The organism is Psychrobacter sp. 78a-MNA-CIBAN-0178 (genome assembly GCF_040309625.1).
Lineage (GTDB): Bacteria > Pseudomonadota > Gammaproteobacteria > Pseudomonadales > Moraxellaceae > Psychrobacter > Psychrobacter okhotskensis.
In genome coordinates this window covers 1-57,671 of record NZ_JBEOOZ010000013.1, presented here as the reverse complement: position 1 = coordinate 57,671, position 57,671 = coordinate 1, and the positions used below count along the sequence as shown (strand labels likewise).

Below are 57,671 nucleotides of genomic sequence, written 5' to 3'. Positions count from 1 at the left end.
GATATTCATCGTATTATGAGCGAGTATGAGCTACTGCGCGTTAAGGATTAATCTTAAGGTTAAAACCTTATATTTGACTATTTATGCCTTTTTATCGCCTATTATGCAAAAATCACTTGACAGTAACGTCTATATTTAGTTTAATAGCGCCTCAACGAAGACGGCTCGATAGCTCAGTCGGTAGAGCAACGGATTGAAAATCCGTGTGTCGGCAGTTCGAACCTGCCTCGAGCCACCATTCGTTTAAGAATTCTAAAAAGCTCCAAACAGCAATGTTTGGGGCTTTTTTTATGGCTGTCGTTAATAGCATTTATTGTTTGATCCATAGCATCTGTTATCAGAGTCGCCGACGCAACAACACCTCGCAACGCTCGCGTGAATCCAAGTCATAAATAGTGGCACGGTAATCAATACCGTGACGGCCTTCAAAAAACACCACCCGATCGCCCACGGCTAAAAAACAAGAAGTACGCGCGTCATAAATAAAACCATCAATGACGAATGCCAAATCACGATCTATCTCGCGTACCGTATAGGTCTCACCTTGCGGAACCAAACGCTCAAACCATGCGCTATGGGCAACATTGGTGCTTAGCACACTTATCAGCAGCAGCGCTGATATCATAAGTACCCTTTTTAACGACATCGCAAAAGTCGCGCCAGCTAAGCTGATTTTATTTAGGATATTTTTATTAACTGTCATGACCTTAACCTACTCAAACCTGCTCAATGATTGATTCTGTTCGCTATGCTACTTATGCTAAACGCTTACTGTCACGGTTGCATAACATTTCTGTGCTGTTTTTTAGACGGCAGTGCTCAGTATACTCGATAGCAATGATAATGCTAAATAAGACAGATAAATGCTAATAGGGATAAGCGATGAGAGAGTTTGATTATGATTTGGATTATAAAAACCTAGACTTGCGGGCGCAGCCTGAGCTGTATCGCGTCGGTCGCGGTGAGCAAGGCGTATTATTGGTAGAGCCTTATAAGTCTGAGATACTGCCGCACTGGCGCTTCGCCACGCCTGATATTGCAACTGAAAGCAGCGAGACAATTTATCAAATGTTTTTAGATTATCTGGCTGCCGATGACTTTGTCGGTGCCGATATGGCGCGCAAATTTATCCAAATGGGTTATACCCGCGCCCGTCGCTATGCCAATCATAAAGGCGGTAAAAAATATAAAGGCCCAGTACCTGATGATAAAAAAGGCCAAAGCGGCGCACATGGTCGTGCAGAGCTACCACGGCAAGAGGAAGATCCGATTAAAGCAGAGTCCGCGCGTATTTTTAAACAAAAATGGGATGAGTGCCGCGAGAACAAAGAGTATCTAAAAATGAAAAAAGAGCATCGTGAACGCTACAAAGATATCGAGTGACTGCTGATGTTTATGATATTAAGAACAGTAAATAACTAAATTGACTGGTCTCAAAACACTACTGTGCTAAGGTATGGCACGATATACCAAACATAATAAATATAACGACTTTCAATAGTGAGGAATAATGGATAAGCAACTTTTAATTTTTGATTTCGACGGCACTTTAATCGATAGCGTACCAGATTTGGCTGATGCGACCAATGCGATGCTGACCACGCTCGGCAAAGAGACCTACCCTATTGACAGCATACGTAATTGGGTCGGCAATGGCTCAAGAATGCTGGTCGAGCGCGCGATGGTGGGTAAGGTAGAGGTGTTAGAAGGTGAGTTGACGGTCGAGGAAGCTGATCATGCCGAGCAGGTATTTTTTGAGGCTTACAATAATATTAGCGGTAGCAAAACTGTTGCCTACCCATATGTCGATAGCGGACTAAAGAAGCTGAAAGATGCAGGCTATACGTTGGCATTAGTGACCAACAAGCCGATTCGCTTTGTTCCCAAAATATTACAATCCTTTGGCTGGCAGGATTTGTTTGCTGAAGTGCTGGGCGGTGATAGTCTAGCTGTTAAAAAACCAGACCCCGCGCCGCTACTGCATGTTTGCGACGCTTTAGATGTAACTCCAGCACAAGCAGTCATGATTGGTGACTCAAGAAACGATATATTGGCAGGACAAAACGCTAATATGGACACTCTTGGACTGTCTTATGGTTATAACTATGGGCAGGATATTCGTGAGCTCAATCCTACCGCAGCGTTTGATGACTTTGCCACACTGGTTGATTATCTTTTACAAGGATAAATGATAAATTACTGAACATCACGCCAGCTACTTACTACGATAGCTCAATGCTTCAGACACATGGGCACTTGTGATATCGGTACTGTCAGCGAGGTCTGCGATGGTACGAGCAACGCGCAAAACTCGATGATAACCACGAGCAGATAAATTCAAGCGTTGCTGAGCCAACTGCAATAACTGCTGCTCGCCCTCTCCTAGTTGAATATATTGATCAATCTCGCTAGGACTTAGCTCATTATTGACCTTTTTTTGCCGCTTTAATTGATGTTTGTGGGCGGCAGCGACCCGAATTCGCACTTGCTCGGAGGTTTCACCCGCTTGAGCATTTTGCAAGTCGGCGATAGGTAGCGCCGGCACAGTAATATGCAAATCAATGCGATCGAGTAATGGGCCTGATAGCTTATCTTGATAGCGCTTAATCTGCTCGGGACGACAACGACATCTTGCTGAGCCGTCACCATCATAGCCACATGGGCACGGGTTCATCGCTGCCACCAATTGAAAGTTGGCTGGAAAGGTCATCTGCGAGTTGGCACGACTGATGGTAATTTGCTTCGCCTCTAATGGTTGGCGCAGCACCTCCAACACAGTACGATCAAACTCCGGTAATTCGTCAAGGAATAACACGCCTTTATTGGCAAGGGTAATCTCACCCGGTTTGGGACGTGAGCCACCACCGACCAAAGCCACGGCTGATATGGTGTGATGAACTTGGCGAAATGGCCTTGTCCCATAATCATAATCACTGTCTGCGACCGAATAGGTGCTAGCAACTTCTAACGCATCCTCAGCACTCAAATCTGGCAAAATAGTCGGTAGCCGCGAGGCCATCAACGTCTTACCTGAACCGGGAGGGCCTGTAAACAACAGCGAATGTCCACCAGCAGCGGCAATCTCTAAGGCTCGCCTCGCATGATGTTGGCCTTTGACATCAGCCAAGTCCACTTTATAACCCGTGTGTTTTTCTATCGCAGCGGGCGGTACAATCGCTAAGCGCTCATAAGTAGCATTTGGATTGGTCAAAGATTGCAGATGATCGCAAACGGCTTTTAGACTATCCGCTGCCAATATCTCTACACCCTCGACACGGCTAGCTTCAGCACCATTATCGAGCGGCACGATTAACTGCGGCGTTTGTGGTTCTTTATCCTGCTCCGTCAATTCTGATTCATCATTATCTGCTGTCTGTAATACTTTGGACGCCAACACTTCCGCCTTTATGGCTCTAGCAACGGCCAAGCTGCCAGTGACTTGCCGCAAATTTCCATTTAATGCAAGCTCACCGATAAACTCAAACCCTGCTAGTACCTCTGGATCCAACTGATCGCTGGCTGCCAAGATGCCAATAGCAATGGGCAAATCCAGCCGTGCGCCATCTTTTGGCAGGTCTGCTGGTGCTAGATTAATCGTCAGGCGACGATTGGGAAACTGAAATCCAGAATTAAGAATCGCTGAGCGCACTCTATCTTTACTCTCGCGCACAGCAGCTTCTGGCAGACCGACGATGGTCAATGCGGGCAAGCCTTGTGACAAATGCACCTCAATAATGACTTTTGGCGCATGCAAACCGACGACTGAACGGGTATAGACTTGGGCAAACGACATCAGCGTTTCCTGATACAGGGAGCTATTGATAATAGAGCATTATTTATCAACGCGCAAATGTCGTGTTTTTTATCATTCGAATGGCTTGATTGCTGCTAAACGTCTATTTTCTAGTACGCATCCTAGACCGTGCCCTCATTTTAAAAATAGTGATAAAAAGGAGGTAAATTACAGTCAAACAAGGAAAACAGCGCAGATAATATCGAGATATTGATTAGCTATTTCACGCTTTTATTTTTTAATAAATTTCACCTATTGGTTTTTTAATTATTAACACTATGATTTAAAAGAATAAAATAATTATTAACTTTTATTTTTGTCTGACAAATAATTTTGTCAACTGACTAGCAAAGTGTTTTCTTTTGGGTATATGATTAGTGAGTATTTGTACACTAAAAGCAACAATAGCAATTTATTGAGCGTTTAAAGCAGGCTAGATAAATGGATTATCAGCGCCTTAAATCGTAAAAACTAACCATGGATGGTGAAAACAATGAATATATTGATTAGAAATCAGCGAGCGCCCACGCTCACGCTACTCACAATGGCCGTGTCCTTAGCGTTATTCGGCTGCTCGGATAATGACAATAGCTTTAACGATGACGATATCGATACCCCTGCCGCGACATATGAGGCCGATATTCAGCGTACCCAGTTTGGTATCCCCCATATTACTGCCAAGGATTATAAGGGGCTGGGTTATGGTGTCGGCTATGCTTTCGCTGAAGATAATATCTGCTCGCTCGCACATGAAATCGTAGTGGTCAGAGCATGCTGTATTTGGGCGATGAAGGCAATATGGCCAGCGATGTATTTTATACCTGGTATAACTCTCCAGAGAGGCGCAGCAGTTTTTTAGCGGCGCAAGATCCAGAGGTTATCGATGCTGTAACAGGCTATGCGGCAGGTTATAGTCGCTATCTGCGTGATACAGGCGTTGACAATATTGATCCCGATTGTGCGGGTGCCGAGTGGGTACGCGAAATCGATATCAATGATCTGCTCACACTTTATGGCAAAGCCAATCTACGCGGTGGGCTTTCTAACTTCGTCGGCGCGATTGTGGCCGCGACACCGCCGGTAGAAAATAGCGTAATGGGCAGCTCTAGAATGCGTAGCGCTAACATAGATCCAGTCGTAGAATCCGCGCCAAAATTCGATATGACGACGATTAATGTGATGGATGGTGGTAGTAATGCTTATGCCTTTGGTAGCGAGGTCACCGGCACTGACAGTGGCGTAATGTATGGCAATCCTCATGAGCCATGGGAAGGCGTTCAGCGGTTTTATGAGTTTCATTTAACAATGCCAGGCAAGCTTGACGTGATGGGGGTCGGTCAGCAAGGTCAACCCTTCCCTAATATTGGTTTTAATAAGGACGTCGCGTGGAGCCATACCGTCTCTACCGCCAAACGCTTCACCCTTTACCAGCTCAATCTGGTGGCTGGTGATCCGATGAAGTATATCTATAAAAACAGTGATGGTGCCCTTGAGCAGCGTGATATTGAAGCCGTTGATGTGACCATCCAGCTCCCTGATGATCAGACCCTAGTCCGACCCATATACTTATCACAATATGGACCTATGCTAGCGGCCAATACCCTTAGTGATCTTTTGCCAACGTGGGGCGCTAACAATCTGGCTTATACGATTCGCGATGCCGCTTCAGAAAATCCACGTGCGTTAAATCAATGGCGCAGTATGAACCAAGCCACTAGTGTAGAAGATCTGGTCGATAGAATGCAGGACACCCTTGGTCTTGGGTTCGTCAATACCATCGCGACTGACCGTTACGGCAAGGCGCTCTATGCTGATATCTCAACCGTGCCGCATGTGACTAAAGAGCAGCTAGAAGCCTGTAGTGCCAATGCAGGGCCTTTCCTTGGGGCTTTGGTCGCAGCAGACTTGCCAGCACTAAACGGTAGCGATGCTGCCTGCGAATGGGGCACTGATGCGGACTCGCCACAAGCGGGTATTTTTGGTCGCTCAAACTTGCCATTTTTGATTCGTGATGACTATGTCGAAAACTCAAATGACAGCTACTGGTTGAGCAATCCTGAGGAGCCATTGACCGGATTCTCGCCATTATTACGTCGGCGTTTAGTACCTTTCTTAGGGCCTAATCCCGTAGATGGCGTTCCCCTACTGATGCGTACTCGCATGGGACTTACTCAAATATTGGATCGACTAAGCAATAAAGACGAGCTTGGCGGCAATACTTTTAATCTGGAAAATATGCAAGAAGTCGTCTATGGCAACCGTAGCTACGTGGCGGAGCTGGTACTCGATGATGTATTGGCTGATTGTAATGACAACGCTATGTTACCGCTATCCACTGGCGGCAGTATCGATGCCACGCAAGCCTGTACGGTTTTAAGCAACTGGGACCGCCGTGACAACCTTGATAGCAAAGGCGCACACGTCTTTAGAGAGTTTTGGAACAATGTCAACTTCACCGAAACCACTGACGCCGCATTTGAGGTCAAATTCGACGTCAACGACCCCGTCAATACGCCACGTGATCTCATCATTAATGACAATACGCGTACCGCTTTGGGTGATGCGATTGCTTACTTTAATAGCAAAAACATAGCCCTCGATGCAAGTTTGGCTGATTTGCAGTACGTGATTGATGCCGGTAAGAATAACGAAAAAATCTCTATGCATGGCGGACTTGGTCGTGAAGGGGCTTTCAATGTCGCACAGTCTCGAGGTAGAGAAATCATTAGAAATGGCGTTAAGACGACAACCACAACAAACAGTGACGGTACTTACGGCCCCATTATTAATGGCCCCACCTATATGCAGACAGTGACCTTTGATGACAAAGGACCGATCGTAGAAGCGTTATTAGCGTACTCACAATCAGCAGATAGCACGCGGCCTTATCACCGTGATCAGACGCGTCGCTACTCTGCCAAAGATTGGATTCGTGTCCCCTTTAGTGCTGGCGAGATATCCGCGCAAGCAGTTGGTGATAAGATTGAATTAAGAGAATAATCTGAGGATCATTTGCAGTAACTATCGGTAAACGTATACACAAGACCTCAGATAAATTCTGGGGTTTTTTGCTAATATTATTCGGGGGTATGTTTTCAGTTCAATCTATAATCATCTAAATATATAGTCAAAACATCCTAAAAACGCGACGGTATTGCTGATATCAATTTTTTGTAGCCTCTGTCTACACAGGCACAGCAAGCAAGAAAAATGGATGTCAGCAGTGCCTGATGTATCGATATTACTTTTCATTCACTGTAGCCATCTAAATGAAGATATTCCTTAAAAGAAACTACGCTAGGATTATTTATTACCAATATTAATTACAGCCATTATCTGCAACAACTTGGGTTTACAGCATCAGAGATTGATCAGCCAATCATACCCGACTTAGAACACCTAAAACGCCTACAGCTTACGCATTTAACCCAGTTTCCGTTTCAAAGTTTAACCACCCTTGTAGACCGACCCGTTGATTTAGAAGACCGCTCAATCTATGACAAGCTCATTGAGCGCCGTGCTGGCGGATACTGTTATGAGCTTAATGGCTTATTTTTGGCGCTGCTGCGCCACTTGGGTTATGAGGCGAGAATCATTACTGGGGTAGTGACCATCAACAATCAGCTTGAGAGGCACAATGCTCGCACGCACATGGCCATTATGGTGAGCATCGATGGCCAAAACTATTTGGTTGATGTGGGTTATGGTGGCCTAGTGCCCAGCGCGCCGTTGCTGTTCACTTATAACCAAGAAGACACTAATCAAAAAAATAACGACAGTCAAAATGCTTCGCAGATACAAACCACACCGCATGGTCGTTATAAAATCATCAAAGACAACAGTTTTGAAAATCAAATCGAAAATCCCATATTGCCACATGCCCAAGTAAACTATGAACGCTACCTCTTATGTTGTGAGGTTAAGTCAGAATGGCAGATGCTCTACGTCTTTGACTTATTACCACAAATTAAAATAGATATGGTGGTCGGCAGTTGGTATATCTCCACTTACCCTAACTCCCCTTTTAAACGCAGACTTATGGCTTCAAGGCTTGATAATGACGGCGTAAGGCATACTCTATTGAACCATAAATATCAGCGACATCAAGTGGGCAAACCCAGTAAAAGTAGCATTTTGACAAGCGTAGACGAAGTATTAATGCAGCTAAAACAGGTATTTTTGATAGATATCGCTGACGAGTTAACAGCCAGTGAGCGGCAGAAACTAACGGTCTTTTTAGAAAACAATGAATAGACAACAACGAAATCTTAAGAAGATTAACAAGGGTCAAACACCCTACTGTTCACAAGGATTTGCTATACTAGCGTCTATCTATTTAGACATAAATATGGCTGTGCACTTTGTGATAAATAAACAGCAATATATATGGTCAACACGAGGAATGCCGCATGACAGAATATACCGAACCAAACACTGAGCAACCTTATAATCGTGCCGGAGAGCAGCCGACGACCACACGCCCTGTTATGCAGCCAGACAACCCTTATGCCAGTACGCGCGGCAGTATTATGACCAAGCAGCTACCTGCATTTGATGAAGCGATTATTAATAAATACAATCGTTCAGGGCCTCGTTACACCTCTTATCCGACTGCTTTAGAGTTCTCCCCAATCCCTGATGACTTAGAAATAAAAATTCTGCAGAATCGTGAAGCGCGCGCGCCATTATCGCTCTATTTTCATATTCCATTCTGTCGCCATCTTTGCTATTACTGTGCTTGCAATAAAATTATCACTAAAAAAAACAGCGACTCCGGCGATTATCTGCAATATCTCATCGCGGAAATTAAGCACAAACGACACTTATTGACCACGCCAGAGGGCAGCAGTAAACCACTCGTTAAGCAGCTGCACTTAGGTGGTGGTACGCCGACATTTTTACGTGATGAAGAGATGAGTCAACTTTGGGCATTTTTGCAGACCCAATTTGAATTCTTACCTGAAGATGAAGGCGACTATTCTATTGAAATTGACCCGCGCGAGCTGGGTGATGACACCTTAAAAACGCTACGCAATCTTGGTTTTAATCGCATCAGCTTAGGGGTGCAAGACTTGGACGAAACGGTACAAATCGCCGTCAATCGCATGCATTCGGCAGAAATGATCGAAAATGTGCTCACTGAAGCGCGCGAGCTTGGTTTTCATTCTATCAATGTGGATCTGATTTATGGCCTACCGCATCAAACGCCTGCGACCTTGGATAAAACCGTACGCCGCATCATCGAGATGTCACCAGATCGTCTGTCAGTCTTTAACTACGCGCATCTGCCAGAACGCTTTAAGGCCCAGCGTCAAATCAAAGAAGCAGACCTGCCAGAGCCGGCGGCTAAGCTTGCGATGCTCGGCAATACCATCAATACGCTGACCGAGGCGGGCTATCAATATATCGGTATTGATCACTTTGCTAAGCCTGATGACGAGTTAGCCATAGCGCAGCGCGAGGGCAACCTACATCGTAACTTTCAAGGCTACACCATCATGGGTGACTGCGACTTGATAGGCTTTGGCGTCTCATCCATCAGTCAAATTGCCAACGCCAATACCCGTTACATTTTGCAAAATGAGACAGACTTACAAGCATATCAAGCCAATATCGATGCGGCAAAAAGCAATCTTGCTGTCATGCCAGCAGTAAAAGTTATCAAGACATCGATTAAAGATCGCTTGCGTGAATATGTGATTATGAAGCTACTCTGTCATGACTATATCGACTTTAAAGACGTGAATCAGAAATTCGGTATCGATGCGATTACTTACTTCATTGATGAGATTCAGCAATTGGGTGAGATGCAAGACGATAAGCTCGTCGATATGGATGCTGCTGGAATTCGAGTCTTACCAAAAGGTCGCCTGCTTGGTCGCAACGTCGCGATGGTGTTTGATGAGTATCTGACAAATAAGCAGCAAAATCGCTTTTCTAAAGTTATCTAACTAGACTGGTTTTTGAGTTGATTATGAGCAATAAAAAAGACCTCAAGCGAGGTCTTTTTTTGGTTTAGCATAAAGGCTGTTAACTACCAAGCTTAAGTTTGAATGATATGATTCATAATTTAAGCACTAAACCTTAAGCTTATCGCCTACCATCCCTTTGACTGTACTGAGGATGTCAGCCGGTAATACCACCATTTTTGCATTGTCAGATTCAGCTAACTGACGAATCGACTTGATATATTGCTCACCGAGTAAATAGACAATTGGCATCTCTTCTGTGCCCATTGCCGCGGTAATCAAACGAATCGACTCCTCTGACCCTTTTGCCAGTACTACCTGCGCTTCAGCATCACGGCGTGAGGCTTCTAGGCGACCGTCTGCCTCTAGGATAGCGGCTTGCTTTTGACCATCAGCACGGGTCACTGTCGCACGACGTAGGCGCTCTGCCGCCGCTTGCTCTTCCATTGACGCTTGCATGGTTTGCGATGGGTTAATATCTTGAATCTCTACGGTTTTTAGGGTGATACCCCAATCTGCAATATCTTCTGAGATGGCATGCTTTAGCTTGGTTTTGATTTCATCACGGCTAGATAATGCACTATCCAAATCCATCTCACCGATGATGGAACGCAAAGACGTCTGCACCAAATTACGAATACCATATTCATAATCTTCGATACCATATACTGCCTTATCAGGGCGCACAATATTAATATAAGCGACAGCATTCGCGATAATAACCACGTTATCGCGCGTGATAACTTCTTGAGACGGAATATCGAGCACGATATCTTTGGTGGTCACCTTATAAGCCACATCATCAACGTAAGGAATAATGAGGTTTAGCCCAGGTTCTAGCGTTTGACTATATTTACCGAGGCGCTGCACGACCCACTTATAACCCTGCGGTACGATCCGCACGCCTTTAAATACGGTAAACACTACCAGCGCGATCAAAACGATCATGACAATACTGAAACTTTCCATATTCCACCTCTATCATTATATTTGCTTAATTATTATATTTACATACTCTTAGGTATCGCTGCCTGCGACTTCATACTACTGACAACCAATTCATTACCAACGATATCGGTCACGATTACCCGATCACCGACGGCCACTTGTTCTCCTTGCGTGCGGCACATCCATTCAGCGGCCCCAACGATAGGCACACTAAACCGTACCATGCCCGCTCTCTCAGGCTGCGGTGGCACGATAATCATACCGGTCTCACCGATAATAACGCTGCCACCCAATCCCGCTTTGGTACGATCTACTGATAAAGGTTTAATAAATTTAAACCATGCCAATAAAAACACCGCAGAAAGTATCAGCCAAATCACAATCTGGATAGTTAACGAAATGGGTAATAGCCACGACAGTGCCGCCACGATGATAGCAGCAGCGCCGAACCAAAGGCTGGCAAATGTCGGAACAAACATCTCGACAATCAGCAGCACAAAACCCAATACCAGCCAATGCCACGGTTCAATCATCCAGAGAGTCTCCATCATTGATATATTCCCTGTCTTTGTCATTCTAGCTTTCAATGTAGCACATTTCTAGCGTGATAATGCCTTAAAAATCATTAATATACTGCTACCGCTTCCCTGAGTAGAAACAAAAGCTCAATAAGTGCTCATGAAAGCCTGAAACAAAAAAAACGACCACATATGTGATCGTTTTTTATTCTATAATTGACTAGCAAGCATTTAGAATTTTAGATGTGCACCAACTGTCATAAGATCTGCATCGCTACCTAACTTATCATATTCAGCTTCTACGCTAAAGTTAGGGTTGACTGAATAACCAAGACCGACACCACCAGCAAGACTCGTATCACTTTCTGAGTAAGTCTCAGTTCTGATTTCAGTGTTACCAACATTGCGGGTAAAGTCACCCTCTATCTCAGTTTTAGCAACCCCTAATTTACCTTTGGCATATAGGCCCGTATTTGGGAACTGATAACGGTAAGTACCGTACGCACCGTAGCTTTTAGCATCGATATCACCGCCACGGTAGTCAGCGTCATCTGAGCCGACATACTCGGCTTCGATACCGAAGTTAGGATCAAAGTTGTACCCACCGTACACACCATAAGCGGTTGGATCATCAGCGCCATCGACGTCTAGGTCAAACTGACCGACTTTGACACCTACGTATGGTTGACCAGCATAGTTGATGGCTGCTTGCGCACTAATACTCATTAAAGAACCAACTGATAATGCGATCAAAGCTTTTTGTAAAGTATTCATCTGTCTTCCTATTAAATAAAACTAAAATGTAGCCTGAGTGGACATAACAGAGCACATAAGTGAGCTGAACTATTGTTGAATTCGCGATTCTAGCAGAAGATTATTTTTAATGCATTCTTTTTTAGTGACTTCAACCGTATTTTTTTCGTACAAAAAAAACGACCGCCAAAGCGATCGTTTTTTATTCTATAATTGACTAGCAAGTATTTAGAATTTTAGATGTGCACCAACTGTCATAAGATCTGCATCGCTACCTAACTTATCATATTCAGCTTCTACGCTAAAGTTAGGGTTGACTGAATAACCAAGACCGACACCACCAGCAAGACTCGTATCACTTTCTGAGTAAGTCTCAGTTCTGATTTCAGTGTTACCAACATTGCGGGTAAAGTCACCCTCTATCTCAGTTTTAGCAACCCCTAATTTACCTTTGGCATATAGGCCCGTATTTGGGAACTGGTAACGGTAAGTACCGTACGCACCGTAGCTTTTAGCATCGATATCACCGCCACGGTAGTCAGCGTCATCTGAGCCGACATACTCTGCTTCGATACCGAAGTTAGGATCAAAGTTGTACCCACCGTACACACCATAAGCGGTTGGATCATCAGCGCCATCGACGTCTAGGTCAAACTGACCGACTTTAACACCTACGTATGGTTGACCAGTATAACCATTGCCATAAGAGACGGCGGCTTGTGCACCCATGCTTACTAAAGAACCAGCGGCTAGTGCGAGTAATGTTTTTTGTAGAATTTTCATTGTATTCTCCTAAGATTTTTTTATTAATTGCTTTTATATGGATTGTGATGGTAAGAGACGACCATAAGAATAGCTATCTCTTATTTTTATAATGAATCAGCCATCTGCCCGATGGCTTAAAACTTTATAACTTTAAACTTTGTGAATTAGAACTTTAGATGTGCACCAACGGTTAGCAACTTGGCATCAACATCGCTGTCCATCATCGCGTATTCAGCTTCGATACCGAAGTCAGGGTTTACTGAGTAGCCTAGACCGACACCGCCAGCGATACCTGTGTCACTTGTAGAGTTTGACACTCTCACTGGACCAGCAGTATAGTCACCTTCTACTTCAGTTTTGGCGACACCGAGTTTACCTTTGGCATAGAGGCCTGTGTTTGGAAACTGATAACGGTAAGTACCGTATGCGCCGTAAGTCTTGGCATCAAGGTCGCCATTGCGGTAATCAGCATCATCTGAGCCGATATATTCTGCTTCAATACCAAAGTTAGGATCGAAGTTATAACCACCGTATACACCATAAGCAGTTGGGTCATCAGCATTGTCAACGTCTAAGTCAAACTGACCGACTTTAACACCTACATACGGTTGACCAGTATAACCGTTGCCATAAGAAACGGCTGCTTGTGCACTGACCGTTAATAAAGAACCAGCTGCTAGTGCAAATAGAGTTTTTTGTAGAGTTTTCATTATTAGCTCCTTCAACTTATGTGGACAAACAAGTTATTTATTTATAGTGGGCGTTTTTAGCCATATCGCCTTGTTTGCTAACGATGGGTATATAGTAACAAAGTATTTCATACAGTCTGTCTGTGTTTGATGGCATCCGGGTTAAGATTTGCAAGCGTTTATCAGCCTATGGGTTACAAACACCGAGATATGAAACTTTTTGTTACAAGTAGCCAATTTGTGCAATACTTCCTACTCATCAAGCACTCTATTCATGCCAAAAAGCCAAAAATAAAAGAAGGAATATTTCAATATGGCAAGTTCTATAGTGGCGCAGCTGCACGAATCATTGATCCATTTGAAGTCCCAGCAGCAATATCGTTGTTTGCCAAGCCTAGAACATCAAGGGCGCTATGTCGTCAGCCAAGGCAAGACACTGCTGAACATTGCCAGTAACGACTACTTAGGCTTGGGTGGTGATACTGAGCTGCAAACTGAGCTCCTTGAGCAGATACAACAGTTACCAGTGGTGAAGCGACCTAAGATGAGTGCGACTTCCTCGCGGCTGCTCACAGGCAACGATACCCAGCTGCAAGCACTGGAATGCGAGCTGCAGGAATGGTATCAAGCCGCTGCATGCAGACAGGATATATCTGCCTCAGAACCAGAATCATACTCAAAGTCAGTATTGGTATTTAACAGTGGTTATCATGCCAATATTGGCATTTTGCCAGCTCTAACGACGTTACCAGTCAAGACGCTGATTTTGGCTGACAAACTGGTTCATGCCAGTATTATCGATGGCATGCGTCTGAGCCAAAGCAAGCTGGTCACCTATCGTCGCTATCGTCACAATGACTATGAGCATCTGGCTACATTTATCGACCAAGCAGATCCAAGTGTTGAGCGTATTATTGTGGTCACTGAGAGTGTCTTTAGTATGGATGGTGACCGCGCTGACTTACAGCAATTGGTACAACTAAAAGCCGCAGACAGCCGCATTGAGTTGTATGTCGATGAGGCACATGCCATTGGTGTCTTAGGAGATACCGGATTGGGGCTCGCAGAAGAAACACAGACGTTGGCGGATATTGATTACTTGGTGGGGATGTTTGGGAAAGCCTTCGCCTCAGTTGGCGCTTATATCATGTGCGATGACATCGTCAAGCAATGGCTTATTAATACCATGCGTCCGCTGATTTTTAGCACTGCCCTACCACCTATCAATCACGCCTGGACCCGCTTTATTTTAGCAAAAATGCCAAACCTCATGGACCAACGTGCTCACTTGGCTCAGATCTCTGTAAAGCTCAGTCAAGCCATTGCACAACGACATCACACCTCGCCAATCACTCAACATATCCGCTACGACTCACCCATTATCCCCTATATACTGGGCGATAATGAACGTGCTATTGCCAAAGCGCAACAATTACAAGCAGCAGGGTTTTACGCGCTGCCCATCAGACCACCTACCGTTCCTGCGAACACCGCTCGTATTCGCTTGGTCATGAATGCCAAACTAACCAACGAAGACTGCGAGCAGTTGATAGAACAATTATAAGTCTGTCATCTAACCGAGATGTCAGTCCTACTATCGACCGATAATGGACTTACTTGGATGTAATAAGCCGTATGAAAACACTCGACATACCTAACGACCTCAGTGCTAGGAAACAAATCATCGCTCGCCATTTTGCCAGTGCCAGCGACTATGACCAGCATGCCAATATTCAGCAGCAAGCCTGTCAATACTTATTAGCTAATATCGCCCATATGCAGCAAGACAGTGTGTTAGAAGTGGGAGCAGGCACTGGTCAAATGACACGCCTACTAGCAGCCCATGTGCAAAGCCAGCGTTGGCTGATCAATGAGCTGTGCACTGAACAGGCTGCTACCTTGCAATCAATTTTACCAACTGCCGATATAGCGATTGGCGATGCTGAAACTATGGAGTTGGAAGAAAAGCATAGCTTGATAATCAGTGCCAATGCAGTGCAGTGGTTTGATAATCCGTTGAATTTTGTCACGCAATCAGCACACCGTCTACAGACTTCAGGTCAACTACTCTTCAGCACCTTTACGCCCAATAATTTTTTGCAAATTAAAGCGCTAACGGGTCAAGGCCTTGATTACCCAGATATCACTGAATGGCAGTCAGTATTAACGAATGCTGGCTTTGAGCATATCGAGCTTTCAATTGAGCGTTTCGACTTACCATTTATCAGCCCTTATGCTGTGTTGAAGCATATGAAACTTACGGGTGTGTCGACCAGCCAGACACAAGTACAATCAAACAGTACCCAGCCCTTTATGTGGACAAAGGCGGGTCTGCAACAGTTTGAGTCAGAGTATTGGCAGCATTTTTCTGCAAAAAACGAAGATGGCCAGCCTTGTGTTAATTTGACTTATGAAGTACTGACCGTGAGTGCTTTTAAACCCTAAATAAGCCATATAGTGAGTGAAAAGTAATATCGAACCATCACGCACTGCTGATATATATTTTTCTTGCTTGCTGTGCCTGCGCAGACAGAGGCGACAAAAAATTTATATCAGCAATGCCGTCACGTTTTTAGGATGTTTTGACTATTAGTACTAACAGAAATCATAGCCATAAAAAAACGCACCCCGAAGAATGCGTTTTTTGTTTTAACTGCGTTTAGTTACTAAATCACAATTATTTCTTATCTTCGTCTACTTCAGTAAACTCAGCATCGACTACGTCATCGTCGGCTTGGCTGCTATCTGCTGCACCGTCAGCACCTTGTTGGAACTGGCTTGGATCCATACCTTCGGCGCCAGCGCCTGCATCAGCATAAATCTTCTGACTGACTGGTAAGAAAGCATTGTCTAACGCTTCAAGCTTGGCTTTGATGTCATCATGGTCGTCTTCTTTTGCCGCTGCTTCAAGCTCAGTGATAGCCGTTTCTACTGTTGATTTTTCTTCATCAGTGACCTTATCTGCGGCTTCTTTCAGTGCTTTTTGTACAGCATGAATGCGGCCATCTGCTTCGTTACGAACTTGGGCAAGGTTAGCGAATTTCTCATCTTCAGCAGCATTGGCTTCAGCATCACGAACCATTTGTTCAACTTCTTCGTCCGACAAGCCAGAATCCGCTTTGATTTGGATACTTTGTGCTTTACCAGTACCTTTGTCCGTTGCTGAGATGTTCATGATACCGTCAGCGTTGATGTCAAAAGACACTTCAATTTGTGGTAGACCACGTGGTGCTGGTGGAATGTCCGTCAAGTCAAAACGACCAAGCTGTTTATTTTGGTTAGCGATTTTGCGCTCACCTTGATACACCTGAATGGTTACTGCTGGCTGGTTGTCTTCAGCCGTTGAGAATACCTGTGATTTCTTAGTCGGAATCATGGTGTTTTTCTCGATCACTGGCGTCATCACACCACCCATTGTTTCGATACCAAGGGTCAATGGTGTTACATCAAGTAGCAATACGTCCGTTTTTTCACCAGACAATACCGCGCCTTGAATGGCCGCACCAGCAGCAACTGCTTCGTCAGGGTTCACATCTTTACGTGGCTCTTGACCGAAGAACTCTTGTACTTTTTGTTGTACTAGCGGCATACGAGTCTGACCACCAACTAAGATGACGTCATCGATATCGCCAATTTTTAGGCCAGCATCTTCAAGGGCAATTTTACAAGGACCCATGGTGCGTTGTACTAGCGCTTCCGTCAAGCTCTCAAGTTTTGAGCGGCTGATAGTCACGACCAAATGCTTAGGACCACTGCTATCAGCAGTGATGTACGGCAAGTTTACTTCCGTGCTTTGAGCACTTGATAGCTCGATTTTTGCTTTTTCTGCGGCTTCTTTTAGACGCTGCATCGCAAGAGAGTCACCTTTTAGGTTGACGTCTTGGTCTTTTTTGAACTCGTCTACTAAGAAGTCAATCAATGCTGAGTCAAAGTCTTCACCACCAAGGAATGTATCACCGTTGGTTGCTAGTACTTCAAACTGCTGCTCGCCATCGACATCAGCGATTTCGATGATTGATACGTCAAAAGTACCACCACCTAAGTCATATACAGCAACCGTACTGTCGCCTTGCTTTTTGTCCATGCCATAAGCAAGGGCCGCTGCTGTTGGCTCGTTGATGATACGTTTTACATCAAGACCGGCAATTTTACCCGCATCTTTGGTTGCTTGACGCTGTGAATCATTGAAGTAAGCCGGTACCGTTACTACTGCTTCAGTCACGCTTTCACCAAGATAGTCTTCAGCTGTTTTTTTCATTTTTTTCAAGATTTCAGCAGAAACCTGTGGTGGCGCTAGTTTTTTGCCGTTGACTTCTACCCATGCATCACCGTTGTCTGCTTTGGCGATTTTGTAAGGCACCATGCCGATGTCTTTTTGCACGACTTTGTCATCAAAACGACGACCAATCAGACGCTTAATCGCAAACAAAGTATTGTTTGGGTTGGTGACGGCTTGACGCTTGGCTGACTGACCAACGAGAATTTCGTCATCCTTATAGGCGACGATCGATGGTGTAGTACGAGTACCTTCAGCATTTTCGATGACTTTAACCTTGTCACCTTCCATCACTGCCACACATGAGTTGGTTGTACCTAAATCAATACCAATTACTTTACCCATAATCAATTGCTCCTAATTTGTTTTTAAATATAAATGTTTGTATTGCTAACCGTATGGGTTGCCTGCACTTATTCAGCCATGCTGTATGAACCATACGGAACTTTACATATCAAACCTTTGCATATCAGACCATAGTCGGTCACTTGTTGCTTTATATCGGTTTGACCGTACATTTTTTCAAGTCAATAACCACGCAAACACAGTCTTTTGTGTGATTTTTTGTCAAAACCCTTAATTTAAGTAAGGTTTAACCATTTAAAATCAAGTGCTAAGTCCTATTGACCGACACGAACCATCGCAGGACGCAAGAGGCGGCCATTCAAGCTATAACCTTTTTGCAGTACTGTACCGACGGTATCCGCTTCAGCGTCTGGGTCGATGCCTACCGCTTCATGAAAATCAGCGTTGAACTTTTCACCTTGTGGTTCAACCACTTCTACGCCGTTTTTATTCAAGACAGCGACCAATGCTTTGTGAGTCAGTTGCACCCCTTCGGCGACTGGATCATTTGCATTCGCACTTTCGATAGCACGCTCTAAGTTATCAACGATTTCTAACAACTCTTTGGCAAATTTTTGTAGGGCGAATTTTTTACTTTTATCCGCTTCTTGTTCCATACGTTTTTGCGCATTATAGGCTTCAGCGTTGGCACGGGCGGTACCTTCTTTGGCCTGCTTAACCTCGCCTTCTAACTCAGCGATACGCGCTTTAAAGGTGTCGATATCGATGTCATTTTCGATCGTCTCATTGGCATCAGCGTCTGAGTTGTTTTTTGGATCAAATTCTTTCATGGTTTCTTCTAAAATACTCTCAGCGTGCTCAATATTGTCATGCGACACATTGTGCTCAGGGGATTCGTGATTGTTATTCTGCTCGCTCATGGTAGCTCCTTAGGATTATTAATAATAAAGGTTGGTTTTAAGGCACGTTAAACTGACCAAACACTGGTCATTGTGCTGTTATTAATGGCCTAACTGTTTTCGTTCATTCTTTTTGTAAATGCGCTTCAATAGCTGCTTGATAAAGGTGATGAGCATAAATTTCAAGCCTAACCTAAGGAATTTTTTGTTTTAGCAGGATAAATCATTGCAAGGCGTAGGGATTATCGTCACTAACACTATAAAAAGCACTCAACGTTAAGATAAATGACGGGTACAAATGATGATGTTTTTGTCACCGAGCCACGCTTAACTTTATGGTGACCAGCTTTTAAGATAGATTGGAATGTAGGGTCTGTTGAACACTCAAATGTGGCACTGGCAGTGGCTATTTTTTAGACAATACGCAGTGAAATTTTTGACGCCTAGTCATTCCAGGTTAGATAATTTCGCCATGTATTGGCAAAAAATAGCCCTGCCCCAAAGGGCTGATGCTAAAACCACCCCAAACGTTGTTGTAAACCTAGCTAAGGTCTCGACATTCTCGTCGGTTTACGCCTAGTTTGATGCGATTTTAGCGATCAGCAGTCCTAATATTTGAATATTCAACAGACCCTCATATAAATCTTATGATTAACTGCTATATTAATCGTTCACTTATAAAGCCGATTAACTTTGTTTAAACATCGATTACAAGAGAGGGTTTATGCCTATTTTACCAGTGCCATCGCTCAATGCTTTATTGACAAAAACGCTTAAGACCGTCAAAACAACAGCCGCTAAAAATGCGCACCAGCATCATGTTTTGCACCATACGCTAAAAGGGTTGGATAATCTGCCAACGCCGCTACTCGAACGAGTTAATCACCAATTAAAAGCGTCTACAGCGGAGCAATATCCCCTCGCTGACGCCCATCTGCGCCTGATACTTGCGGTCAGTAATAAGCTCAAGCGCCCATTAGCACTGGATAAGCTACCCAACCTACGGCAGAAATTTGGTACAGATGCGGTGTCGTTGCAAGCGCCTAGCGTTTGGCAACAAAATGCGAATGTCTCAGGAAATTCAGAGAACGCCGTCAGCTGGCAAGATAGAACCATTGCCAACGCTGACGGTGGTGACATGACCGTGCGCTGCTACCAGCAGACGAAGCAGAATAATGAGAGAAAAAGTGCGGATGAAGTCGCCATGCTGTTTTTTCATGGCGGCGGATTTTGTATTGGTGATATCGACACGCATCATGAGTTTTGTCATACGGTCTGCGCCCAAAATGGCTGGGCAGTCGTGAGCGTCGACTACCGCATGGCACCTGAATATCCAGCGCCAACAGCCCTTAAAGACTGTCTGTCGGCGTATGCTTGGTTGGCTAAACATTCTCAGTCACTTGGTGCATTGCCATCGCGCATCGTATTGTCTGGTGATAGTGCGGGTGGTTGCTTGGCAGCACTGGTGGCGCAGCAGGTTATTAAGCCTATCGATGCACTATGGCAAGATAATAATCAAACTGCTGAGACTGATAAAAAAGCCAATGATACTTTTAAAAATTCACTGGCTGATTTGCCGCGACCTTTAGCTCAATTGCCGCTCTACCCTGTCACTGATTATGAGGCTGAATATCCGAGTTGGGAGCTTTATAGTGAAGGCTTGCTGCTCGATCACAACGATGCAAACGTCTTTAATACTGCCTACACTCAGCATAGTGGTCTAGCGCAGTCTCACCCGCTTATCTCAGTCATGCACGGTGACAATGCGCACCTGTGTCCCAGCTATGTCGTCGTTGCGGAATTAGATATCTTGCGAGATGAAGGGCTGGCTTATGCTGAGCTTTTGCAAAAAGAAGGCGTTAAGGTAGAAACTTATACAGTGCTAGGCGCACCGCATGGTTTTATTAACTTGATGAGTGTCCATCAAGGTCTTGGCAATCAGACAAGCTATATTATCAAGGCGTTTGCTTGTTTTGTGCAAGACCTACTGACCAGTGAGGGTGATGAGCCAAATCTCTGAGCGCGAGCCCAGTCGAAACGGAATGCCCCAAAAGCCGTAACCAGATGACACCACAAAGTGACTGTCATTGATAACCTCATAGCCATAACCCAAGCGGTTGATGGCACTGACAATGAAGTTGGCGGGGAATATCTGACCGTTATGGGTATGCCCAGAGAGCTGCAAATCAATCGGCATTTGGCTGTGCTCAGCAATATCACTTGGTCTGTGGTCTAACAATATCAGCGGCTCAGCGCTATTGACCTGCGCCAGTAGCTCAGTCGTCGGGACGCGCTGACGCTTATGATTGTCGAAGCGTCCCATCAGCCAAAACGCTTGCCCTTGGTGCGTGAGGCGTATGACTTCGTCATTTAATAACTGCACGCCAGCAGTACGCAACGCTTGGACAATTGGCTGCTCGTGCCCGTACAAATCATGATTGCCTAAAGTTGCATAGACCCCATACGGCAGGCTTTTGCATAACTCAGCCAAGTTTTCTGCCATTTTATATGTGGTAAATGCCTGTATATTGTCATCCATGATATCGCCTGGCATCAGCAATATGTCTGCTTTATGCTGCACAATAAGACGATGCAGCCTATCTATTGCGCCAATCCCAAACAATCTCCCGATATGCAAATCGCTAGCGACCGCAATACGTAGCGGCTTGACCAAAGGCTTATCAATATCAATAGATAACTCACGCACCACAGGCGCATAAGCGCTGTATAGAGCATAAACAAATAACCCGATAAATACTGCCAATGCCAATATGCGCAACCCAAAATCGACGGTAGCCGATGTAGCCAGCACATCACCGGTTAGCAATGTGATTAGCCAATAGCCACCATAAAATAAGCTGGTAACTAAAGCCGTCAATAGCATAAAGTGCATGGCCAACATCCAACCACTGATCCAGCGATAGCTATTGGCAAATGCTCTATTGACACTGAGTAGCAGCAAAGCATTAGTAATAACAAATATGATGACCCATACCGAAGTTTGCAAACCTGCTGTCTGCCAAGGTTGTAACCACCATTGCACGCTTAGAGCAGCGCCGACACTAAAGAGCTGCAATAGCGCAAAAATGGTAATGAAAAATGCGTAGCGCATGAAGAATCCCTGAGTATGATGGTGTCAATGCAGTATGTTTTTAGCTAACCAGACAAGCAAAGTAGCTATTAACCAGCCTAACAGCAAATAAAAGCCTCTACCATTTAGATATGGTAGAGGCTTTATCATAAGGGTAACACTTTTTATTTAAATAGCTCATACACCAGACTGCAACGTAATTATCCAAACCTCAGAACGCGTACCCAGTCTAAATGGTACGGGACCGATGCCATAACCAGAGGTCACCAAAAACTGCGTATCGGCTATTTTTTTGCTGCCATAGTTTAGCGGTGTCAACCAATCCATCAGCGTCGTTAACGGGAATATCTGCCCGCCATGGGTATGCCCAGACAGATGCAAATCGACTGGCAGGGCGCTGACCTCATCCATCGCGCTAGGACGATGTTCTAAAAATAGCACTGGTTTATCTGTCTGTACTTGCGTTAATAACTCCTCAGCTGACAGTCTGGTACGATCGATGTCATCTGAGCGCCCTACCAGCCATACTGAGTCATTTAATAGTACACTCTCATTATCAAGCGCTTTGATGCCAGCCTCTTCCACCGCTTGAGTGATCTGCTTTTCATAACCAAAATAATCGTGATTACCTAAAGTCGCATAAACGCCAAGCGGTGCCTTTAGCTTTGATAGCTGCTCATGCATATTCGTATTATCGTAAGCAATGGTATTGTCATTCATAATGTCGCCAGCGATAACCACGACATCGGGATGTTGCGCATCGATAAGGCTTACCATTTTCTTTATCTGTCGATTGCCAAACCATCTGCCCAGATGCGTATCAGAGACAAGCGCGATATCCATTGGCTTATCCAGCGTCTTATCTATAGTGACTGTTAAACGATGTACGACGGGCGAATAAGCATTAAATACCGCTAAGCTAACAATGGCGACATAAACTGTAATGGCAAAGGTACGCAAGAGTATTGGACGAGATTTTCGCTTAAAAAGCTGATAAACGAGTAGCGCCACCGCAGCCGTTATCAGACCAGCATAAAGCATAAAACCTTGCAAAATACTGACGACTAGATAGACATGAAAGCGCTCACCCCAAAACTCAGTCAAACCATAAATGAGAGCACTATTATTAATAACAAAGACAGCTGCTACCAGTGCAGCTTTTGCAGCAGTAGTTTTTGGCTTTACAAACCAGCAAATAAGAACGCTGGTCATAACAGCTAGCAACTGAGTAAAAACGATGAAGAACCACATAGTAAGGTCTAATCAGATAAAGATAACGCTATCTTACGTCAAAAGCTGGATGCTCTGAATGTATTGTCTTTTTTTCCACAAAAACTTCATATGCTTTGCCTCTAAAGTGCTATTGCCACAAAACTAAATAGTGGCCAATAAAAGCCCTTTAACGTTTGTCTGGTGCTATTTTACAGACGCCATTGTCACAAGCTTGCATCAGCGCTTTGCCATAGAGCAACTTGGTCATCCAATTCGGAATTCTATAACGATTGCGCGCGACATACGGATAAGCAAAGTCACCCAGTTGTTTGATCACTGGCAAAAATAACAAGGGTGACCATTTCACGCCGCCCGTTCTGTAGAGCAGTCGTACGGCATCCATGTGCGTATACCAGTTATCGTAGCTGTCTTGCACACACATATAAGTCATCGCATCCTCACGGCTAAATCCTGCGGCGGCTAAATTATCAAGCCCCTCTTTCACAGGAACTAAGCGTATCTTCTCCGGCTGACGCACTTGCATATTGTGCGCCTCGGTGCTACATATGACGCATGCATCGTCGTAGTACATGGTGATGGATAAATGTGCTTGCTCTCTATAACTGTTGATATGATTTTGAATAATCATCTTATGACTCCTTTCTGAGTGATATAGTCAATCCTATATAAATCAGATACGGTGTCAGGCTCGCTTAGTCTACTATTTGTAGTACTTTCACTCGCCTTCCTTGTATCCAAATTATATTGAACCGACTATGGCTAAACATCAAAGTGATGCGAATGGGCATTGGATTTTTCAGTCACCCTAGACTCTTGATACTGATTGACTGGGGCTAAAAAGGGAATTACTGGCTGCTGCGTCCACTGCGGGGCAATAGCATCTAAACGCTTGGCCAGCATCGGTAAATGGTTGGTCGGCACCGCTGGAAACAGATGATGTTCGATGTGATAGAGCAAGTTAAAAGTCAGTAAATTAATCAATGGATGACGCTCACTACGGGCATATACTATCTCATCACAGCCATGATGGACGCTCCATACAGCAAAGAACCCCACCATCGTATTGGCCAATATCATTACCAATACGTGATACATCAATATAGGATGCATCGTGATAAAAGCGGTGGCAATCACTGCGAAAATAAGCAACATATCAAGGGCAACAAGAATACGATTGCGGCGGCTACCATGCGTTAAGCCAAACCACTGAATCGCTATCGAAAAAATTCCGCCGCCTAATATCGCTTTATACCAAGGCAGACGTGCCCAATTACCCTCAACGTCACTCTCTCCCAGCGGATCTCTATGATGATTAAGATGAGTATGCCGAATGGCATGCGTACTACAAAGCATAGTGATACTCAGCATAAATAGCATGAGCTTTGTGGCGACTTTACTCACACCTAAAGTACGGTGATAGCAATCATGGGCTTGTCTAAGTGCGGCGGTAAAAAAGAAAAACGTTGCAGCCAGCGCAAGTAGCCAAAATCCCTGCCACGCGCTCCACCATGACAATAATAAAAATGGTAACGATAAAAAGATATTATAAACCGTCTCAGTGGGCTTGAGCTGACGCAAATCTTGCCATTCAATATTGGCTAACGAAGGATGACGCATGATGTTCTCCTTGCTTTGTGATAAGCAGTAGCGACTCAAATTAAGCAACCACTTGTTTAGTAATTATAATTTCATTTTACTTTATTTCTGTCAAAAGTGAAATAACTATTTAAATTTTATTTGTATTTAGGTAATGCGATAAGACCCGTAATCACAGCGCTGATACCACCTGTCAAAACCTGCATAATAAGAGGTAGCTCTAGTAAAGATAGAAAGGCAAAGCCCATAAAACCACCCGTAATTAAAGAGATAAGAAGGCCTTTATAATTACAGTGAGCATTTACTTGCGCAAGAATCCAGCCTGTAAATAATGAAGATAACAGTCCTAATATAAATCCAAAAATTATATAGAAAATCAGCGCAAACCCTAGCAGCCAAACTATATTAAATACAGTGATAAAATAGGCGTTAGTAATATTGAATATTTCGGAACCACCAAAATTATAGTCATTAAACAAGACATCAGGTACTGCTACGCTTAACCATAGAAATATCCCACCCAGTGCCCCGCCAAATTGTGCATATTGATTTATTACTTTACCTTTAGGATAGCTAGGTGTTTTGACTGTACTAAACTCAATATCACTCATAAAAACCTCTATGTTGTTTCACATGAAACAACATATCATATAATTAATAATACTGTTTCACATGAAACATGCCACTCACTTACGACTTCTGCTGTTCTAATGCTTGTTTAAGTGTCGGCTGCTGGAACTCATACCCTGCATCTAATAACGCTTGCGGTAATACTTTTTGCCCATCTATTAGTAGCGTCGACATCTCACCAAACATCAGCTTAAGTAAGAAATTCGGTAGGGTAAAGAATGTCGGACGGTGTAACCATGACCCCAGTGTTTTGGTGAAAGTATGATTGTTCACGGGATTGGGTGCGGTTAAGTTGTACACAACCGCTGTTGTGTCATTTGTAGTCTGTTGGGTGTTTTCATGCATGGCTTGAGTGCTCACATCATCAGCTAGATGCTTCTCAATGATAAATATCGCTGCCCCTACCCAGTCCTCACGGCTGACCCAACTCATGATTTGCTGACCATCACCCAATTGTCCACCGACGCCCATCTTAAACGGGGTTAATAGTTTACCGAGCATGCCGCCTTTAGGATGAATGACAACACCAGTACGCACGATAGCCACAGACACGCCATAATCGTTTGCTGTCAACGCCAGTTGCTCCCATTCATCACATAATCGATGAGCAAAATCGGTTTCAAAACCACTGCTTTCGGTAAGAGGTTTGTCACCTTGAGTCCCATACCAACCAATCGCTGAACCGTTGACCATTAGCTTGGGTTTAATACTGGTACGCTTAATAAATGCCAATAGAGATTCGGTAGGCTTAATACGGCTGGCGAGCAATTGCTCTTTGCGCGCATCGCTCCAGCGCGAGTCAGCGATACCTGCCCCTGCTAGGTTTAAAACAACCTCAAAGCTTTTATCTGAGCTCGCCAGCTCATCATAAGTCATCATGTCGATATCATTCGGATGGGCTTGGCTGCTATCACGCGTCAGCCAAGTAATGTGCAGCGCTTTATTTTGGGCACGGTAACGCGCCATAATCTCATTACTAAAGGCACTGCCTAAAAATCCTGAGCCACCACTGATTAAAATATTCATGTCCTATTCCCTATATTTTTTGCTTATCGTTTAGTAAAACTTAATTCGCTATAGTCATCGTCTTCTTTTTTAACTTTTATATCAAAACGACTTTTACATGCTTTTGGTAAAGCAATACAGCCAGCGATAGCTGCATTGATAGCGCCAAATAGTCCTATACCAATCATAAAGGCCAGTAGCACCCCAACCTCTATCAATGAGTTTATGCCTAAATATAGGATGATTGCGCCCATATAACCTGCTGACGTTATAAACCCAATCAAAAATGTCGTGCGTAGACTCTTATGATCACCGCGCCATATATTCTTATAAGCGACAAGAATACCCGTCAATAAAGCAGGAATAAAACCAAGCAGACCAACATATAGCAATGGCTGATAACCAATCTGCGCAAAATCCGCATTCCTAAAAATGAATAACAAACCTAGCTCTGCAATCACTCCACCAACCATACTACCAAGCCCTGCAAACAAAATAATCACTGATAAGTAAGGGTAAGCACCTACATTGTTATTCGTTTTCATGATATTTATCCTATTAACATTGGTCGTTAATTGAGTATAAATACGACGTTGGCAAAGCCAGTGAAATTACTGTGGATAATGGGTGGATAAGTAATAAGTATCTTGATTTCATTTAGTCTACTGATTAAGCAAAACGTTTACGAATAGGACACTCACTATCATTATTATTTTGAGATTTATTCTTTAATTTGTTCCAACGATGATTAATAAAGTCCATCGCAACAGCAGTATTTGGCAATACATGCGCTTTGGTCAAGTGTGATGCTGCCTCATCTAAACGCTTGGCTAATTCAGGTAAATGGTTGGATGGTACAGCAGGGAAAAAATGATGCTCTGCGTGATATAACAGGTTAAAAGTTAGTAAATTGATCACTGGATTACGCTCGGTGCGAGCGATTGTCTCATCACAATCATGGTGCACGCCCCACACAGCAATGATACCAACGCTAGCATTGGCCAACATCATGGTCAGTATGTGGTACATCAATACTTGCGCTAACATGGTCAGAGCAGGAACAGCGACAGTAAATACGGTCAGTACGAGGGCAACCAAGACGACTAAAGCAATCAAGCCAAATTCTAGCCAAGCCAAGCTTTGATTGCGACGGCTGCTTAAACGCAGTCCTTGCCGATAGATAGCGAGCCGATAAGTTATCCCGCCGAGCAGTGCTTGCCACCATGACACATTTGCCAGACTGCCTTCAATATCACTATCGCCCAGCGGATCACGATGATGTGCCATGTGAGTGGCTCGAATGCTGTGCAAGCTGGTCATTAATAGTACGCTAAGCAATAATAATATGGCAGTGGTCGTACGCTTACCTGTCCCCAAACTATGATGATAGCCATCGTGCGCTTGACGGAATGCAGCAGCAAAAAACAAATAAGAAGCGCCGCATGCCAGTACATACCATGATTGGCTGGCGAACCACCAAGACAGTAGTAAGAACGGATATGGCAAAATAACATTGTAAGCGATTTGACCGCGCGTTAACTGACGCAAGTCTTGCCACTCGATTGAAGCAATAGCCTTTTTAATGACTTGCTCTTTATTAGCGTGTGTTTGATTGACTGTCATTTTACACATCCATTTGTCATTGATATTTTTATTGAAACTCGTATCACTTAAACTTAGCTGGACTTTATATCTATTACATAAATTTCTGTCTAAACAGAAATAGTTACTTAAATTTTTTATTTTAGATCACACAGCTTACTATTAACGTAAAACCTTTTTAATACTAGCGCCCAATTTGAGGACTTTTTTAAGGATACTTGTGGGTAGCTTCAGCATCTCAGACGACCATGTGGTCAGCGTGTTGACGAACTCTTGGGTATCCTTTATCCGCGCTTTTACTTCGCTATTTTCATGCTCAAATTCAGGACTGTCCATAAGTTCTTGTAAGAACTGCACCGTTGGCTCAAGCTCACGTTTTTGACGCTCAACGACGATAATACGTGCCAACTCCCAAACGTCGGTATTAGTCGTAAAATGATCGCGACGATCGCCCAATATCGATACTTTCTGTACTAGCCCCCAGTTTTGTAGCTCTTTAATACTGTTTGAGACATTAGAGCGCGCAACGCCAAGCGTCTCGGTAATCTCTTCCGCATTGAGCGGCTTACCGATGATATAAAGCAATGCATGAATCTGTGACATAGTGCGATTGACACCCCACTGTGAGCCCATTTCACCCCAATGTAAGATAAATTTTTCGGTCACAGGATTTAGTTTCATAGTATTTATTCGCTTAATATTTCATATAGTTTGGCTAATTTCTTAGTTCATATTGCATCATTCTTTTATTTCTGTCAATAATGAAATCAGAGAGTAATATCTATTGCTTGATTGCCATGCTCTAACGGACGATTAAACCTGTGATTGCATCACGTATTTGACTGGGTAAGGTATAGCCTAACGTCTCCGCCTGTAAGTAGCGGATTTGCTCGTCAAAATACCCATAAGCATCCGTAAGAGTCATAGCAGGCGGTTGCCCTGATGGATTGCAGCTTGTAGAAACCAACAGTCCAAAGGGATTATGCGCGCTGACCAACTGCTGGCATAGCTGACGGATAATGGGGTGAGCGATAACTCTGACCGCAACTGTCCGATGCTGCCCGGTTATCCAAGGAGGAATAGTAGTAATCAGCGCCTGCGGAATGGGTAACAACCAAGTGTGCGCTTGTTTGCATTGTAGCTTTATATTGTCACTATCCGTCTGCCAGCTATTAATGATTTGTTGGCGCTGACTGTCTTCTAAAGTATCTAATAAGGGCGCTAAACGCTCAGCACTGTCAGTAACGACAATCATACCTTTAGCTTTTGGGCGCTGCTTGATATCCAAAATACGCTGCACGGCTGCCTTATCATAAGCATCACAACCTATCCCCCAAACGCTTTCGGTTGGATAAGCAAGTAACTGTCCTTCTTTTAGCCACTTGGCAGCTTGAACGACAGAATCAGTAGTAAAGGATGCGGATTTTTTCATGACTTGAAGGCTTCGAAAAGGTAGGAGTTTAAGCATTAATAATAACATAGGAGAGAAGCTGACTAAGTGAGCGACATTTAAATATTTATAAAATTGGGCTGACCTTAGCACCATTAGAAATATCAAAGCATAGCTATCGTTGTAAACACCCAAATAGCCTATACGCGTAAATAACGCCCACCTTGCACGCTGATGACGCCTAGTAACTCAAGCTCCATCAATTGTCCGATCAGCTGCGGTGGCGTAAGCTTGGTACTGACTAACAACGCATCTAAATCTTGTCCATGCCAATCAAGCTGCTCATAAACCAGCGTTAAATGCTCAGGGGCGACGATAGCGCTTTTAGGAGATTTGATATTAGACGGTATCGGTTGGCTCACCGCTGGCACAGAATCTGTCTCTGCAGCATTAGCAGACTGACCGTTAGTCGAGGGCTTATGGTTTGAGTTGGTCGTCTGTGCTGTTGGTCGATAGCCATTATTGCCATAAGCCAGCTGACCATTGACGTCCTCAATGACTTGCTGAGGATGATAAATCAACGTCGCGCCTTCACGTATCAGATGGTGGCAGCCCTCAGCATTGCTATTATCAATATGACTGGGAATCGCAAAGACTTGCTTGCCCTGCTCTGAGGTTAGGCGCGCAGTAATCAACGAACCACTTTGGATAGTCGCTTCGGTGACAATAGTGGCTAAGCTGAGACCTGCCACCAAGCGATTGCGCCGTGGAAACGTATGCTTGTGCGGCGGCGTATCCGGCAACAGCTCACTGATAATACAGCCACCTTGCTCGATAATTTGCGCAAATAATTTATCATGATGATTGGGATAATACACTTCAATACCAGTGCCCATCACCCCAATGGTTCGACCTTGATAATCAGCATCTGTCTGCGCCAGTGCTCCTAAATGGGCGCGCTTATCCACACCCATGGCCAGACCGCTAGTGATGATATACCCTGCCTGTGCTAAATATTGTGCCATATCAAAAGTAATTTTTTGCGCATGGGCGGTGGGTTTGCGACTGCCGACGATGGCAATTTGTGCTTGCTGCAAACGCGCGCGCTGGCCACGATAAAACAACAGCGGCGGCGGATCGTATATTTGTAGGAGTTGGGCGGGATAATCAGGCTGGTCGGCAAATAGCAGACCGTAGCGCCCCTCGATGAGCGCTTGCTGAATTTTATCGATACTGGCTTGTGTTTGCGCTGGCTGTTCATGGCGGGCAAGATGCGTATGATGAATACCCAATTGCCGCCAAGCGTCTACTTTGGCTTGCCAAGCAAGCTCTGCTACCCCAAAAGAAGTCATAAGCTTATGATAAGCCGATAATGACGCGTTCACCTCAGTCCACAGCGCCAATATTGCGCGCTGCTCGTCGGATAACATTGGAGAAACTGCCGTCATAATAGTCTGACTCGCATTTACGGATTCAACTGACTTAAGAAGTCTGGCTTATAGATAAGGGGGTGGTAGTAGCTGATCACCCACGTTGAGCGGTAGCTCAGAATCAAGCACATAGGCGTAGCTAATATTATCAAAAGTATTGAACACCATCACCATGCCGCTCTGCTCACTGGGCAAGCGTACAGAGGCATCATTATCTTTGGTATCGCGTACCAACGCCCCTTTTTGATAGACAGTCAATACATCACCGGGTTTGGCACCATCAGTGTGACCCAAATTAATCGCGACCACACTACCCTTCGCCGCAGAACTGATTGAGTCCATGACACGAACAATCATACCGCCACGGCTAACGGTTGCAGGCGTTGGGTAAAATACGGGCGGGATAGAGTTGTTCAGCTCAACAAAAACGCGATCACCTTCACGGACTTCTTTGCCGTAGCTGTCGGTAAGCTGCAAGCTTGTGACGCCATTACTTTCTGTAGACGTAACCAATCCAGTCGCTACTTGGGTGACTTCAAGTCCGATGACTTGCTGAGTTTTTGGCTCAACATACATCTCGCCTTCACGGTAGATGCCATAACGCTGTCCAACGATAAGTGAGACGCCTTTGGCATAAACTTTGTCACCGCTTGCCGTGATTAAGTTACCTTTTTTAGACGCTAATATATAAGGCGTGGTATTAAAATCTGCTGGATTAACAATGATCGTTTTATCCAGCCAATGCTGGATCGCAGACCATGGAATAGGCGGAATGCTATTGGCCGTCGACGTGACTGATACGGAGGTGGTGACTGATGTGCCGGTTAATTGTTTTTCAATACCAGCACAGCCTTCACCTGTATCCACACCAACTAAAGTCTTACCTTGTATCACGCACAGAATAAGAATATCGTTAGGATAAATAAGGTTAGGGTTTTTGATTTGCTTATTGGTTGCCCAAATCTCTTTCCAGCGCCATGGACTGTCTAAATAGCGTCCTGAAATGTCCCATAAGGTATCGCCTTTTTTGACAATATAACGATTGGGCGCATCTGCTTTGATGGTTGGTGGTGGATTGTTAGCGTGGGCAGTGGTCATCAGCATGGCACTACTAAATGTCGTGATCAACAGTGCTTTTGCTATCGTTTTTAAGCTCATCTTCATTGTTATATCCACAATATGTACCGCTGTTGTCGCCACAATTAATACCATTTAGACCCTTTATTTAATCTTAAGCCTTGAGCATTATTAAAATTAATGACAAGCATAAAAGGGCTTAACAGTACGGTTATCATAACGCCTATAGGGCAGCTGTTCAGTGTAATTGGCTGGTGGGATTGCTAAAAAAGCGTCTAGCAAAATGATGAGTCGCCGACGCTGTTTCTAATATTACAATTATATCTACCATAACACAATCATAAACACTTTATTACAATGGCGTAACTTTTATGTGGACGCTTGTTTAATGGTTAAACAAAGCTAATAACAAGTCCAGCATTAATTCAGGCTGGATTTGGCGTCACATGTTGACGAATTTGCTCAGCGACCAGCTCAGCGTTGTTATCCAGCACCACCACGTGCTGTGGTAAGCTCTCCAAGCCTTCGGTATGCGCTGGCCGAGCAATGTCTATTGGCCCAATCGCTTCAACGATTGTGTCAGCAAATTTGACGGGTAACGCTGTCTCCGCACAGACAATGATTTCACCCTCTAACTGTAGCTCTTTAGCAACCTTGATACCGTCAGCTGTATGCGGATCAACTAGCTCACCATGCTGCTCATAAAGCGCTTTAATGGTTTGCAGGCGGTCGCTATGGGTCGACTTGCCAGCAGCAAAACCGTAACGGCTGTTGACTGCTTCCATCAAATCAGACAAATCAAATCCTTGGCCGGATTTCACCCCCTCAAATAGCTCATGAACGCGAGCGCTGTCTTTGTCGAGTAGCAGATAAACAAAGCGCTCAAAGTTAGAAGCTTTAGAGATATCCATTGACGGACTAGAGGTGACGTAAGTTTTTTCCGTCGGACGCGGCTGGTAAGCACCTTGATTAAAGAAGTCGTTTAGTACGTCGTTTTCATTGGTCGCGACGATTAGACGGTCAACGGGCAGTCCCATTTCTCGGGCGATATGACCGGCACAGATATTACCAAAGTTACCAGATGGTACACTAAAGCTGATTTTTTCATCGTTGCTCGTAGTAACGGCAAAATAGGCTTTAAAGTAATAAACGATTTGCGCAAGGATACGACCCCAGTTGATAGAGTTAACGGTACCGAGGTTATAAGCCGCTTTAAATTCGGCATCTTGCTGCAATGCCTTGACGATATCTTGGCAATCATCAAACATGCCATCGATGGCAATATTATGGATGTTATCATCGGTCAGACTATACATTTGCGCACGCTGGAATTCGCTCATTTTGCCGTGCGGTGACAGCATAAAGACTTCGATATTGTCTTTACCACGTAGCGCATATTCTGCTGCGCTGCCCGTGTCACCACTGGTCGCACCAATGATGGTAATACGCGCGTCTTTTCTTTTGAGTACGTATTCAAAGGCATTGCCCAAGAACTGCATCGCCACATCTTTAAATGCCAATGTCGGACCGTTCGATAATCCTAAAATATATAAATTATCTTCAAGCTTACGCACAGGGACAATCTCATCAGAACCAAATACCTCAGCGGTATAAGTACGCTCAATGATATCTTGCAAATCAGCGGCAGGAATATCAGTGGCAAAGCGCTGCATAATCGCCATGGCAAGCTGTGGATAGCTGAGCGTGCGCCACTCATCAAGGGTCGTACTATCAATGTTTGGATAGTGCTCAGGCAGCATCAAACCACCATCTGGCGCAAGCCCCATCAATAGCACATCACTAAAATCCATCGGCGCTGTCTGACCACGGGTACTGATATATTTCATTAGATTGTCCTGTCTATAATGAGGTTATTCAATATTTAAAACGGTTTATTCAGCAGTTTTATGCCATTGTCTTATGAAGCAACGCATAATAGAAACCATCGCCACTCGCGCTATCAATCGGCAAGCATTGACGACCAATTGCTTGTTCGATACCCCAACTGCAATCGTCGGTAAACTCAATCGCTACTGCATCATTATGATGCGTGATAAAGTCCTGCATTTGCTCGACGTTTTCTTGCTTTAAGATAGAACAGGTCACATACAGCAGATAACCACCAGCTTTGAGTTGTGGCCATAGATTGTGCAAGATGTCTGCTTGCAACAGTGCCGTTTGCTCGATGTCTTCTTCGGTACGAAGGATACTGATATCAGGATGGCGACGAATCACACCAGTCGCGGTACAAGGGGAATCGAGTAATATTGCATCAAAGACGGGTTCATTGGTAGCCGCTTTTTTGTTTTTTCCATGCTGCCATCTGGTCGCATCCGCACAGACGATATTGAGTGCGACACTTTTCTCTGCTTGCTGCAAATCGTGCTGACTTAGATTTAAGCGCTGTAAATTCTCACGAATACGCTCAATACGTGGTGCTTCGTTATCGATAGCTGTTACTTTGATATCAGCAGTCGCAGACGACGTTTCAGCATTATCTCGTTTCACGTGAAACAATGATGACTCGTTCTTAGAACTTATAAGCTCTAACCAGTGAGCCAATTTACCACCAGGTGCCGCACAAGCATCTAGAATATGTATCTCATTATTCGTATTTTTCGTATTAGATTTTTCAGCACTAAGCTTAGCCATCAATGCTTGATTAATAATCGGTGCAGCAAGTTGCGCATGCATGTCTTGTACGCTAGCAACCCCTAAAGCAAACTCAGGCAAAGCGTTAACGGCAGTGCTTTGATGTAGCCGGAGACCTTTGGTTGATAGCGTTGTAGCAGCGGCAGACTCTGACGAGCTCGCTACCTTAAAACCAGTCGTTAGCTCAACGATGTCTGCATCAATTTCTGCCCCATCCAACGCATGCTGATAATCCTCTACCGAAGTAACCGCCGAGTTCACTCGTAAAAACATCGGTGCTGGCTGGCGCAAGCCTTGGGTCAGCTCATCATACTGCTCGCTCCAATCTTGCTTAAGCTGATAAGCGAGCCAATTCGGTAGGCTGTGTTTTTTATCGCACTTCTTACGGAATTTGCTTGGATTCTTGGCGACTTTGCGCAAAATAGCATTCACCAAACCAGTAGAATGAGCAAACTCAATTTCCTTTGCAGCCTCAACAGTTTCATGAATCGCCGCATGGTCAGCCACCTCTAAATACAGCAACTGTACTAAGCCTACTTGAATGGTGGTACGCACCTCAACCTCATCAATAGGGTTGTCTGCTAAAGTATCGAGCAAACGTGCCAACGCATGCCACTGGCGCAATGTCGTGAGCAGCAATGCATGAGCAAAGCCTTTGTCACCATCATGCAAACTATTCAATAATGGATCAAGGACGCTTGAGAGCGACTGACCGTTTTGAATAGCCAGTAAAGTGCGGATCACGCGTACGCGCACGCTGCCATTCATTATAAGGTTGCTTGACGGTTTGAGCTTGTTGTTTCTTGGCGCAGTGCTGGTTTGTCTCATTAAATTTGATTTCCTTGACGCCTAATCGATAGCGCCTTGTGCAAGTAGGTTAAATATAAGTAAAAATTAGTTTGATTCTTTAGTGAACTGGTCACCATCATTTAATTGGTTGCCATGGCAAATTTGCTCGGCGGTCATCGGCTTACCACCCGCAAACTGTAAGTCGGTGATGGCTAAAGTGGCGGCTGATGATTCAGCTTCACTCTCTTTACCACAAGCGACTAGAATCGCTTTGCGGCCAACGCTCACCACAGTACCAGCAGGCTCATTGGTTTGCTGCGATGCATTCACAGGCAAACTGGCCAATATTTTGACCCGCTGACCTACCAAAAAAGTATAAGCGCCCGGCCATGGCGTCAGGCCACGAATTTGGCGTTCAATCTCCGTGGCGGATTGCGTCCAGTCGATTTCGCCTTCGGTTTTGACCAGTTTTTCGGCGTAATTGGCTTTACTGTCATCTTGAGCTACGGCTTGCGCTTGATAAGGTACCAAGTCTTGTAGCACGGTACTAATAGCTGCCGCGCCCAGTTCAGCCATCTTATCATGCAGGCTCGTGGCGGTATCATCAGCATTAATAGGAGCGCTGACTTTGTAGATCATATCGCCAGTATCCAAACCTTTATCCATTTGCATAATGGTAATGCCGGTCTCAGAATCGCCCGCCAATAAAGCACGATGAATAGGCGCTGCACCGCGCCAGCGTGGCAACAATGAGGCATGAATATTTAGACAACCATAAGTAGGCGTGGTCAATACACCAATCGGCAATATCAGACCATAAGCCGCAACAATCATGATATCTGGCTGATAAGTGCGCAAAGTCTGACGCGCAGCCATGCCTTCGGTGCTAGATTTTTTAAAGGTAGCTGGTTGTTCAACCACAATATCATTGGCCAAAGCAACTTGCTTGACCGCAGACGCTGATAGCTTTTGCCCGCGACCTGCTTTGCGATCAGGCTGTGTATAGACCGCGACAATCTCTATATTAAGTGTGTCCTGCTGGTTGATAAGCGACTCAAGGCTGACAGCAGCAAACTCAGGCGTACCCGCGAATATCACTCTTAAGGGAGCGATACGCTGCTGCTCAGCAAGCGTAGATGTCTGTTGCGGCTGGGTAGAATTTGTAGACAAATCAGAGGTGGAAGCAATTGTGGTCATAGTGGTGCATTATGTATGATTAATTCGTCCATTATAGGTGAGTTTACGACGTTGTGCCATGATTGTAATAGTGACAATCCAGCGTTACTAATGACACTATTTATCTTTATAATAGTAAAAAGCTCAGCTACTTATTCATAAATAAGCCAGAGCACGCAAACCTGTCAGATTTATCATTATTTTACGATCTGCCATCATGCCGACTTATTGTCGACTTAGGGTCATGCTTTTATGCAACAGTTTCAGTCTTTACAGCGCTTACTGCTCTTTTATACGTTGACACTATTGACCATGTTGTCACTGTACTACTTTGCGTTGTTTGACGATATTAAGACAGACAATAAGCAGCGGAGTATAGATACCTTTGAAACATTGCAGCATGCCGTTACTGAACACGCGCAGCCCCTAAACTCTGAAATCCAAGAAATACTGAGCGAGCCGTCTTTTGCAGGCATTAGTTATCAGATCATTTTTATGATGCCATCAGGGCAGACTCATATCCATCGTTATGTCCGTCCTAATGAGCGTGCATTTCCCACCGTCACCTTTCCTAATGTCATTACCTCATTGCCCTCTGATAGCAACAACTACGGCGCCTATACGCTCAACCCTCGCAACTTAACAGGAACGATTGAACTTGAGAGTGGTCATAAGCTCTATATCATATTGCGCCATAAACCCCTTGAAATAGACTGGATCTCCTATCGCTACTGGCTACCGCTAATGACGGCGATCATGTTCTTTATTATGGCGTTACTTTATACATTAAATCGCCAGACTAACTGGCAACAACTGATAGTTTATACCGATAATTTAAGTGCCAAAGCAAAGGATGCTTATTTGCCACCGCCGTTTGTTGACAAAAAATCGACGTCTGAGTTTTTGCGTCTAGGTCACGCGCTCAGTCGTATCAGTTACCAACTTCATAGTAACCATCGACGTATACAAACCTTGCAACATCGTCTTGAGCGTTTGGTTGAGCAAGCGCCGTTGCCGATGGTCATGATTATGCGTCACGGGCAGATTAGCTTTTTTAATCAACGTTTTGAGCGAGTATTTGATACATCATTCCAAAGTGATACCACCTACCAATTAACAGATTTTGTCTCAGCTGACGATGAATCGGTTCAGCTCCTGCTCCAAAAACTCTCTAGCTTGCGCGTTACCCGCACTCTAAACGTTCGCGGTATAGAGAACCAGCAAGCCTATCAATTGCATATTACCCCATGGTTTGGCGAACATGGACAAGTACATGGCTTTACCGTGCTACTAAATAATGTCAATGAGCTTGTCAATCAGAACACTCAGTTGCAGCAAAAAAATCAACAGCTACAAGGCAAGATTGATGAACTTAGTGAGCTTAAACCCGCGATATATCACGAGCTGCATCAACCACTAGAGACGATAATCGACACCCTTGAAGCCGTCAATACTGATACTTTTTCTATCCAGCAGCATACTGTATTACAGACGTTAACGAGGTCGAGCGACGCGATGTTGACGAGTCTTAATGACATGCTGGGCATGGAAGAGATTGACGTCAAAAAAACGCACCTTAAGATTGAATCTGTTGATATCTATAAACTGGGACAACACATCAATGACTTAGTCATAGAGGATGCACGGCGCCAAGGGCTTGAGCTGCTTTATTTTTTTGATCCTGACTGTCCGCGCCATATTGACACTGATCGCAAACGCCTTTGCCAAGTCTTACTGAGCTTACTGGATAACGCCATCACCTCTACTCTTGCAGGCTCTGTTTCCCTAACGATCGAAGCCTTTGCTGACGCAGCTTTACCACTAAGCGTCAATGACAGTGTACTGGTTACCAATGACGACATGACAGCAAAAAACCCGCATAACTGGGTAAGGTTTAGCCTGCAACATACAGCTGTAGATAACACTTCGCGCAAACAAACACCGCCGCTTACTTACGTTAAGCAAACTGATGTTGCAGCTAATGACCAAATACAGCAACCGCTTGTGCAGGCAAATCTTGCACACACCAAAGCCAATACTTTTGCGCAATTATTGGGCGGCTTCCTTGAGTCAAATAGCTCGGATAATGACTGTAGCACCATCAATTTGTATTTGCCTTGTCGTCGTCCAAGTTATCAGCCGGTCTATCACCTTAATGAGCAATTGACCAAAGTCCATCTGATTGCAGTAGTCAATCAAACGCTTGGTGCTGAGCATTTGCAACGTTTATGTGACTACTTATCTATACCAGCTTCTATTTATACCACTATCAATAGTGCAACTATTAAGCAGTTAACAAAACAGCTCGCAAAAGATGGGCAAACACTGGCACCCGTTCTGCTGTTAGATTATGAATATTATGAGAGCAACGCAATCGTATTCCCTAAGCCAGCAGCAGGGGACGATAAAAACATCAATGATAGTAGACGCAAGAGCTTGAGCCGCTTATTGGCTAATATCTCGCTACCAACGACACTATTGAGCATGAAGCCTGAGCGCCGCATTCCTTCTATGCTATTAGATCAATGCGATGGTTTTTTGGCTAAGCCACTAGACAATGCTTTATTATTATCTGAGCTGCTGCGTTTGACACTACCAGTCAGGCAGACGTTGGTAACCGCACAAAGCACTGATACTGACAAATTTGATACCGATAATCTTAATAATGATAATCTTGATAATGATAATCTTGATAATGATAATCTTGATAATGATAATCTTGATAATGAGAGTCGGGCGCTGGTCACCGAGGTAGATGGCGCTACCATAGATATTTCTGACCACAAAACTACCAACGAGACCGCGCCACCGCTTATTTTGGTGGTAGAAGACAGTCCGACCAATCAAAAAATAGCGTGTAAGATATTAACCAAGCTTGGCTATCGTACCGTGGTCGCAGAAGATGGGCAGCAGGCGTTGAGTCAACTGCAAGCGCAGCATGAAGAGATTGCTCTTATTTTGATGGACTGCCGGATGCCGGTGATGGATGGCTTACAAGCGACCCAAGCGATTCGTGCGCAAGGGGATGATATTCCTATTGTGGCGTTGACAGCGAATAATACTGCAGAGGATCGCGATGCTTGCTTTGAGGTAGGCATGGATGAATTTTTGACCAAGCCTATCGATAAAAATAAGCTGCAATCGGTATTACAGAGTCTTATTAAAGATTAGGGCGTGCCCTCATTTCATCGTTATCAAAATGAAGACATGCCCTAATAGGTATCTTTGACACTCGCGATTTAAATTGGCTTGCAATTTAAACCAGAAAGAAAGTATGTATTGATAAATGTCACTTACTATCTCATAAAGCCGTTATCTGCTAAAAATGTCTCAGTGATGTTACTTGGTGCATTTTGCGCTGTCGCACTTGCAGTTTGTGGCTTGGTTAGCAACCGCTCTAAATAGCGCGCGACAATATCCACTTCAACATTAACCTTATCGCCTACCAACCAATGCTGAGCAATATTGGTAACTTGTGCGGTATGCGGAATGATATTTAAAGAGACGATATTGTCGCGTACCAAATTCGTCGTGAGACTAATACCGTCAAGCGTAATCGAACCTTTGGTCGCTGTATAATGCGCCAACGCTTGCGGTATTTCAATCTCAATATAGATAGAGCGCGCGTCTTTTTGCAATTTACACACGACGCCGACACCATCGACGTGACCGGCGACAATATGACCACCAAAACGGGTGGTTGGCAACATCGCCTTCTCTAAATTGATGATATGACCTGGTTTTAGCTCTTCTAACGCTGTATGCGCAATTGTTTCACGTGAGACATCAACCGAGTAATGATTGCTGCCAAAATCCACAACCGTCAAACAAATACCATTAGAAGCAATAGAGTCGCCCAGTTTCACATCACTGAAGTCTAAATCATCAGACTCTATCGTCAAGCGTATGTCACCACCTGTAGGCTGCATGGATTTGACCTTTCCGACACTTTCTATAATTCCGGTAAACATATCAACCTCATCTCATTATTATATTGCCGCGATAGACAACGTATTAGTATGTATTAAGAAGGCGTTTGTCTGCCTCTATCTTTTGGTGAAACATGCGTTTATTTTAAGCACACTATGGGATAAGTTGTGGATAAGTAATGAAAAATCAACCCATACACCGTTAAAAACCTAAGTTTTGACCAAGTTATCCACAGTAGAGCAAAGTCTAAGAATAAACCTGTAAATACTTAAAGACTAATAATAAGTAATTGATTTTAAAAGATTTAATATATATTCTATATAAATTAAGGTCTTTTTGGTTTCATGTGAAACAAAGTTATACACAGTTTCATGTGAAACATCACCTGAATTTACTAACTTATCCACACTTAGCACATATTTAGTACAGACTGTGGGCAAGCTGTTTATAAGTGTTCATTTCATAAAGGCAATAAGGTCAGTTTAAGATCAGCACCAACTTGTTCATAACTGTCGATATCAAAACGCAGCTGCTGCGCCAACGATAGCGGATTAAAGTTCACCATCGGGCGCGCCTGTGCGCCTAATAAACAAGGCGCTTGATAAACAACCAGCTCGTCGACCAACTGCTGGCTCAAAAAACTGCCTGCCACGCTAGCACCAGCTTCAACCAACACTTCATAACACTGATGCTCGCTGACTAAATTCCTTAATAATGCAGTTAAGTTATCCTCATGCCAATAAATCGTATCCGCTCGACGGCATAACTGATAATCAGACTTTAAGCTGTGCGCTAAGCGCTGACGCCTATCGAGTACGACAACCTTGGGAGCAGGAACTTGCTCAAGCGCTATACCTAACTGGTTTGAGCGTACATTTAATTGAGGATTATCAACGATGACGGTTTCGCTACCCGTAATAATTGCGCCACTGCGGGCACGTAGCTTTTGTACATCCTCGCGAGCAGCGGCACCTGTAATCCACTTCGACTCCCCTGTCGCCATCGCCGTACGACCGTCAAGACTGGTGGCTATTTTAAGCCGTACATAAGGCATCTGGGTACGCATCGCCTTCAAAAATCCGCGATTTAAGGCTTCTGCTTGCTGCGTTAATACACCAATAGTGACGTTGATGCCCGCCTCTTCTAGTAAACGCACACCACGACCAGCGACTTGTGGATTGGGATCTAAACCTGCAATCACTACCCGCTTAACACCCGCAGCAATCAGCGCAAGCGCACAAGGCGGCGTACGACCTGTATGACTACACGGCTCCAGTGTCACATAAGCGGTTGCGCCTACTGCTCGCGTACCTGCTTCTTTCAGCGCAAATACCTCGGCATGAGGCTCCCCTGCTTTCGGGTGAAAACCTTGACCAACGATATCTTCTGCCTGAACAATGACACAGCCTACCGCTGGATTGGGCCTAGTAGTATAGAGACCATGCTTACCCTGCTCGATAGCAAGCATCATAAAATAGCGGTCTTGGGGATCTTGTTCATGGTTTGAAAATTTATGATTTGAGATTTTATGGTTTGAAAGCGTCATAAAGAGGGTACACTTAATAAATAACAAAACAGAGGGTTAAAACTATTTAACGTTGTCGTCCGTTTTTTCGCTGGGACGAATGTTAGCAATTTCTTGGTGAAAGGCATCGATATCTTGAAAATCGCGGTACACACTGGCAAAGCGTACATAAGCGACGTCATCGAGCGTCTTAAGCTCGCTCATAATAATCTCACCTAAGACTTTGCTGCTAATTTCGCGCTCACCCATTTGCCGTACACGCTTTTCGATACGACTAATCATTGCCTCTTGCTCATCAATGGTAATGGGACGCTTTTGTAGCGGCAAGAGTATAGAGCGGCGCAGCTTTTCGTTATCGTAAGGCTCAATCTTACCGCTTGATTTGATAATTCTTGGCATCACCACCTCTACCATCTCAAACGTGGTAAAGCGCTCTTGGCAACTATTACAGGAACGGCGGCGACGCACTTGCGCCCCTTCTGCTGCAAGCCGTGAATCAATCACTTTGGTCTCTGACGCATTACAATACGGGCAATGCATACTATTTTCCTTGTCTTAATATTAAAAGCGGCAACATTAAAGCCATATTGAAGCGCTAATTAGGATGAATGTATGAAACTTTTTAACCATTATTTTCCAATAGAAAAAGATTTAACAAAGCTATTTACCAATACAGAAACTGCCAAAAATTTTACCCAGTAAATCATCAGCGCTGAACTCACCAGTAATCTCACCCAAACTATGCTGAGCTTGACGTAAGCTTTCAGCCACCAATTCACCGGCTTGAAAGACGGTTAACTGCTCGTGCGCTTCTGTCAAATAATTTGCCGTGCGCCTGAGTGCATCCAAGTGCCTTGTACGGGCAATAAGACTGTTTTCGGGCGGATGAAAACCCACCTTAGCACACAATGCTTCGACCAATGTATCGATACCAACGCCTGTTTCACATGAAACATTGACTTGTTCATAACCACGATTCTTTATTTCGATCTGTGAAGCAGAAAGTGTTTTTTTATCGCTATTATCATTTAATAAGTCGCTTTTATTGGCAATAATCAATAATCGCTTAGCCTCTGGTAGCTTGCCAAATAACTGCTCAGCCAGCTGTAGTGGCGTACTCTCTTCCTCAAGGTCGCGGGTCACGTCATAGACCATCATCAACATATCAGCCTGCGTAATAGCGGTACGGGCGCGCTCAATGCCAATACGCTCCACGGTGTCTTGCGTCTCACGTAGGCCAGCCGTATCGGTTAGGTGCAGCGTTAGACCGTTGAGTACTACGGTCTCTTGTAGCGTATCGCGTGTGGTGCCTGCGACGTCAGTGACGATAGCGCGCTCTTGTCCTGCTAGACGGTTTAGTAAGCTTGATTTGCCTGCATTCGGCCTACCTGCCAATACCACATGAATACCATCACGTAATAGCTGACCTTGTTTTGCGGTCGCCAAGACTTGCTGGATTTTTTGTTGCGTGTTCTCAAGATTGGCCTGTATAACGCCATCGGATAAAAAATCAACATCTTCTTCATCGGGGAAATCAATGGCGGCTTCAACATGTAAACGCAGATGAATAAGCTGCTCAAGCAATTCATTGATTTTTTGTGAAAACTCACCACTTAGCGAGCGTATAGCACTACTGGCAGCGGCAGCACTGGTCGCATCAATCGCATCAGCGATAGCCTCTGCTTGTACCAAATCCAGCTTATCGTTATCAAAAGCGCGGTAAGAAAACTCGCCAGCACTGGCTTGTTTGGCACCCAATTCAAACACGCGCGCGAGTAACTGATTTTGCAAAATCATGCCGCCATGCCCTTGTAGCTCAATCACATCTTCACCAGTAAAGGAATGTGGGCCCTTAAAATACAATACCAAGCCTTCGTCAATGGTCGTGCCATCAGCCTGATAAAAACGGCAGAAGCTGGCCATACGCGGGGTAAACGCCGACTTACCCGTGAGCTGACAAGCGATAGCATAGGCACGTGCGCCTGACAGACGAATAACCCCAACACCCCCGCGCCCAAGCGGTGTAGCAATGGCGGCAATGGTAGCCAATCCAGATGAATCAGTTGGGGCTAACGCCGCTTTGACAGAATCCACACTTATTCTCATTAACTAAAAACTCCATTATAGACGGCTCGGCGCAGGCTGACAAAACAAACTTTAAATAGCGGTATTTTGCGCTTTTTAACACGTATCAACATAAGCAAACATTAGGTTTGACGTATAAAAAAACCACCGCTTGTGCGATGGTTTTATTCATTATAAAGCAGACTGCTTGTTGCTTAATCAAGCACCTTGACGGTACGACGCTTTTGCTCTTCGTCGACTTTTTTATTCACAATATATTGCTGAGTCATACTAAACAAGTTGTTCACCGTCCAGTATAGAACCAGACCTGCTGGGAAGAACAGCATGAAAGCGGTAAAAATAATCGGTAAAAACTTCATTACCTTGGCTTGCATCGGATCAGCGGGCTGCGGGTTTAGCTGCTGCTGTATAAACATCGACGCACCCATGAGCAATGGTAATATAAACCATGGATCCATCGCTGATAAATCCTGAATCCATAAGATCCACGGTGCATGACGCAACTCAACACTTTCAACCAGTACCCAATATAACGCTAAGAAAATCGGCATTTGCATTAAGATAGGCAAACAACCCGCCATCGGATTGACTTTCTCTTCTTTATAAATCGCCATCATCTCTTGCGACATTTTCATACGATCATCGCCGTGCTCTTCTTTGAGCACTTTGAGTCTTGGTGCAATGGCACGCATCTTCGCCATTGAGTAGTAGCTCTTGTTTGAGAACCACATCAGCGCAATTTTAACCAAGACAGTCAGTAGAATAATTGACCAACCCCAGTTACCAATGACTTTATGAATGCCTTCCAAGATAGCAAACAAGATTTTTGATATTGGCCATAGCAAGCCATAATCGACAGTTTTGTTCAAACCAACTGCCACATCTTTGAGCTCAGACTGTACCTTTGGCCCAGCATATAGCGTTGCATTTAACGTCACTTGCTTGTTTGGTGCAACATTGACTGGCTGACTGTTGAAGCCGATAAAGTACTCATCAGCCGTTTCACGACTGAAGAACTTACCCGTGAAGTTTTCAGGCGTCCATGCAGAGACAAAATAATGCTGCACGATGCCAACCCAACCTTTATCACTGGTCGTAGTCAACTCACCATCACTAAAGTTACCAAATTTCAGCTTATTGTAAGGATCATCAGGGGTGCCCCAAGCGCCGCCCAAATACGTCGCCATGCTTAGCGCGCCTTTGTCAGACATGCCAGGATCTTTACTATCATCACGTTTTAACTGAGCAAACATCTGCCCTTGCCAAGCAGCGGCAGAGGCATTTTGAATTTGATAACTGATATCAATCGGATATTTGTCTTGCGTAAAGGTAAAGGTCTTAGTAATCGTCACGCCGTCTTTTTTATAAGTAAGCGGTACAGATAACGTTTGCTGCCCTTTTTCCATGACGTAATTATTAGCAGTATGACTGTAATTGGCACGACCTTCTGCGGTGTCAATACCATCTTGACCAATCAGGCCAGACTGAGCCACATAGACGCGATTACTATTATTTTCTAACAGTACAAAAGGCGTCTCGCTATCGAGCGTCGCGTTATACTGCTTAAGCGCAGCATAAACGATATCACCGCCTTCTGGATTGATTTTTATATCATAGCGATCAGTGGTGACTGTGATCAGCCCAGCATCTTTCGCAGGGGTAGCCGTCACAATGCCGTTATCGGCTGTCACGTTATCCACCGTCTGTACCGGAATATCACCTGCTGCGCCAGTCGTAGAGGGAATATCAGCACCCACTGACGTTGCAGCTTCTGATGCCGTGTCTACAGCTGGTGCATCGGCATAATCATCTCGCCATGCCAAAATCAGCAGATAAGCGGTGATTAGCATCGCAATGATGATCATCACCCGAAATATCTTTTGCATAAACCTTTCCTAGATTAAAAAATTAGGGAATGAAAAATTAGGGCATGTGTCATGACCACAGATCGCCGTTATCTATTAGCGCTGTGACAACGTACTAGCAGTCATTTACATAAAATGTGCATCATTTTACTAAAAATCCACCCTAAATGATACCAACAGTGTGGATAACTTGTGGGTAACTCAATAGATATCCACAAGTTATCCAGTTACTAACACGTTTTACGGCTGTCTCATCATATGGTTTAGGCGAGAAACATAGCTTGTAGTGTCTTTACCAACATATAAACCTTGAGCTTTAACAATCGCTAGCTCGATAGGGGATAAATATTGATAGAAATAAGAGGATAAGGGCAGCGGTACAAAATCGATGCCGTGGCCGCCTAACGGATGACAGCGGCTAATACGTTTTAACAAAAGCCAACTGCCTGACCAGACACCATGCCACGCTACCGCTTGTTTACCATAATTAGAACAAGTTGGATAATAGCGACAACGGGCAGGGATAATTGGACTTATTATCTTTTGATAAAAATAAATAAAATAATAAATCAAAGAAAATAAATATTTATTTATTTTTAAAATAATGAAATTCATTTTATTTTTTTTCTATTTTTTTAAAGATATTATTTATCTCATTTATTAATTCTTTATTATCTAAATCTTTAATAGATTTTTTAACAATGAAAACAATATCCTTGTTTTCTAGTTTTGCATATTTTACGCGGAACTGCTCACGTATTTGACGCTTGATTAAATTTCGCGCCACCGCAGTAGGTACTTTACGCTTGGTAATAGCCATACCGACTCGCGGCTGCTCGTGAGCATTGGTACGTATAAAAGCCATCAAATGGCTCTGGTGCAGCTTGCGCTCTGGGGCATCAAACACCTCACGGAAAGCTGCAGGCGTCAGCAGGCGTTGCTGTTTAGTGAAGCGGGCGGTCAAGGTAGCTGGAGCAGTATTGGACATAGTACAACCTAGTATCAGAGCGGGTGACAATATCAGAAGAATCATAAAATATAGAGACAAAAAAAGCGCCGATGTGGGCGCTTTTAATATATGGCTACGTGTCAGTTGTGATGATTGACTATCGCAATCTATAAATAATAGAAACACAACAAGCACTATTAGCCATGCTCATCGTCATCTACTAATTATACAGTAAGACGATGACGTCCTTTAGCGCGGCGACGAGCTAAGACCTGACGGCCTTTTTTAGTTGCCATACGAGCACGGAAACCGTGAGTACGTTTACGCTTGATCACGCTTGGTTGGAATGTACGTTTCATAACTCACCTATCAAAATAATGGACTAAATTCGTAATAACGGAGGATTATACCACCGCATAGTATCTTGGTCAATGAACTAATTTAATCGATGTTTAGATGAGTAGAGTACATCGTCTCTAAAGCCGTTTTTCTGATTACTCTTGCATCATCAATCTGTGGCTAGTGAATCCAGTTTAATTCCCTAGAAGTCCTTCTTTGTTAATTTAAACTTTTGAAAGTTATCCACAGAAATCTTTGAACTCTATAATAATTAACTATTAATATATATAAGTATTGTTGTTATTGGGAGGCCTATTATCTGTGGTTAAGTCAAAATTACCCTTTATTATCAAAATACTAGACTATGGGTAACCCTGTGGACAACCTGTGGGTGGAATATGGATAACTCGTGTTGTTAACTTATCCACAAAACTATCCACAGCCTTATCCACAAAAAACAGGATGTTATCCACAGGGTATTGTGTTAGATTAACACCCTACTTGATATGTGATTTTGCGTATTCTCTAAGAGCATTTTTGAGGTGATATTCATAGGCAATATGGATGTTGGTTGAGCAGTTATGCCGTTTAGGGCATTTTATTATTTCAGATTATGGGGTTATTATTTTTCATGATAGACACAGCAACTATTTGGGATAAGTGCCTAAACGATTTGCGTTATAACGTCAAAGATAACGTATTTACGATGTGGTTAAGACCCTTATCAGCCCATCAGGAAGCGCAGACGCTCATTATTCTTGCACCGAACGATTACTTTGTAACGTATATCAAAAAAAACCATTTGCAAGATATTCAGCAGCTGGTGGCCAAGCACAGTCAAGGTAGTATCGAGGAAGTGATCGTGCGGGTCGATAATGCAGGTCGTGAGTCGAACGACAATAATCAGTCGCAGTCAGGTTCGCTATTTGTAGAAGATAACCCCTCCCCTCCCCCTGACGAGCACAAATTTGAATCCATACATCAGAATAATGCGCGCGCAGATATCGATGCCAACATGCGTCATGCTACCCTAGCAGAATCTGCTGATGCCAAATCATTAAGCTATCTAAATCCTGATTTTACCTTTGAGACCTTTGTCACTGGTAAGTCTAACAACCTTGCGTACAAGGCTTGTTATGAGCTTGGTAAGCGTCAATCAAAGAATCGTCACAATCCTTTATTTATATATGGTCCTTCAGGATTGGGAAAAACTCATTTAATGCATTCGGTAGCGCACCGCTATTTAAAAAACAATCAAAGTTTTTATTATTTCACTTCTGAAAAATTTATTAATCAATTGGTTTATTCATTAAGAAATAATAAAATAGAAGATTTTAAAAAGAAAATAAAAAAAGTAGATTTATTAATTGTAGATGATATTCATGTACTAGCAGGAAAGACCAAGAGTAGTAATGAGTTTTTAACGTTATTTGCGGATTTTACCAGTGGTGACAAGCAACTGATTTTGGCATCAGATCGTCATCCATCGCAGATGACGGAATTTGATGAACGTTTTAGATCGCGTTTTTCTTGGGGTTTGACGGTGGCTGTTGATCCGCCTGAGATTGATACACGAGTACAAATCTTACAGAAAAAAGCAGCATCACACGGCATGACGCTCCCTAAGGAATGCGCTTTATTTATCGCTCAAAACGTGGTGTCAAATGTCCGTCGTTTAGAAGGTGCTCTAAATCAAGTATTTGCCAATGCTAACTTGACGGGTGCACAGATTACTCTTGAAATGGTGCAATACGCGCTAAAAGACATCGTCGCGATGCGGGTGCAAGCCGTCAATATGGATAATATCCGCAAAGTGGTCGCTGAATACTACGATGTGACTATCAAAGACATGATGGGACGCAAGCGTACGCGTAGTATTGCTAGACCACGGCAAATAGCCATGGCATTATCACGTGAATTGACCAGCGATAGCTTTCCGGAGATTGGACAGTCTTTTGGCGGACGGGATCATACGACGGTTATGCATGCTTGTGATAAAGTTAATGAGCTACGCGCCGCCGACCCAGCGTTTGATAAAGATTACAAGACACTTGCTCTGATGTTACAAGCAGGTTAAAGCTATATGTTACGATTAATTTTAGGCTGTAGCTACGCTATTTTTAGGCCGTGGTTACACTGTATTTTAGTCGGTTGATATGGTTTATAATATTGCGAGTACCAACCGGCAGATACCTTGTGGATTATCGTCAGTAGACAGGGTATTATTAAGCCATTATTTTACATCTATATAAAAAGAATCATTCAAATAAGAGTAACCAAGCATGCAATTATCGATTAATCGAGAGTCGTTATTAAAAGCTATTAACTTGATCGCCAAGGCCGCTGACAAACGTCACAATATGGTTATCTTGGGTAATATCAAGCTACAGTTGTCTGAGTCAGCGCTTATTTTGACAGCCTCTGACTTAGAGGTAGAGCTGACATCGACGTTGAAATTGCCTGCTGGTGCTTGTGTTGAAGCAGGAACAACCACTTTACCTGCGACAAAACTGAGAGATATCTGCAAATCCTTACCCGCACAAGCACAAGTTACGCTTGCCACCCAAGAAAACGAGCGTTGTTTGCTGACGAGTGGTAAGAGCCGCTTTACCTTGGGTACATTGCCTAGTGAAGATTATCCAAGCTTGGGCAATCCCGAAAATATCACGCCGTTGACCATTAGCCGTAGCCGTTTGACGGATTTGATTCATAAAACCCAGTTCGCCATGGCCATTCAAGATGTGCGCTATTATTTAACTGGTATGCTGTTTGATGTTTCACAACAGCAGCTAACCACCGTTGCAACTGATGGACATAGATTGGCATTGGCGCGTAGTGTCATTGATGTCAGTGCAGATTTGAATATGCAAGCCATCTTGCCGCGCAAAGCGGTGATTGAGCTTGAGCGTTTGGCTTCTGAGCTTGGTAAGATGTTGGGTGATCAAGATAACGCAGTGACGCTAAGCTTTGGTCGCGAGTTTTTGCAAGTAAGCTTGCCGTTCGGTGAAGTGGATAGTGCAGGGCAGGTGAGTGATAATCTAATGGTGACCTTTACCGCACGTTTAATCGACGGTAAGTTTCCTGACTATCGTCGCGTCATGCCAAGCAATACCGATAAATTGGCCTTATTTAATCAAGAAAAAATGACAGATGTGCTACGCCGTGTCGCGATTTTAAGTAACGAAAAATCACGTGGCGTCGTCTTTAATTTCGCCAGCGATGGTATGGTGGAAGTACGCGCTAATAACGCTGAGCAAGACGAAGCGGTTGAGATGATACAAGCTAAGTATCAAGGTGAGCCGATGGAGCTGTCCTTTAATGCTGCCTATTTGCAAGATGTGCTAAGTGTCATCCAAGGGGATCTGCAAATGCATATGAGCCAATCTAACGCCTCAGTACTAGTAAATCAGCTAAATGATGAATTCCATCAATATGTCATCATGCCAATGCGTATATAGTGCTTTTTTTTGTAGAAAACGGTGCAGTTAGACGGTAGCACTTGTCCAGTGAGACGAGGTCGCTGTCTTTGTAGTATTGTTTTTAAGCCCGTTTTCATATTTAAAACTAACCTCTGCAACCTCGCAAAATCTATAATTAATTAAACTTTTGCCTGCTAATAATCGGATGGTAAAAATAGGCGGCTGTCGATATTATGATTGAACGTCTACAAATTTCACACCTACGTAACCTCAGTCAAGTCAATCTACCTGCCACTGCTTGCAACGTCATTATCGGCGCGAATGGTAGTGGTAAAACCTCGCTATTGGAAGCGATATTCTTGCTATCACGAGGTAAGAGCTTTCGTCATCACCAGCCTAAACGCTATATTCAGCACCATCAAAATAGCGCAACCGTACATGCTAGACTCAGTGATAGCAGCACTTTAGCGATTCAAAAGCAAGCTGATGCGACGACGATACTACGTCTTAATCAAAGCACCGTTTACAATCAAAGCATCTTAACCGAACAGCTCCCCACACTATTAATAGATCCCTCTACTATGGATATGTTAGAGCAGGGCAGTGCCAGTCGTCGGCAGCTGTTGGATTGGTTGGTGTTTCACATGAAACAAGGCTTTCATCCACAATGGGTAGCTTATCAACGGCTATTAAAACAGCGCAATAGTTTGCTAAAAAAATCACGCCACTTGACCCAAGTTCAACTTGCTGAGCTTAGAGCATGGGACAGAGGTCTGAGCAGTCATGCGGCACTTATCCATCACTATCGCGAACGAATATTTAGCGAATGGCAGCCTTATTTTGCTCAAAGCATTGCTCAGTTATTGCCTGCTTATGCCGAGCAATTGAGCTTGAGCTATAGTGCCGGTTACGACACCAGTGTTGCGCTCGATGTACAGCTTAATGAGCGCTTAGAACAGGATTTGCAGCTGGGCTATACCCGCATCGGTAACCACCGTGCCGATATTCATGTCCATTGGCGCTCTAGCGAGCCGCTAGCCATACATGAAGGGCAGGAAACTAAAAACACGACAGTAGAAGGCGATATACACACGAAATTGCCCGTTTTAAAAGAGCAGGCCGCTAATGTGTTATCGCGCGGTGAAAAGAAGCTATTGATTACCGCATTGCGCTTATCACAGTTGCCGCTGCTACTTAATACTGAAAAAGATGCGGATATCTCTAACAATGATTTTAAATCGCGAGTGACGCCCGTGGTATTGTTAGACGATATCACTGCAGAGCTTGATGATAGGGCGATTGAGATTTTATTGTCAACGCTAGCGCAGCTGCCTTGTCAAGTATTTATGACCAGTTTGACCGATGATATCGTACCGCTAGTCAATACATTATGGTCAAAACCTAATATGTTTCATGTGAAACAAGGTCAAATTTCTCCTGACAACTAAGCATAAATATTGATATTTTTGTTTTAATTCCTCCTCGTCAACTTTGCATTTCATCCATAATTTACCCTCTTATTTTTCGGTAATTCTTACCGACTTAAAATACCTGATAGATAACGATAAAACTGCCAGTAAACAGTGACTTAGAAGCAAAAAAATGCTAAAATAGGGCTTTATTTTTGTCCTATTCTCAGTAAGTTATCTTATGGCGTGATATAGAGTTTTTTTATTATCTATAAAATTCTAAGTGGCTGATAAATATGTGTTTTATTTATTTTACTTGGCTTTAATAATGTTTAAAAGAACAGAAGCTAGTATTAAAAATACCGAGCGCTAATTTTATGTCTGTAATGACATGCCACAAAGTTGTAGCTAACAATGTTTAGCTAATAATACGCATGACAGGCTTTGACCATAAAACGTTAAGTCTAAGATAACATCGTGAGGCGTCACCGTAATGGTGCGCCCGTGATGGGCTGATAATGGCTAGATTAAGGAATGCACATGAGTGATTCATTACCTACCGATTACGAGCAATTGACGGCCGATACGACAGTTTCAGATGCTATGGTGTCGGATACTGTCGTTGACACGATTGTCCCTGCCGCCGTTCAAGGGTTACCCTCTGATTACAGCTCCAAAGATATCCGTGTTTTACGCGGTTTAGAAGCCGTGCGCGTGCGTCCTGGGATGTATATCGGTGATACCGATGACGGCACCGGCTTGCATCATATGGTCTTTGAGGTGGTGGACAACTCTATCGATGAAGCATTGGCCGGTCATTGTGATCAGATCGATATCGTCATTCACGAAGACGAATCGGTCAGTGTCATGGACAATGGTCGCGGCGTCCCTGTTGATATCCATCCAGAAGAGGGGGTGTCAGCGGCGCAGGTTATCATGACCGTGCTGCACGCAGGTGGTAAGTTCGATGATAACAGCTATAAAGTCTCAGGCGGTCTACATGGTGTCGGCGTCTCGGTCGTTAACGCCTTGTCCAAAAAGCTTGAAATGAATATCTGGCGTGAAGGCTATCACTACCATCAGACGTATACCGATGGTGTGCCTGATGCTGACATTCAGCAAATGGAAGCAACGGATAAAACGGGCACCCAAATCCGCTTTTATCCTAGTAACGATGTCTTTACTGGCACTATCTTCGAATATGATATTTTAGCCAAGCGTTTACGTGAGCTGTCGTTTTTGAACTCAGGTGTACGCATCGTCTTGACCGATGAGCGTATCGATAAGCGTCATGAGTTTGAGCATAAAGGCGGATTGTCAGAGTTTGTCAGCTATATTAATGCGGGCAAAGATGGCGTCAACGAAGTCTTCCATTTTGATAGTGAGCAAGACGATGGCATCAGTGTCGAAGTGGCCCTACAATGGACGGACACTTATAACGAAAAAGTATTGTGCTTTACCAACAACATCCCGCAGCGCGATGGTGGTACGCATTTATCAGGCTTTCGTTCGGCATTGACCCGCTGTCTAAACAGTTATATGGATCGTGAAAACTTATTCAAAAAAGAGAAAGTGACGGCGACGGGCGATGATGCGCGTGAAGGCTTGACGGCGATTGTCTCGGTTAAAGTGCCTGATCCAAAATTTTCTAGTCAAACCAAAGACAAGCTGGTCTCAAGCGAAGTAAAGTCTGCTGTTGAATCAGCCATGCATGATAAGTTCAACGACTTTTTGTTAGAGAATCCAACGGCTAGTAAAGCCATTGCGAATAAAATCATCGATGCAGCACGAGCACGTGATGCCGCTCGCAAAGCGCGTGAAATGACACGTCGTAAGACTACTTTGGATATCGCCGGTTTGCCTGGTAAGTTGGCGGATTGCCAAGAAAAAGATCCAGCGCTTTCAGAGCTGTATATCGTGGAGGGTGACTCTGCGGGTGGTTCAGCCAAGCAGGGTCGTAGCCGTAAGACCCAAGCGATTTTGCCACTAAAAGGTAAAATCCTAAACGTTGAGCGTGCGCGTTTTGACAAAATGTTGTCGTCTGCGGAAGTAGGCAACCTAATTACGGCGCTTGGCTGTGGTATCGGTCCTGATGAATATAATCCTGATAAAGTACGCTATCACAAAATCATCATCATGACCGATGCCGACGTTGATGGGTCACACATTCGTACCTTGCTGTTGACCTTCTTCTTCCGTCAAACGCCAGAGCTGATCGAGCGTGGCTATATTTATATCGCTCAGCCACCGCTATACAAAGTGAAAAAAGGTCGTCAAGAGCTGTATCTAAAGGACGATGAAGCCTTAAAAGCTTATCTATTGTCATCAACGATTGACAATACTAAGCTACATATTAGTGCGGATGCGCCTGCCATTACTGGGCAAGCATTAGAGACGCTATTGAATGATTATAACCAAACGCAGCTGATCAAAGCCCGTTTGCAAATTCGTTTTCCAGCGGTAATTTTGGATGCTTTAACGCATACGCCAAAGCTTAGCACTGATATGACTTACGATAAGTCTGCTATGCAAGCGTGGCAAGAAGCCATGCAAACTCAGCTTGAGCACTTTGGTAGTGATCTGAGCCCTGAGATTGAATTGGTCAATATTCATGCGCCGCAACCAAAGAATATGGATGCTGCCGCTGCAGACTTATTGGGTATGAGGCCTGCGGTAGAAATTGCAGATGGCACAGTGTCTGATAGTGAGGCGTTATCAGCCAAGGCACAATGGTTGCCACGTATCACTGTTTATGTGCATCAATTAGCCCACCATTATCTGCTAGATACAAGCTTTATCAACTCAGGTGAATATACCAAGTTGCTACGATTATCGGCTGAATGGAACACCTTACTTGAGGAAGATGCCTTTATCCGTCGTGAGGCAACAGCAGGTACGACCAAAGATATCCCAGTGCGTGACTTTGATTATCTCTGGCAACAGATGATGCTGGATGCGCGTCGTGGTTTGGCAATCCAGCGCTATAAAGGGCTAGGGGAGATGAATGCTGATCAGCTTTGGGATACCACTATGGATCCTGAAAACCGTCGCATGCTACGCGTCACGATCGAAGATGCTATCGCGGCGGATCATATGTTTACCTGCCTAATGGGTGATCACGTTGAGCCACGTCGTATCTTTATCGAAGAAAATGCGCTAACAGTGTCTAATTTGGATATTTAGCTTTTAAGCTTTGAAATTATAGACCTTGAAGTTTGAATATAAGTATTTATTGGTATAAAGTCATCTTGCTCGCAAGGTGGCTTTTTTCATATGAAACATTACCAGTAAAATAGTGAGGGTAACACTATGCTAAACGCAGAACAAAAGAAGTATTTGTCACAACTATCAAAAACGGCCTTAATTGATTTTGTTTCTGATGTGTATGGTGTAGATAAAATGCTCGATAAAAAAATTGAGCGTCTGCTATTACAATCAGATAAGCCTAAACTTATAAAAAAGTTAACCACTACACTAAAAGGACTTAGAAGACGAAGGAAGTTTGTAGATTACTGGGAGTCTAGCGAATTTGCTACTGAGCTTCAGCACTTAGCCAGTGACATAATGAGCCTTTATCCTGAGCAACCACAAGAATGCTTGACGTTACTTGAGTTATTTATAGAATCTACTAATACTAGCTTAGGGCGTGCTGATGATTCCAACGGTTATGTTGGTGATATTTATAGGAGTTTGACTGCATCTTGGCTGACAGTGGCTAGCACATGCTATGAGCAAGAAAAGCGAGACATACCTGTTGATGAGCGCGATATACTCAGCCATGCTTGGATAAAGAAAGTAAAATTGCTGGCTGACGATAATGATTATGGTACTAAAGATAGTTTGTTAGAAGATATTAATGAGCTGTTATCTGAGCCTGAGATACGTGGATTGATCGCTGATTATCAACAAGAGCGTGAGAATATCCAAACAAAAAAGGCAAACGAAGATACGCTCAATGAAAGGCAAAACAGCCCTTTAAGCGATGATGCTTTTTCGATTAACTATGAAAAAATGGTAATTGAGATCGCCATAAAAAATCTATCAAGGGCGCTAGGTGATGTGGGATTTTTTGAAACCATCTTTTTTGAGATGCAAGAGACTAGACCAGTTCATCCTCGAAGATTAGAAGAGTTGCTAACATTTTTGCTAAATCAAAGAGCTTTTGATAAGGCACTACACTACTTAAATGAAGAGTGGCAAAGCGATGGTCTGTTAGATAAGACCAGACGCTTGGATTGGCTAAGTCACATATATCGCATGCAAAAAAATACCGATGCGCTCATGGAAGTGCTAGGCGAGGTATTTGAGCTGCAACCAAGCCCTTTAAGGCTAAAAGCTATCATGGCTGAGGCCAGTCCTGCTCAGCAAGCTCAGTGGCGAAAAAGAGCTTATGAGCTGGCAGAGCAACAAGAAAATGTATTTATGGCAACATCACTACTGCTAGAAATAGGAGAGGTTGAGCTTGCCAATCAGGTCGCAGTTGCCCGTTATTGCCAGTTTGCTGATGTACATTATACAGCGCTAACCGGCATGTTAAAGGAGTTGCCAGCTGAGACTGATTTACTTCAAGTTATTATTTATCGCACTTTACTTAATGATATTCTAGACAGCTCTCGCAGCAAAGCCTATGGTCACGCGGCTCGCTACTTCAACCGTCTAACAAAGCTTGATACGGTTATTAGTCAATCGTCTAAGCCTTACAGCGAACTTGCAACCCATAAAAAATATGTTATTACGCTTAAAGATAAGCATGGCAAAAAGCGTAGTTTTTGGGAAAAGGTAAACGATTAAATCGATGTGATGTTTCACGTGAAACTTCACTAGATAAATCATTATAATAAGTGGACACCAAAATGATTGAAGTTGTGTTGCTGGCTATCGCTTTAGCCATGGATGCATTTGCTGTCGCGATTGGGCTGGGTGCTAAGTCGCAAAAACAAAGCAAGCAGTATTTGTTACGTTTAGCTGTTTATGCGGCGTTATATTTTGGTATTGCGCAGGGCGTGATGCCATTGATTGGATATTTGTTAGGCGCAGCACTTTTAGGCTGGTTGGCTGCTGCTGCACCTTGGATCGGTGGCATTATACTGATCGGTCTCGGTGGCAAGATGCTTTATGAGGTGTTTACTGGTGATGGGGAGGATGCGGTAGACAGTGCGCTTCACCTAAAGGCTGGTACTATTGATACGACTGGTGATACCGTTGCCGCCATAGGCAATGGAAACGGCAGTATCAATCATCGCACTATGTTTACGCTCGCCATTGCCACCAGTATTGATGCGATGGCGGCAGGGTTTACCCTTAATTTATTGGCATTGAATGCATGGTTAGCATGTTTAATTATCGCTGTAGTAACGGCTATATTTGGGCTATTCGGTGTTTATCTAGGCTGGCGCTCTGGTACATGGTTAGAGGATAAAGCCGAAGCATTAGGTGGTTTGGTGCTTATTTTAATTGGTATAAAAATCATGTTTTTTGGCTAAATAACTAGGGCGTGTTGAACATTCATAAATGAACACTGCTGATCGCTAAAATTGTTCCAGACACGGCGCAAGTCGAAGAT

Annotated in this window: 49 protein-coding genes and 1 tRNA gene (1 of these 50 running past the window's edge); 18 read left to right on the top strand and 32 right to left on the bottom strand. The window is 43.9% G+C overall.

All coding sequences use genetic code 11. The features are described from left to right. On the top strand, window positions 1-51 hold the 3' portion of the coding sequence (locus tag AAEY80_RS09050) for a hypothetical protein (protein WP_173239079.1). Its footprint begins 372 nt before the window's first position; 51 of the gene's 423 nt are visible here — the last part of the coding sequence; its start codon lies beyond the left edge, outside the window; it ends in the stop codon at window positions 49-51. A 111-nt stretch (window positions 52-162) separates the two neighbouring features. Next, window positions 163-238 (top strand) — tRNA-Phe (locus tag AAEY80_RS09045). 99 nt (window positions 239-337) lie between these two features. Here the strand turns inward: AAEY80_RS09045 and AAEY80_RS09040 are convergent. Then, window positions 338-703, bottom strand: a complete 366-nt coding sequence (locus tag AAEY80_RS09040; RefSeq protein WP_350588211.1) for a hypothetical protein — start codon at window positions 701-703, stop codon at window positions 338-340. A gap of 179 nt (window positions 704-882) precedes the next feature. Here AAEY80_RS09040 and AAEY80_RS09035 point away from each other — a divergent pair, with 179 nt between their 5' ends. Together AAEY80_RS09035 and AAEY80_RS09030 are read left to right on the top strand one after the other, a co-directional pair. Then, on the top strand, window positions 883-1,383 hold the full coding sequence (locus AAEY80_RS09035) for a DUF4385 domain-containing protein (protein ID WP_201577890.1): 501 nt from the start codon (window positions 883-885) through the stop codon (window positions 1,381-1,383). Between the two features lie 127 nt (window positions 1,384-1,510). Continuing rightward, window positions 1,511-2,188 (top strand): phosphoglycolate phosphatase, encoded by a 678-nt coding sequence (locus tag AAEY80_RS09030; protein ID WP_025651955.1) that lies wholly within the window; start codon window positions 1,511-1,513, stop codon window positions 2,186-2,188. Between the two features lie 27 nt (window positions 2,189-2,215). On the opposite strand, the gene AAEY80_RS09025 is transcribed toward AAEY80_RS09030, so the two are convergent. Beyond that, on the bottom strand, window positions 2,216-3,793 hold the full coding sequence (locus AAEY80_RS09025; RefSeq protein ID WP_101211858.1) for a YifB family Mg chelatase-like AAA ATPase: 1,578 nt from the start codon (window positions 3,791-3,793) through the stop codon (window positions 2,216-2,218). Window positions 3,794-4,286: 493 nt separating this feature from the next. Between AAEY80_RS09025 and AAEY80_RS09020 the strand changes: the two genes are divergently transcribed. The 4 genes from AAEY80_RS09020 to hemN all read left to right on the top strand — a co-directional run bounded on the left by AAEY80_RS09020 (window position 4,287) and on the right by hemN (window position 9,744). Beyond that, the gene (locus AAEY80_RS09020) at window positions 4,287-4,652 is read left to right on the top strand and encodes a penicillin acylase family protein (RefSeq protein WP_265088745.1); all 366 of its coding nucleotides are present in this window, start codon (window positions 4,287-4,289) and stop codon (window positions 4,650-4,652) included. After that, the gene (locus tag AAEY80_RS09015) at window positions 4,565-6,793 is read left to right on the top strand and encodes a penicillin acylase family protein (protein WP_350588210.1); all 2,229 of its coding nucleotides are present in this window, start codon (window positions 4,565-4,567) and stop codon (window positions 6,791-6,793) included. Before AAEY80_RS09020 ends, AAEY80_RS09015 begins: the two co-directional genes overlap by 88 nt. A gap of 309 nt (window positions 6,794-7,102) precedes the next feature. Continuing rightward, complete coding sequence (locus AAEY80_RS09010; protein WP_101211860.1) at window positions 7,103-8,047, top strand: arylamine N-acetyltransferase family protein; 945 nt, start codon at window positions 7,103-7,105, stop codon at window positions 8,045-8,047. Between the two features lie 155 nt (window positions 8,048-8,202). Further along, window positions 8,203-9,744, top strand: coding sequence for an oxygen-independent coproporphyrinogen III oxidase (gene hemN / locus AAEY80_RS09005; RefSeq protein WP_227691715.1), 1,542 nt, complete (start codon window positions 8,203-8,205; stop codon window positions 9,742-9,744). 126 nt (window positions 9,745-9,870) lie between these two features. Here hemN and AAEY80_RS09000 read toward each other — a convergent pair whose 3' ends face one another. From AAEY80_RS09000 to AAEY80_RS08980, 5 genes are all read right to left on the bottom strand, one after another. Beyond that, complete coding sequence (locus AAEY80_RS09000; RefSeq protein ID WP_201566664.1) at window positions 9,871-10,731, bottom strand: SPFH domain-containing protein; 861 nt, start codon at window positions 10,729-10,731, stop codon at window positions 9,871-9,873. Window positions 10,732-10,769: 38 nt separating this feature from the next. Continuing rightward, the gene (locus AAEY80_RS08995) at window positions 10,770-11,261 is read right to left on the bottom strand and encodes an NfeD family protein (RefSeq protein WP_051395162.1); all 492 of its coding nucleotides are present in this window, start codon (window positions 11,259-11,261) and stop codon (window positions 10,770-10,772) included. 198 nt (window positions 11,262-11,459) lie between these two features. Then, window positions 11,460-12,002, bottom strand: a complete 543-nt coding sequence (locus AAEY80_RS08990) for a porin family protein (RefSeq protein WP_350588209.1) — start codon at window positions 12,000-12,002, stop codon at window positions 11,460-11,462. 207 nt (window positions 12,003-12,209) lie between these two features. After that, a complete protein-coding gene (locus AAEY80_RS08985; RefSeq protein ID WP_025651962.1) occupies window positions 12,210-12,764 on the bottom strand; it encodes a porin family protein in 555 nt (184 codons plus the stop codon). A 146-nt stretch (window positions 12,765-12,910) separates the two neighbouring features. Beyond that, a complete protein-coding gene (locus AAEY80_RS08980) occupies window positions 12,911-13,456 on the bottom strand; it encodes a porin family protein (protein ID WP_025651963.1) in 546 nt (181 codons plus the stop codon). Between the two features lie 292 nt (window positions 13,457-13,748). Between AAEY80_RS08980 and AAEY80_RS08975 the strand changes: the two genes are divergently transcribed. Both AAEY80_RS08975 and AAEY80_RS08970 read left to right on the top strand, forming a co-directional pair. Further along, a complete protein-coding gene (locus AAEY80_RS08975; protein ID WP_201616334.1) occupies window positions 13,749-14,999 on the top strand; it encodes an 8-amino-7-oxononanoate synthase in 1,251 nt (416 codons plus the stop codon). A 71-nt stretch (window positions 15,000-15,070) separates the two neighbouring features. After that, a complete protein-coding gene (locus tag AAEY80_RS08970; RefSeq protein WP_350588208.1) occupies window positions 15,071-15,880 on the top strand; it encodes a methyltransferase domain-containing protein in 810 nt (269 codons plus the stop codon). Window positions 15,881-16,112: 232 nt separating this feature from the next. On the opposite strand, the gene dnaK is transcribed toward AAEY80_RS08970, so the two are convergent. Then, window positions 16,113-18,056 carry a molecular chaperone DnaK gene (gene dnaK / locus AAEY80_RS08965; RefSeq protein ID WP_201616339.1) on the bottom strand — a complete coding sequence of 648 codons (1,944 nt, stop codon included), beginning with the start codon at window positions 18,054-18,056 and terminating at the stop codon, window positions 16,113-16,115. Between the two features lie 275 nt (window positions 18,057-18,331). Next, window positions 18,332-18,937, bottom strand: a complete 606-nt coding sequence (grpE, locus tag AAEY80_RS08960) for a nucleotide exchange factor GrpE (RefSeq protein ID WP_025651967.1) — start codon at window positions 18,935-18,937, stop codon at window positions 18,332-18,334. Window positions 18,938-19,640: 703 nt separating this feature from the next. On the opposite strand from grpE, the gene AAEY80_RS08955 reads away from it, so the two are divergent. Continuing rightward, complete coding sequence (locus tag AAEY80_RS08955; protein ID WP_201566656.1) at window positions 19,641-20,936, top strand: alpha/beta hydrolase; 1,296 nt, start codon at window positions 19,641-19,643, stop codon at window positions 20,934-20,936. Here the strand turns inward: AAEY80_RS08955 and AAEY80_RS08950 are convergent. The 15 genes from AAEY80_RS08950 to fmt form a co-directional block, all read right to left on the bottom strand. Continuing rightward, on the bottom strand, window positions 20,901-22,028 hold the full coding sequence (locus AAEY80_RS08950; RefSeq protein WP_025651969.1) for a metallophosphoesterase: 1,128 nt from the start codon (window positions 22,026-22,028) through the stop codon (window positions 20,901-20,903). The genes AAEY80_RS08955 and AAEY80_RS08950 overlap by 36 nt on opposite strands. A gap of 156 nt (window positions 22,029-22,184) precedes the next feature. Continuing rightward, window positions 22,185-23,219, bottom strand: coding sequence for a metallophosphoesterase (locus AAEY80_RS08945; protein ID WP_227687610.1), 1,035 nt, complete (start codon window positions 23,217-23,219; stop codon window positions 22,185-22,187). A gap of 187 nt (window positions 23,220-23,406) precedes the next feature. Then, the gene (locus AAEY80_RS08940) at window positions 23,407-23,868 is read right to left on the bottom strand and encodes a thiol-disulfide oxidoreductase DCC family protein (protein ID WP_201566652.1); all 462 of its coding nucleotides are present in this window, start codon (window positions 23,866-23,868) and stop codon (window positions 23,407-23,409) included. A 131-nt stretch (window positions 23,869-23,999) separates the two neighbouring features. Beyond that, window positions 24,000-24,857: a fatty acid desaturase family protein gene (locus tag AAEY80_RS08935; RefSeq protein ID WP_025651972.1), complete on the bottom strand. Its 858-nt coding sequence runs from the start codon at window positions 24,855-24,857 to the stop codon at window positions 24,000-24,002. Between the two features lie 116 nt (window positions 24,858-24,973). Then, complete coding sequence (locus AAEY80_RS08930) at window positions 24,974-25,447, bottom strand: hypothetical protein (protein WP_025651973.1); 474 nt, start codon at window positions 25,445-25,447, stop codon at window positions 24,974-24,976. Between the two features lie 79 nt (window positions 25,448-25,526). Continuing rightward, the gene (locus tag AAEY80_RS08925; RefSeq protein ID WP_201566650.1) at window positions 25,527-26,492 is read right to left on the bottom strand and encodes an epimerase; all 966 of its coding nucleotides are present in this window, start codon (window positions 26,490-26,492) and stop codon (window positions 25,527-25,529) included. 23 nt (window positions 26,493-26,515) lie between these two features. Continuing rightward, entirely contained in the window at window positions 26,516-27,016 is a 501-nt protein-coding gene (locus AAEY80_RS08920; protein ID WP_201577131.1) for a hypothetical protein, read from the bottom strand. A gap of 124 nt (window positions 27,017-27,140) precedes the next feature. Continuing rightward, complete coding sequence (locus AAEY80_RS08915; protein WP_201582697.1) at window positions 27,141-28,094, bottom strand: fatty acid desaturase family protein; 954 nt, start codon at window positions 28,092-28,094, stop codon at window positions 27,141-27,143. 141 nt (window positions 28,095-28,235) lie between these two features. Further along, a complete protein-coding gene (locus AAEY80_RS08910; RefSeq protein WP_025651978.1) occupies window positions 28,236-28,754 on the bottom strand; it encodes a GbsR/MarR family transcriptional regulator in 519 nt (172 codons plus the stop codon). Between the two features lie 121 nt (window positions 28,755-28,875). Beyond that, the gene (locus AAEY80_RS08905; protein WP_025651979.1) at window positions 28,876-29,505 is read right to left on the bottom strand and encodes an L-threonylcarbamoyladenylate synthase; all 630 of its coding nucleotides are present in this window, start codon (window positions 29,503-29,505) and stop codon (window positions 28,876-28,878) included. A 158-nt stretch (window positions 29,506-29,663) separates the two neighbouring features. After that, window positions 29,664-30,911, bottom strand: coding sequence for a DNA-processing protein DprA (dprA, locus tag AAEY80_RS08900; RefSeq protein WP_201577642.1), 1,248 nt, complete (start codon window positions 30,909-30,911; stop codon window positions 29,664-29,666). Window positions 30,912-30,959: 48 nt separating this feature from the next. Then, window positions 30,960-32,057 carry a LysM peptidoglycan-binding domain-containing protein gene (locus AAEY80_RS08895; protein ID WP_350588207.1) on the bottom strand — a complete coding sequence of 366 codons (1,098 nt, stop codon included), beginning with the start codon at window positions 32,055-32,057 and terminating at the stop codon, window positions 30,960-30,962. Window positions 32,058-32,395: 338 nt separating this feature from the next. Then, a complete protein-coding gene (gene thrC / locus AAEY80_RS08890) occupies window positions 32,396-33,817 on the bottom strand; it encodes a threonine synthase (RefSeq protein WP_025651982.1) in 1,422 nt (473 codons plus the stop codon). A gap of 58 nt (window positions 33,818-33,875) precedes the next feature. Next, window positions 33,876-35,450, bottom strand: a complete 1,575-nt coding sequence (locus tag AAEY80_RS08885) for a transcription antitermination factor NusB (protein WP_025651983.1) — start codon at window positions 35,448-35,450, stop codon at window positions 33,876-33,878. A gap of 66 nt (window positions 35,451-35,516) precedes the next feature. Continuing rightward, window positions 35,517-36,608, bottom strand: a complete 1,092-nt coding sequence (fmt, locus tag AAEY80_RS08880) for a methionyl-tRNA formyltransferase (RefSeq protein ID WP_025651984.1) — start codon at window positions 36,606-36,608, stop codon at window positions 35,517-35,519. Window positions 36,609-36,839: 231 nt separating this feature from the next. Here fmt and AAEY80_RS08875 point away from each other — a divergent pair, with 231 nt between their 5' ends. Further along, window positions 36,840-39,758: a response regulator gene (locus AAEY80_RS08875; protein WP_201567487.1), complete on the top strand. Its 2,919-nt coding sequence runs from the start codon at window positions 36,840-36,842 to the stop codon at window positions 39,756-39,758. A 125-nt stretch (window positions 39,759-39,883) separates the two neighbouring features. On the opposite strand, the gene AAEY80_RS08870 is transcribed toward AAEY80_RS08875, so the two are convergent. The 8 genes from AAEY80_RS08870 to rpmH all read right to left on the bottom strand — a co-directional run bounded on the left by AAEY80_RS08870 (window position 39,884) and on the right by rpmH (window position 47,300). Continuing rightward, window positions 39,884-40,558 (bottom strand): riboflavin synthase, encoded by a 675-nt coding sequence (locus AAEY80_RS08870; protein ID WP_025651986.1) that lies wholly within the window; start codon window positions 40,556-40,558, stop codon window positions 39,884-39,886. Window positions 40,559-40,977: 419 nt separating this feature from the next. Continuing rightward, a complete protein-coding gene (ribD, locus tag AAEY80_RS08865) occupies window positions 40,978-42,063 on the bottom strand; it encodes a bifunctional diaminohydroxyphosphoribosylaminopyrimidine deaminase/5-amino-6-(5-phosphoribosylamino)uracil reductase RibD (protein ID WP_350588206.1) in 1,086 nt (361 codons plus the stop codon). A gap of 42 nt (window positions 42,064-42,105) precedes the next feature. Continuing rightward, a complete protein-coding gene (nrdR, locus tag AAEY80_RS08860; protein WP_025651988.1) occupies window positions 42,106-42,582 on the bottom strand; it encodes a transcriptional regulator NrdR in 477 nt (158 codons plus the stop codon). 120 nt (window positions 42,583-42,702) lie between these two features. Next, a complete protein-coding gene (gene mnmE, locus AAEY80_RS08855; protein WP_350588205.1) occupies window positions 42,703-44,148 on the bottom strand; it encodes a tRNA uridine-5-carboxymethylaminomethyl(34) synthesis GTPase MnmE in 1,446 nt (481 codons plus the stop codon). Window positions 44,149-44,321: 173 nt separating this feature from the next. Next, window positions 44,322-46,013 (bottom strand): membrane protein insertase YidC, encoded by a 1,692-nt coding sequence (gene yidC, locus AAEY80_RS08850; RefSeq protein ID WP_025651990.1) that lies wholly within the window; start codon window positions 46,011-46,013, stop codon window positions 44,322-44,324. A 219-nt stretch (window positions 46,014-46,232) separates the two neighbouring features. Continuing rightward, window positions 46,233-46,607: a membrane protein insertion efficiency factor YidD gene (yidD, locus tag AAEY80_RS08845; protein WP_025651991.1), complete on the bottom strand. Its 375-nt coding sequence runs from the start codon at window positions 46,605-46,607 to the stop codon at window positions 46,233-46,235. Between the two features lies 1 nt (window position 46,608). Then, window positions 46,609-46,980, bottom strand: a complete 372-nt coding sequence (gene rnpA / locus AAEY80_RS08840) for a ribonuclease P protein component (RefSeq protein ID WP_025651992.1) — start codon at window positions 46,978-46,980, stop codon at window positions 46,609-46,611. 185 nt (window positions 46,981-47,165) lie between these two features. Then, complete coding sequence (gene rpmH, locus AAEY80_RS08835; RefSeq protein WP_007394757.1) at window positions 47,166-47,300, bottom strand: 50S ribosomal protein L34; 135 nt, start codon at window positions 47,298-47,300, stop codon at window positions 47,166-47,168. A 611-nt stretch (window positions 47,301-47,911) separates the two neighbouring features. Here rpmH and dnaA point away from each other — a divergent pair. The 6 genes from dnaA (at window position 47,912) to AAEY80_RS08805 (ending at window position 57,591) form a co-directional block, all read left to right on the top strand. Then, entirely contained in the window at window positions 47,912-49,357 is a 1,446-nt protein-coding gene (gene dnaA / locus AAEY80_RS08830; RefSeq protein ID WP_025651994.1) for a chromosomal replication initiator protein DnaA, read from the top strand. Between the two features lie 205 nt (window positions 49,358-49,562). After that, on the top strand, window positions 49,563-50,738 hold the full coding sequence (gene dnaN / locus AAEY80_RS08825) for a DNA polymerase III subunit beta (RefSeq protein WP_025651995.1): 1,176 nt from the start codon (window positions 49,563-49,565) through the stop codon (window positions 50,736-50,738). 194 nt (window positions 50,739-50,932) lie between these two features. After that, window positions 50,933-52,147, top strand: coding sequence for a DNA replication/repair protein RecF (gene recF, locus AAEY80_RS08820; protein ID WP_025651996.1), 1,215 nt, complete (start codon window positions 50,933-50,935; stop codon window positions 52,145-52,147). 564 nt (window positions 52,148-52,711) lie between these two features. After that, window positions 52,712-55,291 (top strand): DNA topoisomerase (ATP-hydrolyzing) subunit B, encoded by a 2,580-nt coding sequence (gene gyrB, locus AAEY80_RS08815; protein WP_350588221.1) that lies wholly within the window; start codon window positions 52,712-52,714, stop codon window positions 55,289-55,291. A 126-nt stretch (window positions 55,292-55,417) separates the two neighbouring features. Next, window positions 55,418-56,899, top strand: coding sequence for a DUF6880 family protein (locus AAEY80_RS08810; protein ID WP_350588204.1), 1,482 nt, complete (start codon window positions 55,418-55,420; stop codon window positions 56,897-56,899). Window positions 56,900-56,961: 62 nt separating this feature from the next. After that, window positions 56,962-57,591 carry a manganese efflux pump MntP gene (locus AAEY80_RS08805; protein ID WP_201608723.1) on the top strand — a complete coding sequence of 210 codons (630 nt, stop codon included), beginning with the start codon at window positions 56,962-56,964 and terminating at the stop codon, window positions 57,589-57,591. Window positions 57,592-57,671 lie beyond the last annotated feature (80 nt).

What these genes read in the sequence shown, in the direction of transcription:
- recF (WP_025651996.1), top strand. Translation starts at nt 50,933, where the DNA reads ATGATTGAACGTCTACAAATTTCACACCTACGTAACCTCAGTCAAGTC.
- AAEY80_RS08975 (WP_201616334.1), top strand. Translation starts at nt 13,749, where the DNA reads ATGGCAAGTTCTATAGTGGCGCAGCTGCACGAATCATTGATCCATTTG.
- AAEY80_RS08925 (WP_201566650.1), bottom strand. Translation starts at nt 26,492, where the DNA reads ATGAATATTTTAATCAGTGGTGGCTCAGGATTTTTAGGCAGTGCCTTT.
- AAEY80_RS08895 (WP_350588207.1), bottom strand. Translation starts at nt 32,057, where the DNA reads ATGAAGATGAGCTTAAAAACGATAGCAAAAGCACTGTTGATCACGACA.
- AAEY80_RS08810 (WP_350588204.1), top strand. Translation starts at nt 55,418, where the DNA reads ATGCTAAACGCAGAACAAAAGAAGTATTTGTCACAACTATCAAAAACG.
- AAEY80_RS09035 (WP_201577890.1), top strand. Translation starts at nt 883, where the DNA reads ATGAGAGAGTTTGATTATGATTTGGATTATAAAAACCTAGACTTGCGG.
- fmt (WP_025651984.1), bottom strand. Translation starts at nt 36,608, where the DNA reads ATGACCACAATTGCTTCCACCTCTGATTTGTCTACAAATTCTACCCAG.
- AAEY80_RS08915 (WP_201582697.1), bottom strand. Translation starts at nt 28,094, where the DNA reads ATGACAGTCAATCAAACACACGCTAATAAAGAGCAAGTCATTAAAAAG.
- AAEY80_RS08980 (WP_025651963.1), bottom strand. Translation starts at nt 13,456, where the DNA reads ATGAAAACTCTACAAAAAACTCTATTTGCACTAGCAGCTGGTTCTTTA.
- yidC (WP_025651990.1), bottom strand. Translation starts at nt 46,013, where the DNA reads ATGCAAAAGATATTTCGGGTGATGATCATCATTGCGATGCTAATCACC.
- rnpA (WP_025651992.1), bottom strand. Translation starts at nt 46,980, where the DNA reads ATGTCCAATACTGCTCCAGCTACCTTGACCGCCCGCTTCACTAAACAG.
- AAEY80_RS09015 (WP_350588210.1), top strand. Translation starts at nt 4,565, where the DNA reads ATGCTGTATTTGGGCGATGAAGGCAATATGGCCAGCGATGTATTTTAT.
- AAEY80_RS08995 (WP_051395162.1), bottom strand. Translation starts at nt 11,261, where the DNA reads ATGATGGAGACTCTCTGGATGATTGAACCGTGGCATTGGCTGGTATTG.
- AAEY80_RS08805 (WP_201608723.1), top strand. Translation starts at nt 56,962, where the DNA reads ATGATTGAAGTTGTGTTGCTGGCTATCGCTTTAGCCATGGATGCATTT.
- AAEY80_RS08955 (WP_201566656.1), top strand. Translation starts at nt 19,641, where the DNA reads ATGCCTATTTTACCAGTGCCATCGCTCAATGCTTTATTGACAAAAACG.
- AAEY80_RS09020 (WP_265088745.1), top strand. Translation starts at nt 4,287, where the DNA reads ATGAATATATTGATTAGAAATCAGCGAGCGCCCACGCTCACGCTACTC.
- AAEY80_RS09040 (WP_350588211.1), bottom strand. Translation starts at nt 703, where the DNA reads ATGACAGTTAATAAAAATATCCTAAATAAAATCAGCTTAGCTGGCGCG.
- AAEY80_RS08870 (WP_025651986.1), bottom strand. Translation starts at nt 40,558, where the DNA reads ATGTTTACCGGAATTATAGAAAGTGTCGGAAAGGTCAAATCCATGCAG.
- thrC (WP_025651982.1), bottom strand. Translation starts at nt 33,817, where the DNA reads ATGAAATATATCAGTACCCGTGGTCAGACAGCGCCGATGGATTTTAGT.
- rpmH (WP_007394757.1), bottom strand. Translation starts at nt 47,300, where the DNA reads ATGAAACGTACATTCCAACCAAGCGTGATCAAGCGTAAACGTACTCAC.
- AAEY80_RS08935 (WP_025651972.1), bottom strand. Translation starts at nt 24,857, where the DNA reads ATGCGTCATCCTTCGTTAGCCAATATTGAATGGCAAGATTTGCGTCAG.
- AAEY80_RS08910 (WP_025651978.1), bottom strand. Translation starts at nt 28,754, where the DNA reads ATGAAACTAAATCCTGTGACCGAAAAATTTATCTTACATTGGGGTGAA.
- mnmE (WP_350588205.1), bottom strand. Translation starts at nt 44,148, where the DNA reads ATGAGAATAAGTGTGGATTCTGTCAAAGCGGCGTTAGCCCCAACTGAT.
- AAEY80_RS08875 (WP_201567487.1), top strand. Translation starts at nt 36,840, where the DNA reads ATGCAACAGTTTCAGTCTTTACAGCGCTTACTGCTCTTTTATACGTTG.
- dnaN (WP_025651995.1), top strand. Translation starts at nt 49,563, where the DNA reads ATGCAATTATCGATTAATCGAGAGTCGTTATTAAAAGCTATTAACTTG.
- AAEY80_RS08945 (WP_227687610.1), bottom strand. Translation starts at nt 23,219, where the DNA reads ATGACCAGCGTTCTTATTTGCTGGTTTGTAAAGCCAAAAACTACTGCT.
- AAEY80_RS09025 (WP_101211858.1), bottom strand. Translation starts at nt 3,793, where the DNA reads ATGTCGTTTGCCCAAGTCTATACCCGTTCAGTCGTCGGTTTGCATGCG.
- AAEY80_RS08885 (WP_025651983.1), bottom strand. Translation starts at nt 35,450, where the DNA reads ATGAGACAAACCAGCACTGCGCCAAGAAACAACAAGCTCAAACCGTCA.
- AAEY80_RS08950 (WP_025651969.1), bottom strand. Translation starts at nt 22,028, where the DNA reads ATGCGCTACGCATTTTTCATTACCATTTTTGCGCTATTGCAGCTCTTT.
- AAEY80_RS09000 (WP_201566664.1), bottom strand. Translation starts at nt 10,731, where the DNA reads ATGGAAAGTTTCAGTATTGTCATGATCGTTTTGATCGCGCTGGTAGTG.
- AAEY80_RS08905 (WP_025651979.1), bottom strand. Translation starts at nt 29,505, where the DNA reads ATGAAAAAATCCGCATCCTTTACTACTGATTCTGTCGTTCAAGCTGCC.
- gyrB (WP_350588221.1), top strand. Translation starts at nt 52,712, where the DNA reads ATGGTGTCGGATACTGTCGTTGACACGATTGTCCCTGCCGCCGTTCAA.
- AAEY80_RS08930 (WP_025651973.1), bottom strand. Translation starts at nt 25,447, where the DNA reads ATGAGTGATATTGAGTTTAGTACAGTCAAAACACCTAGCTATCCTAAA.
- AAEY80_RS08990 (WP_350588209.1), bottom strand. Translation starts at nt 12,002, where the DNA reads ATGAATACTTTACAAAAAGCTTTGATCGCATTATCAGTTGGTTCTTTA.
- dprA (WP_201577642.1), bottom strand. Translation starts at nt 30,911, where the DNA reads ATGACGGCAGTTTCTCCAATGTTATCCGACGAGCAGCGCGCAATATTG.
- dnaK (WP_201616339.1), bottom strand. Translation starts at nt 18,056, where the DNA reads ATGGGTAAAGTAATTGGTATTGATTTAGGTACAACCAACTCATGTGTG.
- AAEY80_RS08985 (WP_025651962.1), bottom strand. Translation starts at nt 12,764, where the DNA reads ATGAAAATTCTACAAAAAACATTACTCGCACTAGCCGCTGGTTCTTTA.
- hemN (WP_227691715.1), top strand. Translation starts at nt 8,203, where the DNA reads ATGACAGAATATACCGAACCAAACACTGAGCAACCTTATAATCGTGCC.
- grpE (WP_025651967.1), bottom strand. Translation starts at nt 18,937, where the DNA reads ATGAGCGAGCAGAATAACAATCACGAATCCCCTGAGCACAATGTGTCG.
- AAEY80_RS09030 (WP_025651955.1), top strand. Translation starts at nt 1,511, where the DNA reads ATGGATAAGCAACTTTTAATTTTTGATTTCGACGGCACTTTAATCGAT.
- AAEY80_RS08970 (WP_350588208.1), top strand. Translation starts at nt 15,071, where the DNA reads ATGAAAACACTCGACATACCTAACGACCTCAGTGCTAGGAAACAAATC.
- AAEY80_RS08940 (WP_201566652.1), bottom strand. Translation starts at nt 23,868, where the DNA reads ATGATTATTCAAAATCATATCAACAGTTATAGAGAGCAAGCACATTTA.
- yidD (WP_025651991.1), bottom strand. Translation starts at nt 46,607, where the DNA reads ATGAATTTCATTATTTTAAAAATAAATAAATATTTATTTTCTTTGATT.
- nrdR (WP_025651988.1), bottom strand. Translation starts at nt 42,582, where the DNA reads ATGCATTGCCCGTATTGTAATGCGTCAGAGACCAAAGTGATTGATTCA.
- ribD (WP_350588206.1), bottom strand. Translation starts at nt 42,063, where the DNA reads ATGACGCTTTCAAACCATAAAATCTCAAATCATAAATTTTCAAACCAT.
- AAEY80_RS08920 (WP_201577131.1), bottom strand. Translation starts at nt 27,016, where the DNA reads ATGAAAACGAATAACAATGTAGGTGCTTACCCTTACTTATCAGTGATT.
- dnaA (WP_025651994.1), top strand. Translation starts at nt 47,912, where the DNA reads ATGATAGACACAGCAACTATTTGGGATAAGTGCCTAAACGATTTGCGT.